A 57671-nucleotide genomic window follows, 5' to 3' on the forward strand; every position below is an offset into this window, starting at 1 on the left:
GTTTTCTATAGACAAAAAAACCCGGCCGAAGCCGGGTTTTTCAGATCCACTAAAATTATTTAATTTTAGCTTCTTTGTACACGACGTGCTGACGAACAACTGGATCGAATTTTTTCAGTTCCAGTTTTTCCGGCATCGTACGTTTGTTCTTCGTAGTGGTATAGTAGTGACCAGTACCAGCAGAAGAAACCAGCTTGATCTTCTCGCGAACACCTTTAGCCATGATTCAGTTCCTTAATACTTTTCACCACGGGCACGCAGATCGGCCAGAACCGCTTCGATACCCTTTTTATCGATAACACGCATACCTTTAGCAGATACGCGCAGCGTTACAAAACGCTTTTCACCTTCAACCCAAAAACGATGGGAATGCAGGTTTGGCAGAAAACGGCGTTTAGTCGCATTCATTGCGTGGGAACGGTTATTACCGGTCACCGGACGCTTGCCAGTAACTTGGCAGACTCGGGACATGTCTATTCTCCAAAAATCAAATCAGCTCGAGCTTCGTAGAAGGTGTTGGCCGCCTCGTCAGGCTCTAGAGCCCATCTCAGCAACTTCACTGAAAAGAAGACTCTGTCATCAGGGTAAACCTGCTGAGATAGGCTCTTAACGCCACACCCAAGATTCTCAAAGGTGGCGTAGTATACGCTCTGAAGCGTATGCGCTCAAGTCCCGAACAACTAAAGATCCCATAGGATCGCGGAAATATCTTTCAAATCCACCCTCGCTCGGCAAAAGAAACGTACTCACCACGCCCAATAACCAGGTGGTCGAGCACACGAATTTCCAGCAACTGGCAGGCCTGCACAATTTTTCCAGTGATGGATCGGTCGGCCTGACTGGGCTCCGCACGGCCAGATGGATGGTTATGTGCCAAAATCAACGCAGCGGCATTGGCTTTAAGCGCCTCACGCACAATTTCACGCGGATGCACCTCCACACTGCTGATCGTGCCAGCGAACATTTCCTGATGACGAATCACCCGATGCTGGTTATCCAGAAACATCACCAGAAAAATTTCTCGTTCATGATGCGCCAGCAGCAATTGCAAGTACTGCTGCGTCACTTCCGGATTGAGCATGGCGTCCTCCCGTGCCAGATGGGAAGCGAACAGCCGCCGGGCCAGTTCTGCTACCGCCTGCAACTGTGTGTATTTGGACACGCCCACGCCCCGTACGGTACAAAAGGTATCCTTGTCCGTCATCATGAGCTGATACAACGACCCAAACTGCACCAGCAAACTTTCCGCCAGTTGCATCACGTGCGTACCCGCAGCCCCGGTCCGCAGAAAGATCGCCAACAGTTCCGCATCGCTCAACGCCCCAGCACCCAGCGCCATCAGTTTTTCACGCGGCGCACACCCGTCATTCCATGCCATTGCCACTCTCCTTGCCGAACGGTGGCTTATCATCCCATGCACCCGACAAAGGGACGACAGGCCGATGTACGGGTTGCGAAGCGTTCCGCAATTTTCTCTGCATCAGGAAATGCGATACCTAACATTCCTCGACCTGCGGCACCTTATGATAAAATACAGCTTCTTTTCGGCTGACAAACGGATATAGCGATGACAGATTCTTCCAGTCTGCGCGGGCTTTCCGGCACGTTGCTTGTGGAAAAACAGCTTGCAGGAAAACATATCGTACTGGGTATCAGCGGCGGTATCGCCGCCTACAAATGCCCGGAACTGGTTCGACGCCTGCGCGACAGAGGTGCTGAGATACGCGTAGTGATGACGCCTGCAGCCAGCGCCTTTATCACGCCTTTGACGCTGCAGGCGGTGTCCGGCCATCCGGTATCGACCGACCTGCTGGATCCCGCCGCCGAGGCCGCTATGGGCCATATCGAGCTGGGAAAATGGGCTGATCTGGTGATTCTGGCCCCCGCCTCGGCAGACCTGATCGCCCGGATGGCGGCAGGCATGGCTAACGATCTGCTGACGACAGTCTGTCTGGCGACGGCAGCACCTATCGCCATTGCACCGGCCATGAACCAGCAGATGTACCGTGCCGCCGCCACACAGCACAATCTGGGCGTACTGGCTGCCCGCGGCACCTTGATCTGGGGTCCGGACAGCGGCAGTCAGGCCTGTGGCGATGTCGGCCCCGGCCGGATGATTGATCCGTTAGAAATTGTGGCGAGCGCCGACGCGCACTTCTCTCATGTCAATGATCTGCAACACCTCAGTGTTATGGTTACGGCAGGGCCGACGCGTGAAGCGCTGGATCCGGTGCGCTTCATCAGCAATCACAGTTCCGGGAAAATGGGATTTGCTATCGCCGCCGCCGCCGCCGCGCGCGGAGCTCGCGTGACACTGGTAGCAGGCCCGGTTAATTTACCAACACCGGATAACGTCACCCGTATTGATGTCATCAGCGCACAGGAAATGCATCAGGCCGTGATGCGTGAAGCGCCGCAGCAGAATATCGTGGTAGGGTGCGCCGCCGTGGCGGACTACCGGGCTCAGGCAATCGCCGATGAAAAGATCAAAAAGCAGGGTGATGAAATCAGTGTCACTTTGGTCAAAAATCCGGATATCATCGCCGATGTGGCCGCCATGAGCGAAAACCGGCCTTATGTTGTCGGGTTTGCTGCCGAAACCAGTAATGTGGAAGAATACGCGCGCCAGAAACTGGCCCGCAAACAGCTGGACCTGATTTGCGCGAATGATGTATCCCTTTCCGATCAAGGGTTTAATTCGGAAAACAATGCATTGCATCTTTTCTGGCCGGGCGGGGATAAGCGCCTGCCGCATGGCAGCAAACACCTGCTGGGCCAACAGTTAATCGACGAGATTGTCAGCCGCTATGATGAAAAAAATCGACGTAAAAATTCTTGATGCGCGTATCGGGCAACAGTTCCCGTTGCCAACTTATGCAACGCCGGGGTCTGCCGGGCTGGACCTGCGTGCCTGTCTGGACAGCGCGGTGGAACTGGCTGCGGGTGCAACCACGCTGGTGCCGACCGGTCTGGCTATCCACATCGGCGACCCGTCACTGGCGGCAGTAATCCTGCCTCGTTCGGGCCTCGGCCACAAACATGGTGTAGTACTGGGCAATCTGGTGGGCCTGATCGATTCCGACTATCAGGGCCAACTGATGGTGTCAGTCTGGAACCGCAGCAGCCAGTCTTTCACCATCGAACCCGGTGAGCGCATTGCCCAGATGGTATTCGTGCCGGTGGTACAGGCCGAATTCAATCTGGTTAACGATTTTGTCGACAGCGAACGAGGAGAGGGTGGTTTCGGCCATTCCGGCCGTCACTAATACACCACATCCCTGCCTCCCAGGAAAACTATAAAGCCACAGCGTGAATGCGACTGTGGCGCTATCTGGTGTTTGTCCGTCACATTTTTATCAAGGGTCTTTTCTGACATGGCAGAGAAAGAAAATACGAAAAGGAATCGCCGCGAAGAAATTCTGCAGGCGCTCGCGCAAATGCTGGAATCCAGCGACGGCAGCCAACGCATTACTACCGCCAAGCTGGCCGCTACTGTTGGTGTTTCGGAAGCAGCACTTTACCGGCACTTTCCCAGCAAAACGCGCATGTTTGACAGCCTGATCGAATTTATTGAAGACAGCCTGACCACTCGCATCAACCTGATTTTGCAGGATGAAAAAGACACCTTTAACCGGCTGCGGCTCATTTTGTTGCTGATTCTCGGCTTCGCGGAGAAAAACCCCGGCCTGACACGCATTCTCACCGGCCATGCATTGATGTTCGAGCAAGATCGATTACAGGGTCGTATCAACCAGCTGTTTGACCGAATCGAATCACAGCTACGCCAGGTGCTGCGCGAGCATAAGCTGCGCGGTGGCGAAGCGTTCCGCCATGACGAAACGCTGCTGGCCAGCCAGTTGCTGGCGTTCTGCGAAGGGATGCTGTCGCGTTTTACCCGCTCCGAGTTTCGTACCCTGCCCACGCAGGATTTCGACACCCGCTGGCCGCTGCTGGCTGCCCAGCTTCAATAACCGCACTGCGTGGCACATCGCCACGCCGCTTTCCACACCCTGAACGTTACACGCCGAACTGCGCACGATAGGCTTTCACCGCCTCCAGATGCCCGGCCATCTCCGGTTTCTCAGCCAGATAGGTAATCAGATCACCCAGAGTGATGATCGACGTAACCTTGCACTGGTAGTCGCGTTCCACTTCCTGAATAGCAGACAGCTCACCGCGACCGCGCTCCTGACGGTCCAGCGCGATCAGCACGCCCGCCAGCGTCGCCCCCTGCGCGGCGATAATCTCCATCGACTCACGAATGGCAGTGCCAGCGGTAATCACATCGTCCACCAGCATAATGCGGCCTTTCAACGGGCTGCCGACCAGGTTGCCACCTTCACCGTGATCCTTGGCTTCTTTACGGTTGAAGCAGTACGGCACATCGCGGTCGTGGTGCTCCGCCAGCGCCACCGCCGTAGTAGTAGCAATCGGAATGCCCTTGTAGGCAGGCCCGAACAAGACGTCGAATTCGACAGCGGCATCCACCAGCGCTTCGGCATAAAAGCGCCCCAGCAACGCCAGATCTCGCCCGGTGTTAAACAGCCCGGCATTAAAGAAATAGGGACTGATACGTCCAGATTTCAGGGTAAATTCACCGAACTTCAATACCTGTTTGCTGAGTGCGAATTCGATAAACTGGCGCTGGTAGGCTTTCATGACTTCCTCTCCTGTAACGACGGCGAATGGCGGGCACCCCACCACCCTGATGGCATAGCATAAAAAAATGATGGCACAAAAAAGCGACCACTGGGGTCGCTTTAAAAAATCAGTCGGCCAGTGCGGCCTTCTGCGCGTTGACAATATCTTCGATGCCCCGGCGCGCCAGCGCCAGCAACGACAACAACTCATCGTGGCTAAACGGTTCGCCCTCGGCGGTGCCCTGCACCTCGATCATACGGCCGTCTTCGGTCATCACCACGTTCATGTCGGTTTCCGCCGCGGAGTCTTCCACGTATTCCAGGTCGCACACCGCTTCACCGTTGACGATCCCGACCGATACCGCTGCCACCATGCCTTTCAGCGGGCTGGTTTTCAGCTTGCCGCTTGCCACCATGCCATTCAGTGCGTCAGCCAATGCCACACAGGCACCGGTGATGGACGCGGTGCGGGTGCCGCCATCGGCCTGCAACACATCGCAATCCAATGTAATAGTGTATTCACCCAGTTTGTTCAGATCGACCGCGGCACGCAGTGAACGCGCGATCAGGCGCTGGATTTCTAACGTGCGACCGCCCTGCTTACCTTTCGCTGCTTCACGGGCGTTACGGCTATGGGTAGAACGCGGCAGCATACCGTATTCTGCGGTAATCCAGCCTTGTCCCTGACCTTTCAGAAAACGCGGCACCCCTTCTTCCACCGTGGCATTACACAGCACCTTGGTATCGCCAAACTCAACCAGTACCGATCCTTCAGCATGTTTGGTGTAGTGGCGGGTTAATGTGAGAGGGCGAATTTGCTGGGCATTTCGGCCTGTTGGGCGCATGGCTCATCTCCGGGCAGGTTCATTAAATTGGCGCGCATTATACGGCCTTCCCCCGGCCCTGCCTACCGCCAGTCACGATTAAAAATTCATCAATTTTTTTCCGTTGCTCTCCGCCTCATTGCTGGAGAGCAACCACCCGGCCATGTAGAATGCGGGCATTGTCTATCTGCTGGCCGTTAATGCCCATGAGTGACCCAGCCTCTTCACCGACTTCACCGACGGTGCCCAACAAGAAAATCCCCTGGCAGCAGCAGGGAACAACGCCGGATTACCGCTTTTCGCTGGCTAACGAGCGCACATTTCTGGCCTGGATTCGTACCGCGCTGGCGTTTCTGGCCGGTGCCATCGCCATTGACCAATTTGCGCCTACGTTGGGGTCACCCGCTATCCGGGCAGGGGTTGCCGCATTTCTGGCTCTGGTAGCCGCGTTGCTGGCGTGGATGGCCTATCGACGCTGGGTCGACAATGAGCGGGCAATGCGTACCGGGCAAGCGCTGCCGTATACCCGTCTGTTGATTATCATCGCCAGTGGCGTGAGCGCCATTTCTGTCGCACTGGCCCTGATTATCCTGCTGTTGTAGCCACCATGACCCTCTCTGTCGATAACCCACCACGCGATCCGGGCTTGCAGCCGGAACGCACGCGGCTTGCCTGGTCGCGGACCGCGTTTGTGCTGTTGGTCAATAGCGTACTGCTGTTGAAAACCGGCTCGATGAAAAGCCAGCCGCTGATGCTGGTTATCGGGCTGTTGCTGCTGCTGATGACACTGATTACCTATATTTGGTCACGCCTGCGGTTGCGAACTCTGCTGCGCAGCGGCTCCCCCTGTACCCGGCAATCAGTGTGGATGATGCGACTACTGATGCTGACAGTAATAGTAACCGCACTGAGCCTGCTACTCCGGCTGGCGGTCTTCTACACGTAATCCAGAAGCGCTTTCCTGCCGATGTAAAAGATTTTGATCTACCTGTTTTGGCATAACCCACTGGTATACCCTGCCGACATATAAATACAATATTCTTTATATAACAATTAGTTAATCAATTAATACCCTATAACATCAGGTTATACCCATCCCATAAACAAGCATTCGTCAGAAAAAAAGCATCGTGAAATAGTCTTAGACATCACCTTTATGCAACGACTATGCAACCACGGATAAGACATTATGCTGATTCCACAACCTTACCTGCTTTTTCTTGGCGACGTGACCGACCCGCTGGCGGTGAAAACGGCGCGCGGCATTCATACCTGGCGCCCCGAGCAGTGCGTAGGGCAGTTGCGCCTGCCAGGCAGCACGGTATCGCTGGGACTGGATGACCTGGATATTCCATCTGCCGTGGCGCGCGGTGCCAAAACGCTGGTGCTGGGCACCGCCAACGCGGGAGGGTTTCTGCCTCCACACTGGCTGGATACCGTGCGAGCCGCTATCGAAGCCGGTATGAACGTCGCCAACGGCCTGCACCAACGGCTGACTGACGTCCCCGGTTTACAGGCGCTGGCAGAACAGCATCAGGTACAGCTGTTTGATATTCGCCACCTGCGCCCGGAACTGACCGTCGGCAGCGGCAAAAAACGCAGCGGCAAACGTGTGCTGACCGTCGGCACCGACTGCTCGGTCGGGAAGATGTACACCTCGCTGGCGCTGGAATCCGCCATGCGCGCGCAGGGTCTGAAAGCCGATTTTCGCGCCACCGGCCAGACCGGTGTGCTGGTGGCTGGTGACGGTATCGCCATTGACGCGGTGATCGCCGACTTCATCGCCGGTGCGGCGGAAGCGCTGTCTCCAGCCAACGACGATGACCACTGGGATATTGTCGAAGGCCAGGGATCGCTGTTTCACCCGTCCTATGCCGGGGTCACCACTGGCCTTATTCACGGCGCACAGCCGCACTGGCTGGTGATGTGCCACGAAATGGGTCGCCCGCACATGCGCCATCTGCCCCATCAGCCGATGGTGGAACTGGACGACTGTGTAGACGCCAACCTGCGCGCCGCCCGCGTCACCAATCCGGACGTGCAACTGGCCGGTTTCGCCATCAACACCTCCAACTATGGCGAACAGGAAGCCCGCGATTACTGCCGGGGTTTAAGCGAACGCTTTGGCGTGCCAGCCACCGACCCGATCCGCTTCGGTATCGATGACATCGCGACGCTGCTGAAAACCCGAGGGTAAGCCCATGCGACAGATGCAAATCGAAACCGTCGAACTGCCGCTGGCTCGTCCTTTCGCCATCTCTCGCGGCACCCGCACCGCGGTCACGGTGGTGCGCGTTACGCTTGAAGAGCGTGGCTTTATCGGCCGGGGGGAATGCACCCCCACTGCGCACTATCAGGAAACCGCCGACAGCGTGACCCGCCAGTTGGAAACCGTGCGTCAGGCGGTGGAAAACGGCATCGACCTGGAAGCATTGCAACAACTGTTGCCGCCGGGCTCCGCCCGCAACGCGCTGGACTGTGCGTTATGGCGGCTGAACGCCGCGCTTGCCAGACAGACACTGTGGCAGCACCTCGCCATTGCGCCGCCGCAGTCGATCATCACCGCCGAGACACTGAGCCTCGACAGCGTGGAAAACATGGCGAACGCCGCCAAAGACGCGGTGTCGCGCGGCGCGTTGTTGCTGAAAATCAAGCTCGACCAGGAACAGATTCTGGAAAAAGTGGCGGCGATTCGTCAGTCCGCCCCCAACGTGACACTGATTGTGGACGCCAATGAAGCCTGGGGTGGACTGGCGCTGGAACCGTTGTTGCGCCAGCTTGCCGCGCATCGCATCGCGATGGTGGAGCAGCCCTTACCCGCCGGGCAGGACAGCGCGCTGGCAACGTTTGAACACGCCATTCCGGTGTGCGCCGACGAAAGCTGCCATCACCGTGGCGATATCGCTGGCCTGCGTGACCGCTACGACATGATCAACATCAAGCTGGACAAATGCGGCGGGCTGACCGAAGCGCTGGCGATGGTGGCACAAGCACGCCAGCACGACATGCGCATCATGGTGGGCTGTATGCTCGGTTCCTCGCTGGCGATGGAAGCAGCCATGCCGGTGGCGCTGGCCGCTGAGCACGTGGATCTGGATGGCCCGATCTGGCTGGCGGCGGACAGTTCGCCATACCTGACGTATAACCTCGGCCGCATCTGGCTGTGACAAAACCTACCGGAGTGACGATGACGGATACCACCCTAACCGCAATCCCTGCTGCAACCGCGTCCGACCTGGCGCCGCAACCGGTGCTGGAGATCGATGACCTGAGCGTGAGCTTCAGCGGCCGCTCCGGCACCCATCTGGCGCTAAAAGGCGTCTCTTTCAGCCTCAACAAAGGGGAAGTGGTAGCCGTGGTCGGCGAGAGTGGCTCCGGCAAGTCGGTCACCTCTCTGACCGTCATGGGGCTGTTGGCCGCCTCCGCCCGTATTGAACGCGGCGGCATCCGTTTTACCGCCCGCGACGGACGCCACCACGACCTGCTGACCATGAAAGAGGATGCCCGCCGCACGTTACGTGGCCGCGATATGGCGATGATCTTTCAGGAGCCAATGACCTCGCTCAACCCGGTGCTGAAAGTGGGTGACCAGCTCACCGAAGCGCTGCTGGATCACCAGATGTGCGACGCGGCCAGCGCCGACAGCAAGGCGCGCGAGTTGCTGCGCAAGGTGCGCATCGCCGACATCGACCGGGTGATGAACAGTTACCCGCACTCGCTGTCCGGCGGGATGCGGCAGCGGGTGATGATAGCCCAGGCGCTGGCCTGTGACCCGCAATTGCTGATCGCCGACGAGCCTACCACCGCGCTGGATGTGACGGTGCAGGCGCGCATCCTGCAAATCCTGCGTGACCTGCAACGCCAGAGCAACATGTCGGTACTGTTCATCACCCACGACATGGGCGTGGTGGCAGAAATCGCCGACCGCGTGGTGGTGATGTACCGTGGCGAGGTAGTGGAGCAGGGAACGGTAGATGCCATTTTCAACCGCCCGCAGCACGACTACACCAAAGCGTTACTGGCAGCGGTGCCGCGACTGGGTGACATGCGCGACAGCGCCTGGCCCCGCCGTTTCCCGCTGCTGGGGCAGCAAAGCGCCGCCCCGGAACCGGACCATACCACCGCACGTTATGACGCGCCGCCGCTGCTCGATATTCGTGGCCTGAAAGTCTATTACCCGATACGCAGCGGCATTCTCTCCTCCGTCACCCACCGGGTCCATGCGGTGGAGCAGATCGACTTCGCCGTGTGGCCGGGCGAAACGCTGGCGATTGTCGGCGAATCCGGCTGCGGCAAATCCACCACCGGGCGGGCCTTGCTGCGTCTGGTAGAAAGCCAGACCGACAGCCTGCTGTTCGACGGGCAGGAAATCGCCAGCCTGCGCGACCGCGACTTCCTGCCGCTGCGCTGCAAAATGCAGATGGTGTTTCAAGACCCGTATGCCTCGCTCAACCCGCGCCTGACCGTCGGTTTCACCATCGCCGAGCCGCTGCTGCTGCACGGGCTGGTGAAATCGCTGGAAGACGCCACGCCGCAGGTGCAGGCGCTGCTGAAAAGCGTCGGCCTGCAACCGGAACACGCTCAACGCTATCCGCACGAATTTTCCGGCGGTCAGCGCCAGCGTATCGCCATCGCCCGCGCGATGGCGCTGCAACCGCAGGTGATCATCGCCGACGAGGCGGTATCCGCGCTGGATGTGTCGATTCAGGCGCAGGTGGTCAACCTGATGATGGATTTGCAGCAGAAAACCGGTGTGTCGTGGATTTTCATCTCCCACGACATGGCGGTGGTGGAGCGCATCGCCAACCGCGTGGCGGTGATGTACCTCGGTCAGATCGTGGAAATCGGCCCACGCCAGTCGGTATTCAACAACCCACAGCATCCATACACCCGACGCCTGCTGGCTTCGGTGCCGATCGCCGACCCTGGCCGCCGCTATGCGCGCGAGCTGGACGACAGCGAAATCCCCTCGCCGCTGCGCAAAGCGAACGAGGTGGTGGAGAAAGCCCGTTACCGCGAAGTTGCCCCGCACCACTGGGTGAGCGAAGCCGGGTTCGTGCAGCAGTAAACCGTTGTCAGTTTGACAGTAATAAACAGCAGTACCGTCCAACACCAGGGACACCTCACGTCACCGTGAGCGATAACAAACCGTCATACACGAACGGTTAATTAAACCAAAAAAACAAAAAGTTAATAAAAGCAGCAATCACAACCAGCAACACACACCATTTACAGGAGACACCATGAAACCGTTACTATCCGCAGTAACTTCACGCCGTTCCGCTGTCGCTCTTGGGCTGTCATTGTGTCTGGCCGCTGCGGCTCAGGCACAGGATCTGCGCATTTCTATGTATGCCGATATCACCGGGCTGGACCCGCACGATACCTCGGACACCCTGAGCTACTCCATCCAGAGCGGGATCTTCGAGCGTCTGTTCCAGTTCGACAACCAGATGAAACTGGTGCCGAAGCTGGCTACTGGCTACACCGGTAACGCCGATGCTACCGAATTCACTATTACCCTGCGCGAAGGCGTCACCTTCCAGGACGGTACGCCGTTCAACGCTGATGCGGTAAAAGCTAACCTCGACCGTCTGGCCGACCAGACCAAAGGGCTCAAGCGCAACAGCCTGTTCAATATGATCAAGAGTGTCACCGTGCTGTCGCCGACACAGGTGAAGATCGAGCTGAACAAATCTTTCGGTGCCTTTATCAACACGCTGGCTCACCCCTCGGCAGTGATGCACAGCCCGGCAGCGCTGAAACAATACCCGGACGAAACCCAGCTGCGCGTGCACCCGGTCGGCACCGGCCCGTTCAAGTTCTCCGAATGGCAGCAGGGTAAAGACGTCAAGCTGGTGAAATACGACAACTACTGGCAGAAAGGCTGGCCAAAAGTCGACAGCGTGACCTTCTACCCGTCGCCGGAAGACGCCACCCGCGTCGCGGCGCTGAAATCTGGCCAGTCTGACGCCATCTACCCGCTGCCGTCCGATCTGGTAAAAACCGTTGAAGACGACGCCAAGTTGGCTATCCAGCGCGACCCGAGCATCTATCTGTACTACATGGCAATCAACACTCAGCACGCGCCGCTGAACGACGTGCGTGTACGTCAGGCGTTGAACTACGCCATCAACCGTACCATCTGGCTGAAAGTCGGCTTTGCCGGTATGGGCTTGCCCGCCGCGTCCGCCATGGCACCGCGTGTCCAGTTCTTCACCAGCCAGAGCGAGCCGAACTACAGCTATAGCCCGGCCAAAGCCAAAGAACTGCTGAAAGAAGCCGGTTATGAGAAAGGGCTGGAGCTGAAACTGTGGACCACCAACACCACCGCCGCAGTACGTAGCGCCCAGTTCTTCAAACAACAACTGGAGCAGGTTGGTATCAAGGCAACCGTCACCCCGATGGACTCCGGCGCGCGCAACGAAAAACTGTGGGGCGTGAAAGACCCGAAACAGGCCGAGTTTGACCTGTACTACGGCGGCTGGTCGCCGTCCACCGGCGATGCCGACTGGGCGCTGCGTCCGTTGTTCGCGACAGAATCCTGGGTGCCGAAAGCCTACAACGTCTCTTACTACAGCAACCCGGACGTGGACAAAGCCATCATGGCCGGTCTGGCGACGGCAGATAACGACAAGCGCGCCGCCGCTTACGCCGATGCACAGAAGCTGATCTGGAAAGACGCTCCGGTGGTATTCCTGGGTGTACCGGACAACCTGGTGGGCAAAGTGAAAAATCTGTCCGGCGTTTACATGCTGGCTGACGGTTCGCTGGTCTTCGATCAGGCTGAGTTCAAGTAATCACACAGGGGATCGCCATGTTTGCTTATATCGTCCGACGTTTGCTGGAAATGATCCCGGTGTTGCTGGTGATCTCCCTGTTGGTGTTCGGTTTTATCAAGCTGTTACCGGGTGACCCGGCGCGGATCTACGCCGGCCCCGACGCCCCCATCGAGGCGGTGGAAGCCGCCCGTGAGCGTCTGGGGTTGAACGATCCGTTGCCGCAGCAGTACCTCAACTGGCTGGATGGGCTGGTGCATGGCGATCTCGGCATCACCTACCGCACCCAGCAGCCGGTGCTGACGGTCATCCAGAAAAGTTTTATGCCGACGCTGTGGCTGGCACTGGCCGGTTTCGTCTGGTCGGTGATCCTCGGCCTGCTGATCGGCGTATTTGCCGCGCTCAAACGAGGCAAGTGGCAGGACTGGTCGCTGATGAGTCTGGCGGTGGGCGGTATCTCGATGCCGCCGTTCTGGCTCGGCCTGCTGCTGATCCAGTTCGTCGCCATGCCGTTCGGCCTATTTTCAGTCAGCGGCTACAACAAGCCGACCGACATTATCCTGCCCGCGCTGACGCTGGGCGCGTCGGTGGCCGCCGTGATGGCGCGCTTTACCCGCTCTGCCTTTCTGGAAGTGATGCAGGAAGATTATGTCCGCACCGCCCGCGCCAAAGGGCTGCGCCAGCGGTTGATCGTCTGGAAGCACGTGATGCGCAACGCACTGATTCCGGTCATCACCATGCTCGGGTTGCAGTTTGGTTTTCTGCTGGGCGGCTCCATTGTGGTGGAAAGCGTGTTCAACTGGCCGGGGCTCGGCTGGCTGCTGATCGAATCCATCAAGACGCAGGATCAGCCGGTGATTCAGGCGCTGGTGATGCTGTTCGTGTTTGAATTTATCCTGATTAACCTGCTGGTTGACCTGCTGTACGCGGTAGTGAACCCGGCTATTCGCCTACGTTAGGAGCTGCGATGAACACTTCTCAAGAGCCGACCGTGGCGACCCCATCCGCCCTGAACGACAACGCGATTCGCTCACCGTGGCGCGATTTTCTCCATGCGTTCATCCGTAACCCGATGGCGCTGGCTTCCGGCGGTTTCGTCCTGCTGCTGGTCCTGGTGGCGGTGTTCGCTCCGTTACTGGCCCCCTGGAGCCCGATGGACCCGGATTGGATGGCGCTCGGTGCGGCACCGTCCACCAGCCACTGGATGGGCACCGACGATCTGGGCCGCGACGTGATGAGCCGCATTATTTACGGCGCGCGCATTTCACTCTACATCGGCATCGTCTCGGTCACGCTCGGTATGCTGGTGGGCATCGCCCTCGGTTTGCTGGCGGGCTATTATGGCCGTTGGATAGACATGCTGATCATGCGTGGCTGCGACGTACTGTTCGCCTTTCCCGGTATGCTGCTGGCGATCGCAGTGGTGGCGATCCTCGGCCCTGGCCTGAATAACGTGATTATTGCGGTGGCGGTGTTCAGCGTGCCGGTGTTCGCCCGTATCGTGCGCGCCTCCACGTTGTCACTCAAACAAGCGGCCTACGTTGAAGCGGTGCGGTGCGCCGGTGCGCCAGACCGGGTGATTCTGCTGCGTCATATTCTGCCGGGCACGCTGTCGAACGTAATTGTTTATTTCACCATGCGTATCGGCACCAGTATCCTGACCGCCGCAGGTCTGAGTTTCATCGGCCTGGGGCCAGAACCGGACGTCCCTGAATGGGGCAACATTCTGGCGATGAGCCGCAGCATGATGATGGCAGGACAGTGGCACGTCAGCGTATTCCCTGGTCTGGCTATCTTCTTCACCGTGCTGGCGTTCAACCTGCTGGGTGACGCGTTGCGCGATACGCTGGACCCGAAACTGAAAAGCTGAGCAAACACACCATGACACCTTATCAACAGGCGCGGCTGGCACCACTACTGCAACGCTGGCGCTCGGAACGGCAACTCGGCACGCCGCGTATGCCACCCGGCCCGTACAATCGCCTGAGCGACGTGCCTGGCGTGCGGGTCGGCCACCATACGCTGGCACAGGGTGAGATTCAGACCGGCGTGACCGCCATCGTGCCAAACAACGATAACCTGTTTACACAACCGTTACCCTGCGGTGCTGCGGTACTCAATGGCTTCGCCAAACCGGTGGGGCTGGTACAAATTGAAGAGCTGGGGCGATTGCAAACACCTATCCTGCTAAGCAACACCCTGTCGGTCGGCACGTTGTTTACCACGTTGGTACGCGACGCCATTGGCCGCAATCCGGAACTGGGCCGTAGCCTGCCGACCGTTAACCCGCTGGCGCTGGAGTGCAACGACGGCTGGCTCAACGATATTCAGGCGCTGGCAATAAGCGAAGAGATGGCGTACATGGCGCTGGATAACGCCACGGCCGATTTCGCCCGCGGCAGCGTCGGTGCCGGGCGCGGCATGAGCTGCTTTGCGCTCAAAGGCGGCATCGGCACCGCCTCCCGGCTGATTCCGGAACTGAACGCCACCCTCGGCGTACTGGTGCTGGCCAATTTCGGCACCCTCTCCGCCCTGACGCTGGACGGCGTACAGGTCGGCGAGGCGATCGCGCCGCTGCTGCCGGAACTGGCCCCTCAGCGCGATGCCGGTTCCATCATCATTATTATGGCTACCGACGCCGCGCTGGATGCCCGCCAGTTGACGCGCATCGCCCGTCGCGCTGGTGCCGGGCTGGGGCGGCTCGGCAGCTACTGGGGGCACGGTTCCGGCGATATCGCGGTAGCCTTTTCCACCCAACCCACACCGCAGCCACCGGAAGACGCGCAACTGGAGCCGCTACTGAATGCCGCGGCCGACGCCACCGAACACGCGGTGCTGGATGCCCTGTTGCAGGCAGAAGCCGTCACCGGTTTTCGCGGCCACCATCGCCCGGCCCTGACTCAGGTACTGGACCGTCTGGCACAAGATTTCGCATAACCGCCTGAGAACAGGCGATAAGGACGCTGACATGAAAGTATTTATTTCTGCGGATATCGAAGGCATCGCGGGCGTGATGCGCCCGGAACAGTGCAGCCCCGGCACACCGGAATACCAGATAGCCCGCGGGTTGATGGAACAGGAAGTGAACGCCGCCATTGAAGGCGCGTTCGCCGGTGGTGCCAGCGAGGTGGTGGTGGCCGACAGTCATGCCGCTATGACCAACCTGCGCGCTGAGAACATCGACCCGCGCGCCCGTCTGGTACAGGGCAAACCACGCGGCTTGTCGATGGTAGAGGGTTTACAGCAGCAACAGTTCGATGGCCTGATGTTCATCGGCTACCACAGCGCCGCCGGAGAACACGGCGTGCTGGCCCACACCATCAACGGCCGGGCGTTTTATCGGGTGCGCATCAACGGCGAAGTGATGGGCGAAAGCGATATCTACGCCGCTGCGGGTGCCGAACTGAACACGCCGCTGTGGCTGGTGAGCGGCGACGATACGCTGCAAACCTGGATCAATCGTTACTACCCGGCGGCGGACTACGCCTACGTCAAACGCGCCATTTCCCAGACGGCAGCGGAGTCGCTGAGTCCGGAAGCGGCGCGCAACGCCATCCGGCTGGCGGCAACCCAGGCGGTGCAAAAAGCGCATAAAGAAACCACGACTCGCCTGCAACCACCGTATGAACTGGAGCTGATGGTCGCCAAACCGGTGCTGGCAGACCTGTTCTGCCTGATTCCGGGTGTCGTGCGCAAAGACGCGATCACCGTGGGCTATCAATCCCCGACCATCGCGCCGATCGTCAGCCTGCTGGGAGCATTTTCCTATCTGGCGACCACGCAAAACTAAGCGCTCAGTGCATTAAAGGAAGAAAAGATGAAACCAGTCATTGTGATTCACGGCGGCGCAGGCGCGTTAAGCCGCACAGCGATGGACAGCGAAAAAGAACAGCGCTATCGCGCTGCGTTGCAGGCCATTGTGAACTGCGGGCAGGAAATTCTGGCCGCCAACGGCAGCGCGCTGGATGCGGTCACCGAAGCGGTACGAATGCTGGAAGAGTGCCCGCTATTCAACGCGGGGAAAGGGGCGGTATTTACCCATCTCGGCACCCACGAACTGGACGCCAGCATCATGGACGGCCGTTCGCTGGAAGCCGGTGCCATCGCCGGTGTTAACCACATCCGCAACCCAATTTTAGCCGCTCGCGCGGTGCTGGAACGCAGCCCACACGTGATGTTTACCGCCGACGGTGCCGAAACCTTTGCCCGCGAACAAGGGCTGGAGATGGTCGAACCGGACTTCTTCTCCACCGACGAGCGTTACCAGCAGTTGCTGAAAGCGCAGGCAGGCGACAGCAAGATCCTGCTGGATCACGATGGTGAACGTCAGGCGCAGGGCGCCGATCCGCTCGATCCGGATCGCAAATTCGGCACCGTTGGCGCGGTAGCGCTGGATGCCGCTGGTAATCTGGCGGCGGCGACCTCCACCGGCGGCATGACCAACAAACGTGCCGGGCGTGTCGGCGACTCGCCGATCATCGGCGCAGGCTGCTACGCCAACAACCGCACCGTCGCCGTCTCCTGCACCGGCACTGGCGAAGTGTTCATGCGCACCGTCGCCGCTTACGACGTCTCGGCGTTGATGGAATACGGCAACCTGCCGCTGTCGCAGGCCGCTAATAAAGTCGTGATGGACAAAGTGCTGGCGCTGGGTGGCAGCGGCGGGCTGATCGCCGTCGACCATCAGGGCAACATCGCGCTGCCGTTCAACAGCGAAGGCATGTACCGCGGTTACGGCTACGTCGGCGAAGACGCGGTCGTGGGGATTTATCGGGATTAATCGCCCTGCCGATGAATAACACCAGAAAGGAGAATCTACTTTCCTTTCTGGTGCCAGTAGATGAATAACCCCACCTCACCCGCGCTGATACCGTACCACCCGGCTACGATTAAGCAGTAGCGTCAGATAGCCGTCTTGTAGCAGCAGCGAGAAGCGTTTTTCCCACGGGCCGTCCTGTACTGTGGCGAGCACGCGGCCGTTGCCGAGCGATTGCAAAGAACCGGCGATCGCCGCCGGGCCGAGCCCCATCACGATACTCTCGCCGTCAATCACCAGTTCGCTACGGGTATCCGGCCAAAACCAGCGGCCTTGCAGTTGCGCCACGCTGTTGTCGGCCTCCACTGGCAGAAAGCGGCACGACGCATGACCGATTTCCCCTTCGATCGCCATGCCGTGCTGCCGCAGCTTCATCGGCAGATGGCTGGACAGCGACACCGCCACACCCGGCTCCTCACTGCGATACAGCGTTTCGGTCGCGCCCAACCAACAGGCACCCGGACCTTTCACCTCCAGCCAGTGGCCGCCCTGCTCCGCCGCGTACAGCCCCGGCGTCAGGTCGTGGCCGCGCGTCGGCAGCGGCTGGTCCAGCAAGGCGGACATCACCCGCAACACGCTGTCGTAGGTGGCGACATCTTCCCGGTTAGCGACCAGCGCGACCCCAACCTGCGATATCGGGTCGAGCAGGAAATAGCTCTTATAACCCGCGTGAGAGCCGCCATGCCCCACCAGCAACGCATCGCCGATGCGGCTGTGTGCCACACCCAGCCCGTAACCGGTGACACGCCCGTCGCTCAGGTAACGCGGCTGAGACAGGCGCACCAGCACGCCTTCGCCCGGCCCCTGATTCATCAGCACCGACTGCAACCAGACCGTTAAATCGTGCACACTGCCGGTGACGCAACCGGATGTAGACAGGTGCAGCCCGGCGCAGGATAACTGCCAGCCCAGCGGCGATAGCCAGTAGCCCGGCACCAGTCCGGGCACGATATCAAACCAGGTTTCCGGCGCACTGAGCGTGATGCTCAGCGGCTGGTTGATGTGCTCACGCAGTAAGTCGGCAAAATAAATGTCTTTGGCTTTCAGCGCTTCCTCCACCAGCCGATAGCCGGTGTTGGTGTAGGAGATCTCGCTGCCTGCCGGGTAATTCAGATTGCCGTTGTCCGCCAGAAACGCCAGCAGGCTATCGGCCGAAGTGGCGTTGTACACCGACAACCCCAGTAGCGACAGGCTTTCACGCACATCCGGCAGGCCGGAGGTCATGTCCAGCGCCTGCCCGACCGTCACCTTGCCGTTCTCACCGGTCAGTTGCGGCAGATGCCGACTGAGCGGGTCGGTCAGCGCCAGCTGCGAGCTGGCGGCCCCGGTCACCAGCGAGGCAAACAGATGCTTGGTGACCGAGGCGAAGCGCACCACGCTCTGAGTAGTGAACGGTGTTTGCTGCGCCAGATCGGCCAGCCCGCCACAGCAGGCAGCACGGATCTGCTCACCGTCGAACAAGGTGATGGCACCGCCCGGCTGGCCGGGCTGATTCCAGGACTGGGTAATTGCACGCGCCTCATCGATGGCGCGCTGCCAGTGTAACGTCATGCCGGTTCCTCCAGCGTCATGCTTAAATCATACAGTTCCGCCGTGTGCGGGTGATGCAGGTTACGCGCCCGCAAGTCCTCCACGCTGAGCTGTTCCACCATCTCGCCATGCTGCATCACACCGACGCGCTGACACAGATGGGACACCACCGCCAGATTATGGCTGACCATGATGTAAGTCAGCCTACGTGTCTGGCGCAGGTCTGTCAGCAAGTTGAGGATTTCCGCCTGCACCGACACATCCAGCGCCGAGGTCGGCTCATCCAGCAGCAGCACTTCCGGCTCGGCGATCAGCGCGCGGGCAATCGCCACCCGCTGACGCTGGCCGCCGGAGAGTTGATGGGGAAAACGGAAACGCGCCGCGGCGGGCAAGCCCACCTCTTCCAGCGCACGGGTAATACGCTGCTCAGCACGATCGAAGCGGTGCACCAACAGCGGCTCATGCAGAATGCGATCGATAGTCTGGCGCGGATGCAGCGATCCATACGGATCCTGAAACACCATCTGCACCTGGCGGAAAAAGCTGCGATCCCGGCGCGCCAGTTGAGCCATGCCACCAAACTCGATACGCCCTCGCCACTGGGTATTTAACCCGGCCAGCGCGCGCAAAATGGTGGACTTGCCGGAGCCGCTTTCGCCGACCATACCGAAACTGTCACCACTTTCCAGTGCGAAGGACACCCCTTTCACCACCTCGACACCACCGAAGGCGATACGCAGGTTTTCTACGTTAATCATGCACACCACCCCTCATGCGTTTCTCCAGGCCGGGTCACGCTGCAACACCGGCAGTCGATCGCGCGGATGTTTCAACGACGGCAGGCAGGCCAGCAACCCTTGGGTATACGGATGCTGCGCCTGTAACAGTTCGCTGGCCGTAAGCATCTCGACGATCCGCCCGGCGTACATCACCGCCACCCGATCGCAGAAATGCGACACCAGCGGCAGATCGTGACTGATCAGGATCAATCCCATGCCGCGCTGCGACACCAGATCGTCTATCAGGCACAGGATCTCCGCCTGCACCGTGGCGTCCAACGCCGACGTCGGTTCATCGGCGATCAGCAATTCCGGGTCGGGTGCCAGCATCATGGCGATCATCACCCGCTGCCCCATGCCGCCCGACACTTCGTGCGGATAGCTCGTCGCCACCCGCTGAGGGTCACGAATACGCACCTGATCCAGCAGGTCAATGGCGGCGTCCATCGCCGCACGGCGGCTACCGCCCTTGTGCTCACGCCAGGCTTCCGCCACCTGCTGACCGATGGTCATCACCGGGTTCAGTGAGTACTTCGGGTCTTGCAGGATAAAGCCGACCCGCTTACCGCGGATCTGGCGTAACGTTTTTTCGCTGGCACCGCGCAGGTCAATGCCGTCAAAACTCAGTTTGTCGGCCTGAATACGGGCGCTGCCCGGCAGCAACTGCATCAGGCTACGGGCGGTCAGCGACTTGCCGGAACCGCTTTCGCCGACGATGGCAAACTTCTCCTTGCCGACACTGAAGCTGACGCCACGCACTGCCTCAAACGTTTCCGTTCGATTGGCGAACGCGATACGAAGGTTCTCAATTTCCACCAGCATTTAGCGCTCCTTCGGGTCCAGCAGATCACGCAGGCCATCACCGAGAAAATTGAAGGCCAGCGAGGTGAGGAAAATGGCGATACAGGGCACCAGCGGCACCCACCAGGCGTTGAACAGGAAACGGCGCGCGGTGGCGATCATGGTGCCCCATTCCGGCGACGGCGGCTGCGCGCCCATGCCGAGGAAACCCAGGCTGGCGGCGGTGATGATGATGGAGCTCATGTCCAGCGTCACCCGCACAATCAGGCTCGGCACGCACAGCGGCATGATGTGGCGCAGAATAATACGCAGCGGCGCGGCACCGGTCAGTCGGCAGGCGGCGATAAAATCGGTGTGGCGAAACTGCAATGTCTCCGCCCGCGCCAGCCGCGCATACGGCGGCCAGGCGGTGAGCGCGATCGCCAGGATGGCGCTTTCCACCCCCGGTTTCAGCGCCGCCACAAACGCCAGCGCCAGCACCAGCCGCGGAAACGCCAGAAAGATATCGGTCAGCCTCATCAGGATTTTATCCAGCCAACCACCGGCGTAACCGGCGATACAACCGACCAGCAGACCGATCGGCGCGGTCAGTGCCACCACCGCGAGTACCATGCCCAGCGTGGTGCGACCGCCATATAAAATACGGCTGAATACATCACGCCCCAGCTCATCCGTCCCCAGCCAGTGCGCCGCAGACGGTGCCGCCAGCCGGTTGGACAAGTTCTGAAAACCAGGGTCGTAGGGCGTCAGCCAGGGCGCGGCCAGCGACAACAGCATGACAGCAACGATGATGATCAACCCCAGCATCGCCATCGGATTGGTGCGAAACCCCAACCACAGGCGGTAACGCTGCCCCCACACCGCCTGACGGCGTGTGCTGGGCGTTTCGTCGAGCAACCAGGCTCGTGAGACAAGAAAACTCATGTTACGCGGGGATCCAAAAGTCGATAGAGAATGTCAGCCAGCAGGTTCAGCAGCACGTAGGTCGCGCCCACCAGCAATGTCGCGCCCACCACCGGGTTCATGTCCGCATTGAGCAGCGCGGTAGTGAGGTACTGACCCAATCCCGGCCAGGAAAAGACGTTTTCCGTCACCACCGCACCCTCCAGCAGCCCGGCGTAGGTCAGCGCCAGCACCGTCACCAGTTGCACCGCCACCGTGGGGAAAGCGTGCCGCCAGACCACCCGGCGGGACGATAACCCTTTGGCGCGGGCGGTGATCACGAACTCGCCACCGAGCGCATTGAGCATAAAAGTGCGAGTCATGCGGGTGATGTAGGCCATACTGAAATACGCCAGAATCAGCACCGGCTGCACCATGTGTGCCAGCGCATCGCGCAACGCGTCATAGTCGCCCGCCAGCAGCGAGTCCACCGTCAGCAACCCGGTGACGTGCGGCACCATATCCTGAAAGATGATGTCCTGCCGCCCCGGCCCCGGCGCAATGCCCAGCACTGCATAAAAAATCAGCAGGCTCAGCAGCGCCAGCACGAACACCGGCAGCGAATGCCCAGCCAGACAAATCACGCGGATGGTTTGATCCACCCAGCTTCCTTGTCGCACCGCCGCCCACACCCCGAGCGGAATGCCAACCAACGCCGCAACGATAATCGCCGCAGTCGCCAGTTCCAGCGTGGCGGGGAAGTAGCGGGCGATGTCGGTGGTCACCGGATTGGAGGTCAGTACCGAGCGGCCCAGATCGCCGTGCAGCAGTTGGTTCAGGTAGTGGCCGTACTGCATCCACAGGGGCTGATCCAGCCCCATTTCCTGACGTACCCGCTCCACCACCGCCTGGGGCGCATTATCCCCAACGGCGGCGAGCACCGGGTCGGTCGGCATGATACGACCGATGAAGAAGGTCAGCACCGATAACCCCAGCAGGGTCAGCAACAGGCTGCCGAGCGTACTGCAAAAACGAGTCAGTATCTGCATCAGGCTTTCTTCACCTGCTGGTAAGGCACTTTGCTCAATACCGTCATGGTGACGCCGCTGAGGTTCTTACGGCAGGCCAGCGTTTTCTCATCCTGCATCATCAGCGTGAACGGGCTTTGTTCGCGATGGTTGCGTTGCAGGGTTTCGTACAGCGCGATGCGTTTGGCCGGGTCCTGCTCATGCAGCGCCTGTTCGGTCAACTGGTTGAACTTTTCATCCGACCAGCCGCAACGCCAGGCCAGCGTGCGGTTGCGGGCGCTATCGCTGTTGTCGGTGTTGACGCAGAAAGCTTCGGCGTTGGAGTTCGGGTCAAAGTAGTCGGCCCCCCACGCTGTCAACGCCAGTTGCTGCTGGCGGGCGCGCATCTTGGTCAGCACCTGACGGTTTTCCGCCGCGATCAGCTTCACCTTGATGCCGATGGCACCGAGCTGAGTCTGGATCGCCTGCGCGATATCCGGGTACGGCTGGGCGGAGTAATGATCCAGCGTGATCTCAAAGCCATCTGGATAACCGGCATCTTTCAACAGCGCTTTGGCTTTGGCGACATCCAGATGGAACGGGGTGTCGTCCAGCGCCGCTGGAAAACCGCCCGGCAGGAAGCTCTGATGCACCTTGTGCGTCAGCGGCAAAATGTTTTTCTGGATGCTGTCGTAGTCCAGCGCCCACTTGATAGCCTGCCACACCTGCGGTTTTTTCAGGAATTCGTTGGCGGTATTGCAGGACAGCAGCATCACGCTGGCGATGCTCTGGCGCACCAGATGGTAGTTGCTGTCGTTCACCAACGGACGAATCTGCTCGGTGGTCAGGTTGCGGGCGATATCCACGTCCCCTTTCTGCAGCATCAGCAACTGGGCGGACGGGTCAACAATGTGTTTGAGCAGGACGCGCTTAAAGGCGTTGTCTGCCGGGAAGTGATCGTTCTTCTGCAGGATGATGCTTTCGCTGGCTTTCCAGCTCACCAGCGAGAACGGGCCGGAACCGGCGCTGTTCTGTTTCAGCCACTGGTTGCCCAGGTCGTTGTTCTGCTGGTTAGCCAGCGCGGCCTTTTTCTGCACGATGCTGCCCACCGGCGCGGACAGGCAGTACAACAGGAAGGTTTCCGCCGCCGGTTTATCCAGGCTTATCACCAGCGTTTTTTCATCCGGCGCGGTGATGTGCTGCTCTACGTTGTCTTTGGTAAAGCCGAACTGGTTGATGATGAACGCCGGGCTCTTGTCCAGCTTGACCGCGCGTTGTAACGAGAAGGCGGCATCATCGGCGGTCACCGCTGAACCATCAGCGAATTTGGCTTTCGGATTGAGGTGGAAGGTGAAGGTTTTGCTGTCGTTGCCTACTTCCCAGCTGACGGCCAGATCGCCAATCACCTCTTTCGGATTGGCCGGGTTTGGCATCACCAGGCGCTGGTATAGGTTGCCGATGATTTCGGTGCCCACCGCCTCAAACCCTTCCTGCGGGTCGAGACTGGTCATGTTATCGAGCTGCATCGCCATCACCAGCATGGACGGCGGCGTATCAGCAAACGCGGTGTTCAGATTGAGCCAGGACAGGAAAGGCACGGTAGCGCAACCGGCAAGAAAACGTCTTCTGGTGACCATTAATCCCCCAAGTGTCTGATTTTAAAGTAAAATAAAATATATTTTTTCTATCTGCGGCTTGACAGATATCACAGGCACTGGCTTAAATGGTGGCGCGGTGAACAAAATTTCTCCGCCTGAATGACCTGCACCAGTAGGGTGCAGCCAAGGTTCCATTTCAGAAAATCCTTTTCTTTCAATCCAGTATCGGTACTTTCTTCCATGTCAGATTCGCCCATGTCAGACAAGCCGCTTGTACATACTCTCCCTGTCTTCGATGGCCACAACGACGTGCTGTCACGCCTGTGGCGACTTCATCGTGATAATCCGACCGATGCCTTTCTGAACGGGCCGTCGCAGGGTCATATTGACCTGCCCCGGATCCGGCAGGGTGGATTCGCTGGCGGCCTGTTCGCCACCTACGTTCCCTCGAACCGAAACGATGCAACATCCATACCAGATGGCAACGTTTCATTAACCACGCCATCGATGGCGCAGGCACGCGACGTCAGCTTCTGGATGCTCGCTACCCTGCTGCGCCTTGAAGCAGCATCCGCCGGGCAACTGCGGGTGTGCCGCAGTGTGGCCGATATCCGCCGCTGCATGGCAGACGGCGTGGTGGCGGCGGTGATGCACATCGAAGGTGCCGAGATGCTGGATGCCGACCTCGACCTGCTGGATATTCTCTACGCCGCCGGGCTACGCAGCCTGGGGCCACTGTGGAGTCGGCCGAATATTTTCGGTCAAGGGGTGCCGTTCCGTTTCCCTTCCTCGCCCGACACCGGCGACGGCCTGACCGACGCCGGGCTGCGGCTGGTGCGTGCCTGCAACGCTAAACGTATTCTGGTGGACCTCTCCCACATGGATGAAAAAGGCTTCTGGCAGACGGCGGACGTTTCCGACGCGCCGCTGGTAGCCAGCCACTCCAATGCCCACGCACTGTGCGCCCAGTCGCGTAACCTCACCGATAACCAACTGGCGGCGATCCGTGAGCGCGACGGCTTTGTCGGCGTCAATTTCGGGACCGCTTTCCTGCGCGCCGACGGCCAGAAAGACCCGTCCGCCACGGTGCAGGAGATCGTGCGTCACGTGGAATATCTGCTGGAAAAACTGGGTGAAAATGGCGTCGGCTTCGGTTCCGATCTGGACGGCACCACCATCCCTGGCGACCTGAAGGATGTAGCGGGTTTCCCCATTTTGGTGCAAGCATTGGCCGATCGCGGCTACTCACGCACCCTGTTGGAGAAAATCTGTTACGACAATTGGTTGCGGGTGCTGGAAGCCACCTGGGGCGAATAGCCAACGGGCGCGGCCTGCCGCTATCTGGCCACGTTTTTCAGTAACATGGCGTGAATCTTGCTTGTTTCTGTGTTGGATCGTGCTCCACCGGGCCGGTCGGGCACACCTCACACAACAGGACTCAGGTTATGCGTTTACGCCACATCGAAGTCTTTCAGGCGATCGTTCAGGCTGGCACTATCAGCGGCGCGGCGCGGTTACTCAACGTTTCCCAGCCCAACGTCAGCCGGGTGCTGAATCACGCCGAACAGCAACTGGGTTTCGCGCTGTTCGAACGCCGTTCGCAAGGATTGGTGCCAACGGTAGAAGGGCAGCAGTTAATGCCGGAGATCGAGCGGCTTTACAGCCAATTACAGACGATTTCCCGCCTGACGGAACAAATCCGCAAAGGCCAGCACGAAACGGTGCGCCTCGGTGCGGCGCACGCTTTTGGTCAGATGATCGTCGCCCCGGCGATGGTAGAGTTTCAGCAGCAGGTGCCGCTGGTGAACATGGAGCTGGTTACCGAGCATTTCAGTACCCTGTGCCAGAATATTCAGCAACATCAGCTCGACCTGGCGCTGGTATTCGGCCAGCAGGTGCCGCCGGATTTGCTGGCCGAGCCGCTGTGCCAGTCGCGCATGGTAGCGATTCTGCCGAAAGACAGCCCGCAGCAAGGGCCGGTATCGCTGGAATGGTTGTGCCACAACAACCTGCTGATGATGCAACAACAAGACCCACTGGGTCAGGTGGTGCACCGCGCGCTGCGCGATCGTCGCCTTAAACCAGCGGCTTCGCTGTACATCAAGACCTACTCGGTGATCGCCGATATGGTGCTGGCGGGCGGCGGCACCGGCATCGTCGACCTGTTCACCGCGCGCCGCTATGCCGATCAGCTCAAAATCGTGCCCATCAGCCAACCGCTGCCGTTTGAGGTGATGCTGATCAGCCGCCGCGACATCCCGCAATCCCGCGAGATCCTGCAACTCAAACAGGTGCTGAAAAGCAAGTGCCGCGAACTCGCCAGCCAGTGCCTGCCGCTGTTGGAAGCGGCATAACCACCACCATACGCTTTCGGCCATCGCGTGGTTTGGCCGGAAGCCTTGATGTGTCAATCCGTTACCGCTGTCGCTTTTAGCCGGTCGCCCGTTATAATTACCCCATCACTTCTTAACAGGTATGCACCGATGATTCGTAGCATGACCGCTTACGCCCGGCGAGAAATCAAGGGTGACTGGGGCAGCGCCGCCTGGGAGCTTCGTTCCGTAAACCAGCGTTATCTGGAAACCTACATCCGTTTACCCGAGCAGTTCCGAAGCCTGGAGCCGGTAATCCGCGAACGCATCCGTAACCGCCTGACCCGCGGCAAAATCGAGTGCGGCCTGCGTTTTGAGCTGGACCCGCGCGCGCAAGGGCAACTCATCCTCAACGAGCAGCTAGCCAAACAGCTGGTCACGGCGGCGAACTGGGTGAAAATGCAGAGCGACGAAGGCGAGGTCAACCCGCTCGACATCCTGCGCTGGCCGGGGGTAATGTCGGCACAGGAGCAAGATCTGGACGCCATCAGCACCGAACTGATGCAGGCGCTGGAAGCCGCGCTGGACGACTTCATCCTCGCCCGCGAAAGCGAAGGCAACGCGCTCAAGACGCTGATTGAACAGCGGCTGGTGGGCGTCAGCGCCGAAGTCGCCAAGGTTCGCGCCCACATGCCGAACATTCTGCAATGGCAGCGGGAAAAACTGCAAAGCAAGCTGGATGAAGCGCAGGTGCAGCTCGACGGCAACCGGCTGGAGCAGGAACTGGTGCTGCTCGCGCAGCGCATCGACGTAGCCGAAGAACTCGACCGGCTGGAAGCCCACGTGCGGGAAACCTACAAAATCCTCAACAAGCAGGAAGCCGTCGGCCGCCGTCTGGACTTCATGATGCAGGAATTCAACCGCGAATCGAACACACTGGGTTCCAAATCCATCAACGCCGACGTCACCGCCTCCGCCATCGAACTGAAAGTGCTGATTGAGCAAATGCGGGAGCAGATTCAGAACATTGAGTAATATCTCAGACGATCTCACCTTGTCTCACCCAAGCTAAGACCACCTCTAATAGCCCGTTAATACGGGCTATATCTTTATCATCTTGTCTCATCATGTATCACTACAGCGCATGTTTAGCGTGTACTTAACTATGTACATAATGACTTTTATGGCATCATGATTATGTACACACAGCACATAAGCAGAGTCATATATGGCAAAAATGACAGACATACAAATCAAGGCATGGATCAGAGCTGACGAACGCTTCGAAGCAAGGTCAGATGGCAATGGTTTATCTCTTTGTTTTCCAAAGAAATATGCTGCTCCATTCTGGCGTTTTCGCTATCGTTTCTCTGGAAAACAGCGGGTAATGGGTATCGGTTCCTATGCTGAACTCTCACTAGCAAAAGCGCGAGAGACCGCCAAAGAACTCTCTGCACGTGTAGCATTGGGTTATGACGTTGCCGGAGAGAAGCAAGAACGGAAAGCTGACGCCCTCAAAAAAATAGAGTCTGAAAAACATGCACTTCGGGTATCCCAATTAGCCAGCGAATATTTTGAACGCCAGATACTTAAACGCTGGAAGCACCCCGACATACTGCGCCGCCGAATCGAAAAAGATATAAATCCAAACATAGGCAACCTGCGAATAGAGGACGTTCGCCCCTATCATATTGATGATATGTTGCAAAAGATCCTTCAACGAGGTGCGCCTACCGTTGCCAATGACGTCCTCAGATGGACTCGACGGATCTTTGATTATGGAATCAAGCGGCACATGCTGGCTGCTAATCCAGCAAGTGCATTTGACATCTCTGATGCCGGAGGACAAGAACAAAGCCGTGAACGCTGGTTAAGCCGAGAAGAGCTGGTACAGCTTTTTCAGGTAATGCCTTTGACCAAAGGGTTTTCCCGTCAAAATGAACTAACAATGAAGCTCATTTTAGCCCTATGCTGCCGTAAGATGGAATTGTGTGGTGCCAGATGGTCAGAATTTGATCTGGATGAAGGCGTCTGGCATTTACCTGCTGAGCGCGTTAAAAACGGTGATGGGATTGATATCCCGCTGGCTGTACCCGTTGTTGGCTGGATTAAAGAATTAAAAATCATGTCCGGCAACAGTGAATGGGTTCTCCCAGCAAGAAAAATGCAACACCGCATGATTCCTCATATTCAGGAAAGTACATTACCAGTAGCGTTGGCTAAAATAAGATCAAATATGCCAGATGTGCCAAATTTCACGATTCATGATTTTCGGCGAACAGCCCGCTCCCATTTAGCTGCGCTGGGGGTAGATCCGGTGATAGCAGAACGCTGCTTAAATCATAAAATCAAAGGCGTTGAAGGCATATATAATCGCTATCAATACTTTGAAGAACGTAAGCAAGCTTTGACTGTATGGGCTGAGCTACTTACAACATTGGAAAAGGGTAATAATTACAACGTAGAACCAATAAGAAAAGAAATAGCGTAATATTTTAATCTATTAATATTTACTTTAGCCTGATTAGTTTCAGGCTAAAGTACTCTTTCATTTTTTATATGTGCCGTTTATAGAGCCTATAGATGTTACACTACAGTGTTTATCACAATCCTTCGAGATAACCTGCATGGCTCCATTATCTAATTCACTAATCAACACAACACACATGCTTGACTGGTCACTATAAACCCAACGGTTACGTTGCCCTTTACGTGCATCAATAAGTGTTAATTCACCTCCTATTTCACATACTCCCGATGTAGTGCCAAGTGAAGAATTAATACTAAAGGTAGTGTGGTTTTTGCTTTGATACAAAGAGAGTGTTCCATTTATTTTTTTAAAATCACTCGCTTTGGCTGAAAAACACAAAATCAGCAGTGGTAGAGCCGTCAAAATTTTCATATCTGCATCTATATATAAGATTAATATTTAACACCATTCTTATTAAATACAACAAAAGCGACTGAATAATATGAGTTAAATACCAGCCCCTCCTCTTCTATATTCTCAGCCGCAATAAGTCCTTTTTCATTTATAACACCCTTCAAGAAAAACTCATTCCCCTCTTGATAGAGTGCAAATCCAGCTGAAGGACGGCCAGCAAGTTTTACTTTGAAACCTATATAATTATTATACTTAACAACTTTAACCGACTGAAGATTTGGAAGGTCGTAAAAAACAGAGATAAACTGTTTCAGATTTGAGAAAAATAAAAAATTATCATTCAAACTTGCGCGAACATAAACATTAGAGTTGAGTTGATTTTCTGTAAGTCCCAAATTTGATATTTCATTACTGTATTTTTCAGACAAGTGTTTTAATACATCATCATTTGTCACTCCATCTTGCTGAGTTGACACTGAACTTACTGTTTCCTGTAAATGGATATTATTAGGAGAGGAATAAACAATGTTACAAGAAAAAAATAAAGATATACTTAACATTTTAGCGACAGATGATTTTTTCATATTTCACTCATTTAAGATAGGTTATTAGAAAAAACTGTTACTTGCTAGATTAATGGAGCAAGAACAAATTTCAGTTAAGTCCCTTTATGGCGGTTGAAAGAAAGAAAAATGGATTTCCTTGAGATCAAAGCATCCATAAAGGAGTAAAGATCAGTTTATAATCCATTATTGATGTTCATGCAAGAGTAAAACACCCGCAAAATGTCATTTATAGACATATACGTTAGAAATGAGGCGGGAAAATGGCGAAGCTTTCATCTGAATCTACAGACAAGTTGGTAGGGCAACGTATCCAGAGGCGCAGAAAAGAACTTGGCATGACTGCACAGCAATTAGCAGAATACGCCGATATATCACAGCAACAACTTTCACGTTATGAAAGAGGAGCCAATAAAATCAATGTTGCTCATTTAGTAAATATTGCAATTAAAATGAACACACCAATCAGTTGGTTTTTTATCGACTGCTTTGATGAGAACTCCTCTGATAATAACGAGCAACCAGTATTTGTTCCAGTGAAAGATGCTGATCTAAAAAATAGATTTGAACAAGTTTGGCCACGTTTAACACATGAACAACGCCGGGTTTTAATAATATTTCTGGATGAATACACATAATTAATCTATCTTTCAAGAAGCTTTTTGGACATAAATATGGCAACGTCATGAAAGCTCCTTATTCTAATTCCATAACATCTATATCATTTCGAGTTAGTTGATTAAAAATCACTCTTTAAAATCCATTCTAACGTCGTAAAAAGAATCACTATTTTTATAATAGTATTGCTGAGAGCAGCAAAAGAAAGCTGTTCTCAAGATCTACAAAACCCACCTTTTTCGATCAGTAGGCGCGAAACTTTTCACATGGAAAACCTGAAATTTTCCGCCGCTGAACTTTTTTGAAACCCAGAAATTCCAGAATTTTTCGGCGTTTGAAACTTTCGAAACTTTCGGAACTTTCGAACATGCCGCTCATTAAACACCATGTAATTCAATATGTTACAAGAATTTCACTCATACAATCTGCAAATCTGTAAATCGTAAAAGTATCAATCCGATGCGCTTTTTTGTGGATTCAAACGATGCCGAATAAACGTCTAATCAAGGTTAAAACTGTTCTGGAACTATGTGCGATTTCTCGTGCAACGCTCTATCGACAAATCGAAGCAGGTGCGTTTCCTCGACAAGTTAGCCTAACCGGAGCACGCGCAGTTGCATGGCGAGAAGAGGAGGTTTTGGAATGGATAGCAAGTCGTCAGTTAGTAGAAGCAATATGAACTAATCCTTTCAGAGTTCTCTTAGCTTTATCTAGTTCCCTCTAATAGCACGCTATATACCACCTATATCCCACCTATATAAAATCCTATGTATAGAGGTGCACTCAAATTCACGATCCATTTATAAATGGAAAGGCATTGTACGGAAAATTATATGCTTTTAAACATGAAAAACATTGAAACGAGGCTTTCTATTAGTGCAGGAAATAGTTTTCACAATCATGAATTAAAGATAAGAATAGACAAAGCCACTCTTGTAAGTAGTTTCTCTACTGAGGATGAAAAAATTAAAATACACTCTGCACTCAAAAACTGCAATAAACTCCCAAACGATAAATACGCCATAACTCACACAAAACTAAAGGAAGGTCATCCATATAAGAAAGCAATCAACATATTTAGTAGAGAAGAGATTCCAAGTTTGATATTGCACATCGCATATGTTCCTGTAAATAATAACACTGGAAGTATAAGATTTGATTTTCGGCCACAACATGTTAGTGATAATGAATTTAAAGAATTTATAAAATGGATGAAATCACAATTCGGAAAGGCCATTATTAAAACCATACGCAGATCTTGGATTACACAAATAGATGTGGCATTGGACATTTATGATTGTAAACTTAAAGACTATTTGTGGTCATTAAAAAATTCAGGTGCATCTCAATACTTTCATCACAAAAATGGATTGCCCGGATTAAGGTTAGGAAGTACAAGGTCAAAAATAAGTATACTTTGTTATGAAAAAATATACATGCAAAGGAATCTTTTTAATTCCTTTAAAACAGAAAGTGAGTATTTGGATCTTAACAAGAATTACAGAAATCTATTAAGAATTGAAGCTCGCGTCAAACCAAAGAAAAAATTAAGAAGTAAAAAAGAAAAAGCACTTTTACTAAAAGAAATATCATCTATGGAGAACCCATTCTTACGATTAATGATTTATAACAATCAGATGCAAGAAGAACTCATAAAAAAGAACTATCTTAAATATAAAATGAAGACTCAAAATGTAGCTATCATTAAAAATAAAATGAAAAAAAGCGTAAAACTTTCTCGCCATTGTCTCGCAGTGATTGAGAGAAACGCAATTGACTTGATCGATCAAGATAAGTTATGGGAAAAATGGCTATTATGTATCAACAAATTAACATATATCATAAATAAAAAATAACGTATATCAACTTACTTTTGGTCTGCGGGACTTATTAGCTTTATTATAATCACAATTTACAATGTGGTTTGAACGTTAAGATCATACTTGCCTCAAAAGGATTATTTAAAAACTCTAATTTTCAATCTTTATTAAAAAGAAAAACTAATAGTAGTTCTTTCTGGATACATCCAGAAAGAACTACTTTATAGTATATCCTGATAATAATATATCTTCTAGCTGTAAAACTTAAGGTGTAGCATCTTGTTTCGCGACCTCTGATAAGAATTTCTTAGCGACCATATCTTCATATTTCCTATGGCTATCAAGATATTGTACATCAATATGATTTTTATATTTAGTATTAAACTTAAATGCTTCACCAGTGATTTCATCTTTTCTTTCATCTGTAGGCATGAAGAATTTATTATATCTTCTTGGGGCAACACCTTCGAAGTCTGAAAAAATTACTTTCGAGTGATCCTCAGATTTTGTAATCGAGTCATCGTGAAGATCTAATGCAAGACTTTTATCGAATGGTTCGATATATATAACTTTCTTAATACCAGAGGATACAATATGCCTTGCACAGTTATGACAAGGATAAGTTGTGGTAAAAAGAATTTTACCTTTTGCCCCTTCGGTCGACTTTCTTGCCATTGTTGTAATGACATCCATCTCTGCATGGATAGATCTTGAATACTCCATAATGGATGAAATGTTACTACCTTTATAAATGGCCTCAGTAATATTAGGTGTTATGGCCTCTAACCTTCTCAAGATTAGCTCCATTGATGGATCTGAGCCTAATGAGGACTTAATTTCCTTTAGAAGGATATCATGTATTTTATTTTTAATTTTTAACTTGCTTGATACGTTATAACACTTTCCACTTTTATGCACACAACGATGATCTTTTTCACCATCATCACTGACATAAAGCCCACCGCCAGCTTTGGGAACGTCATTTTTGCCTATGGCGAGAAGGTTTCCTTCATCATCAAAGAGAGCGGCTCCGACTTGCCTTGATAAACATGCTGATTGTAATGATGCTGAAAATGCTGCGTACATACCCTTTTCATTTATAGTCGGGGTCAGACCATTTTTTCCGTGTATAAGTCCAAAAAATCTATCAATTTTATTTTCAAGGCCTTTTTTCTGACTTTGGTTGTTTTTAACAAAAAAATCAGAGGTAAGTATTGCCTGACTTGTCCTTTGCCCATAATCATCATCTGACTTATCATCAACATTCATGATTAAAGGAATGTCATTTTTCGTGACACCATCTTCTCTTAAGTTTCTAATCCTATGCTCTTGATCTCTTAAAATTCCCATTAAATAGAAATTATGTTGATAAATAACCCTGAATAACTCAATCTCCTCAGGCCGCTTCAATTGATCAATAATATATAAAGTAGCTTCAGAAGTGCTGGATGATTTGTTTTTATCAGCATTTATAGCAGCGATTGCCGCTTCAGATAAAAGCTCATTTCTCTTGAAATTTCTTCTTAATCCATTAGCTAATTTTTGCATAGCTAAATGCCGAACAATGCTATTATCAAGATGTTGCTCAATTAAGATCTTTTCGAAGTAAAGGGGATCTTGCATTAAATCGCTAATCCTAATGTGGACAACTCTATACCCCCAAGTTTCGGCTACCTCTTTTATAACATCGACAACAGTTTTGATTCCACATCCTGCAAATCCGCACAAACCTAAAAAAATGTCAGTAGATTGACGACCTTCAATAGTTTTCATTGAAGATGTATTATCATTAGCATCAATAGCTTTATTTATTTTTAATTTTCTTGCTGTGCTAGTCATATAATTACCTAATCAAAAATAATTTCTTTAGTGAGAATTTTTTTGAAAGCTTCAAGAGTCTCTCTTTTATCTAATTCCATCCGTAAATCATAAATATTGTCGTTATGTCTACTGACATAAGCGATCTCCACACAAGTCTGGTCGTTAGTAGCCTCTCTATCTTCACACCCTTCTACTATCAAATTTTTGTATGACATTGATAAACCTCACTTTTCGTAACTCAACAACATCAATCCATAAATTTTAGCACAACTTTTTCTTGTGCATCACTCAAAAATCAGGTTTTGTGAGTTGATTTACAATGATTAATGTTAATAACTTCACGCACTAAAAGTAACTGATCATTGATAGCCGAGAGAGTATGTTATATTTTTATCAATATCTTCATTAAATATATTTATCAACCATCATTGGAAAAATAAAAACGTTATTTTTTAGAGATAAATAACCTGGTACCATCTCATTATATAATTAATAGACTTAGCTACTCATAGATATTGCTTATTCTAGTTTCCCACGTTAATTAGTGTAATAATCTTGTGCAAACTACTCCCATTGTCACAACCATTCAAGCCAAAGCATTTACGCGAAATGCTGAATATATTTAGATATATTAATCAATAATAGAAGGGGATATCGGCAATTACTGTTAATGGTTATTTAAACTGATTGCTTTCAACTTAGGTGATAAGCTCTACATCTTGTTAAAAGAAAGCATACTGCAGGCTTAATATTTTTAAATTGTATTGCTGACAATTTATCAATACAGTGACGTCTATTTTTGGTACAGGATGCCGACTAGAAGAGTTATGATTCCGCACATAGCTGTTTCAGGCCAAATCACATTAATGATTGTTTCATACAACTAAAAAAAGCCCCATCTTAAGGGGCATTTATCAAAACCTGAATGGAACAACCACATCATCATAAATATCAGAGGCAGTTTCCTTATACTCCATCCCTGTTACACTCGCCAACAATACAGGTTTTACACCTAATTTATCGGCCATCATTTTAAATGTTACACCTAAGTGCTCTTTCATAACAATGATGCTTTCTTTCAGTATATGAGGCTCTTCCATTTCAAGAATATCATCAAGCTTCTCTTGTCGTGACTGCCTAGTTTGGCTGAACCAGACATTAGCACTTCTGTACTGCTGTGCATTTATAAATCCTAAAAAGTGAGCTCTAAAGATTATTGCCTTTGCACTCACCTTCCATCTAACTTTTAGATCGTATATTTTTTTCCAATTAAAAGAACCATCAAAATTTAAACAGGCTGGAAATTCACTGGCAAATGACTTCCTCGGGAATAGAAATGCACTAGCAAACGCATCAGCCTCCCTTTCCGTTTGTTTACAACCTGTTTCAATGCCATCGTGCATAACTAAATGGCCACATTCGTGGGCCAAATCAAATCTCATTCTGCAAACACTTTCCTTTGCAGTATTCCTTATTATTATTGGATATTTTCTGTTTACAGATAGAGCATCGACTTTATCAGAAACACCATCGAAACAAGTAACAATAGCCCCTTGATTTTCCAGCACGTTAACCATATTGTCGATCGGAGCATCAGCAGATAAATTCCATCTGACACGGGCCCCCTCAGCAATTTTTTCAATAATGGGGGGGGTCAGTTCAGTAATCTTTGTATTATCGATTAAGTTAAATCCATTTTGAGGCATATCCAAATGCTCATGCAACTCAACTACTAGTTGCTCAAGCACCGTGCTATATGCTTGCACACGCTCTTTTACTCCTACTGGAGTTGTTTGTCTCTTCCGGAAATGACATTGCTCCGGTTTTACATCTCCAGACATAGGCATACCAAAAAAGCCAGGAGATACATTAAGGTACTCTGCCAAAGCGTTTCTGACATCCATTGAAGGAGCCCTTGCATCGCTTTCATATTGGTGTATACCCTGTCTGGAAACAGATACTGCATCACCAAGCTCTTGAAGAGTTACCCCTTTGAGTAAACGAGCCAGCCTTAATCTTTCACCATAGAAATCTAAATACATACCTTACTGACCATTATCTTCGCCATCATTCTCTGCTTTTTTGTCTTTCTTTTTGACAGAGACTGACGCTTTCTTCGTTTCAACTGGCTGAGGCAATTCACTCATGGCAGGGCCAAAAGCAACAACCCGCTCATCAAGAGGAATTTCCCAACACGAAATCTGCTGACCTTCAAGGAAACCGACAAATGTTACGCGCTCAACGTATCGCATTTCATCCAATTCGATAGCAAAAAACCAGAGTACAGCAGCAACATCACCGACTTCTGGCTCAAGGCATGACATTTGCCTTAACGCTTCAATTGAAGGAATTAATCTTCTTTCTTCTGGACAACTCGGTTTACCTCTGTATAGCCTCACAGGAACTGATTGAATCGAAAAGGTAAATCGTCCGTCAGGTTTCACAATTCCTAACCAAGGCCAATTTTTTCCATCCTTTACCGCACGAATGATACGTGAACGCGAACACTCGTATGCCCTCATACCGGTACTACGGGCAGTATCACCAATCTCGTCATCATGCCGATCAATCACATCATCCCTGACATCTCTTATCAGAGATGCTAGCTGTTTTAATCGATCAGCGGTGAGTACGGAGTTAAGTTCCCAAGGTTGCATCATCAGAAAAGGTTCCTCTTTTACAGAGCAGGTATATAGGGTTGAGGCCAGAAGATGTGACAAGCAAATAATCTTGCACTTATGGTGATTTGTCAAGCAACGACAAAAAAGTAAAATCAATAGTGAATTGTCAATATCAACTCATAACCTCTCACCCCCAACATCTGTGTACTTAAGAGTGTACTTAATCATCCACATCAATTCATAAAACACATATAAATCATAATATTAATGATACACTCAACATTCAGATCCATTCTCTATTAATTTCAGTCTTTCTTTTTTATATCATGCCCTGATTTATCAGGGCTTTTTATTTTTAAGTTACGTTACACGGCACTCTCTTATCAGCTGAGTGGGGGAGTTAACTGGTAAATAGCGCGTTGTAATACTTAACATTCTGAATATTGGTGCGGGATAGCATCAAGATTGATGTGATAATCTAAATATGGCTATCATAATATTATTTTTTAATACTGAGGTTGTCGGCTGTGGAAAAAGAGCTTGAAGATTATATAAATGATGTACTGGGAGTTTGCAGCTCTCGGGCAGTTTTTGTGATAAATCATATCGTTAAATATGGATCCATAAACTCTGAGCAAATCAGAAATGCTGGTTTTGTCCATGGCGCTCGTGCTGTTGGTGATGTACGAGACAATGGTGTTCCATTAGTGACTCGTAATATTAAGAGCTCGGATTATAGAACCATAGCTGAGTATACATTTGGCCCCGCATCAGATATTAAAAAGCACAAATTTGGGGGTAGAATAAATTTCCCGACCTCTTTAAAAGGTAAACTCATAGAGCGTGATGGCCTATTTTGTGCCATATCGAAACAACCTCTTCCCGCTGATGAGTTACAAATAGACCATAGAGTTCCATACTATATCTCCGGGGATATTGCTGGAGAGCGAGATCCAGATGATTTTATGCTCCTATCAAAATCATTACAGAGATCTAAATCTTGGGATTGCGAACATTGTGATAATCTAAAAGTGCATTTTGATATACGACATTGCAAAAATTGTTATTGGGCATCTCCTGATAATTATACACATGTTGCAATGCGTTCCCAGAGAAATATAAATATAACCTGGGAAAGAGAGGAAGTTAAAGACTTCGATAAACTCAATGAGGACAGCATGAAGACTGGCTACTCTCCTCAGGAAATAATTAAAGCGCTCATCCACAGATATTACAATAATTAGGCGAACATTTTAAACTGGATGTTTCCCCTGTCACCAGACATGCTCTTCTCGATTAGAGCAGGGGATAAATATAGGGATTCAATAGTCATATCATCTCTACCTAAAAGCGTTGCTTGACTTGATCTGCCAGCTTGAATCCCTATTCTTGTAAGCCCTAAATCCATTGGCAGCTCATTGCCATAAGCCCTGTTTCCACAGGTTCCATCAAATGATAAAAGATAAGGAATCCCACGCTGATTAAGCTTATCAAGCCCATCGAGTAAACTTTCCATATCTAACAAGTATGCATACCGTGGGTCTTTCTTATTACTTGTACCTTGCCAAGGTGGATCCATATAGACTACATCATTAGATGTCGCATCTTCGAGTGTCTTCATAAAATCACCTGCACGAAATTCAACCTTTCCAGCCAATAATCGAGATGCTGCATCCGCTTCGTTTCTTACACGATCTGGCTTTGTTCCTAATCTCCGATTATCCGGAGATTGATTGAATTCTCCTTGTGCATTAAATCTGATAGCATTCTTTACACAGCGAGCGACTAAATAAAGAAACTTAACAGGATCGTTATCGATATTAAATTGGTTGCGTATCTTAGAAAAAAACATCTTAGGATCATTAAGCTGATCAATCCATAGGCTCTCATAAGCGTTAGCAACTTTATCAGGGGAATCAATGATAGCCTTCCACAGATCAATTAGCGGTTCGTATTTGTCACCAATGACATAGCCGTTTGCAATTTCCTGACTTGCCGCAGATAGGGTAATTGCAGCCGAACCGGCAAAAGGTTCGAAAAGCCGTCCATCCACATTAAAGTCAATATTATTTAATATGTCTCCTGCTATTTTTCTTTTACTTCCCTGGTAAGGAATCACGTGAGGCACTCTCATGTTATATAGCCTTTTTATTTACTGAGTAATATTGAGTGCCGCCACGCTTATTTACTATAAACATAGGCTCCTGACCTTTTTCTTTTCTTCTTTTTTCACGTCGATAAACTATCGAATATAGTGATTTCTCTGGGGTTTTCCCTGTTAGATTCGTATCATCAATGGCATTAATTGCCTCGACTATCTCGGTCAAATTAAGAGGCTGAGTGGCAGACTCTAAAACCTGGATCATAAGTTGCTCATTACGACTCATATTTCTGTCCCAAGGCATATCCAAACCATCTTGCTTGACTATAGCAACAAAGTAGCATGCAATTGCATGCTACGTCTACCCTCTAGCTTGCCGGAAAAGGTCTTGTAGCAGACAGCGGTTTTGGCGTTAGCAAGAGCCCCAGCCCATACCGCAATCATCTGGCATGATGTGCGGATAAAGCGTATGTTACCGTCTGCATTCAGGAAGAAACCGTTTACGATCAGGCCGATCGCGCTGACGGTGCAAAGGAGAACAGGATGGACACGCGTTATCCGATACGGAAAGCGGATGGAAAGGATTACGACAGTCTGGATACGTTACTGAACGTCTTGCGGAATGAACCAGACGGCTGGTGGCTGGCGAGCAGTAACCGACAGTGGCATGGCGGCCTCCATATCAGCCGCCGTAGCGCCCTGGAATCAGTGTTGACCGCGGCGAACGCCGACAGAGCGATTCCACTTCAGTGTATCGCCAGCGGGGAGGTGGCGGCATGGCGCATCAATACAAACTACTGCACCGCACCGTATGACAAATATCAGCTGCGCTATTCCAGCACGTTTCTGCTGGTGCGTTCGAAACATCAACCGGATCCGGACGACCAGAGCACCTGGTTGACGTTTTACTCGTTGTACATGCACCTCGCCCCCGTTTCTGCTTACCCAACGCTGACGAATTGTTATCGTGTTAAACCCAATATCAATAAATTATCGACAAGCGAATACAACGGCCGGGAAATCAGCGGGCAAAAATTGCCTAAAACGGAAAATATCACACTCAAAGAAAATGATTTACTGGTGGTTTCAAAACAGGAAACATTCAAATCAGGGCACGAAAATGCCAACGGTGTTTTCGGGCTGGCGCAACGCCTGAAAGATGGGAGTGTGAGTGACAAAAAATTCTGGGTTTCCCTGGAGGATCGATTTGTCGAGCCGATTCCCCCTCACCATCACCGTATGCCGGAATGGATGCTTAAAGCAGTTGAGCATGGGGAATATGATGCTGTGGTCATCCCCGAAGAGAAATTGACGATCAACGCCGGAGACGCGATCGGCTTTTTAGCAGAAGATAACGCCCCCGCCAGGTCAGGTTCTGGTGGTGTGGATATAGACTTTTATTCGCACATTGAAGTCATCAGCGTCGATACCAATATGCCCGGTTTTCTCTCTAATCCTAAGCAGATTAAAACCGGCCGAGCTTTTGTGAAGATAAAAGCCGGAATGCCATTGTATCAGAAATCAGGTGAAGGTGACGCAACAACATTTACGCCAACAAATACCGTGACCCAAAATACGGATGACGGAAGAATTCTGCCTCGTGATAAAGCCAGCCCGATAGAAGCGCAGGGAATAACATGGTTTCAAATTGCGCAGGATAACTGGGTGAAAGGCCAGGATGTGGACATGTTGAGCCAACACGATTTGTCTGAACTGGGTTTTATTACGCTGGAAGAAGCCTCGACGGATGATTTCGGTTCTCTGTTAAAAGAAAATTTTCTCAAAGGCATTTTTGACTGGGTATCAAAATCCCTGCGGGGAGATACCGAGTTCGAAGGCCAACAGGGTTCAGAGACGTATAAAAAGCTGGTGAAAGTCATAGACCAGAACAATGACGGGAATTTATCACAGTACGAATTGGCTGCGTTTGAAAAACGTATCTTCGAGAATTTACATTCCGGAGAAAATAACGTACCAGACCTGGTGCGTCGGCTAATAGTTAAACATGATAGCGAATGGTTTGGCGACAGCAAACATAAACACTGGCAATCTTTCCTTAACAGTAACAGTTACCCCGAAATGATGCCATATCTGAAAAAGTGGCGGGATGATATGGCGTGGATGAGTGAGGTTCCCGAGTTTACATCGGGCAAACCGGTTTGGCATTTTCATCCGGTGGAGTTTTTGGATACTATCGCTACAAGAAATCAATGTGCCTGTGGACGAGATATTACATTAAATGAGTTATCTGCCATGGCACCTCAAGCTCAAAAAGAAACGTTGGAAAATTATATAAAAACATTCAATGATGGGTTCAAAAAATATGGAATCAACACATGTAGAGAGAAAGCCCATTTTCTGGCACAAGTATGCCATGAGAGTGGCGGTCTTATATATACGAAAGAAAGAGATGGTGATAGAAAAAGTTATGCGCCATGGTTTGGCAGAGGGCTGATTCAGTTAACTCACGAAGATACATATACCAGCTATGGCCAACACGTGGGGGAGGATTTTGTTTCAAGATCAAGCGCTAGGGAAAGGCTCACTGAATATCCTCACTGTGTTATTTCCGCATTCTGGTTTTATTGCATTTATAAAAAAGTGAAAGAAGCCGCGAAAAAAGATGATTTAAATATGATAACAGCTAGAATTAATGGTGGATTTAATGGATATATAGACAGATTACAATATTTCGAAAAAATCGTTTCCATTTTAGGTGCGAGTCATCTTAGTTACCTAGAAACAAATGGCACATTCTCTTTTGAAGAAAGTGCCATCTACAACTATCGCGTATATGCATACAGCTGGGGACGCTATCATGATCCATTCAGCGCTGAAAATGGAACCCCAAAAGACAAAACCGAGGCATTAAAAGCTTACAGGCGCGCATTGTCTCTTTATGAAAACTCAAATGAAAAGAGAATAATCTCTGAAATTAGAAGTAGAATTCAAAGATTGGAATAGGCTGAATCTTATTAAGCCACCAATTCAATTATAGAGGTGGCTATTACATTATTATTTAATCTCGAAAGGGTATTTTTCTTCTCTATTAATTTCAACCTTCACTTTTGATTTATCCTCAAAAGCTGGCCATGAATAATACTTAGTTACTAATTCCCACTCGTAATATTCCTTTCCTATATCGTGATATTTTATAGACAACACGCTCCAGCTTTCGTCATAGCAATGTGATTTTTTCTTATAATCATCTTCTTTAAAACATGCTTTTATACTTTCTTTTGATGAGAATGGAATATTGGAGAATGCCACTTTATATGAATTATCATCGTTAAGCATGAGGAAGTCAGCATAGTTATCTTCTTTCCCTCCACCAGAATAACTTGTTTCCCATTTATAAACCAAAGCTAACGACAGCTTGTTCTTGTTGATGGGATATATAGCAGGATAAATAACAATGCCAGCTGGAGATAATATGTCATCACTGTTGTCTTTTTTTTCATTACTATGATGATAACCCCTGAATGACCATTCACCATTGATTTTATATGAATTACCATTCTTTATTATTTTTATGATCTGTGGTGACCTATCAATAAGATAGTAAGCATTACTATTTTTTTCTCCTTTCCATACTTCAGCCGAGTCATTGTTGCACTTCCCGTTTAAATATAAACAAATACTATTATACTCACTATCTTTTTTATTGACCTTGCTTAACGGGGTAGGTTTAATATCATGAATTAGTTCTTCCGCGATTGAGTTACAGGACATTAAAATAAATATTACCATTATGAGTTTTTTCATAGAAATTCCATTTATTAAGTCCAACTTGAATATAGAAACATAGAGTATGATAGCTGATTATCGAAATCATTTACAACAATCAATTTTCGATTGTAAGCATATTACATCAGATAGACGTTATCTATACACCATGTAATCTACATTTTTTGATTAAAAATTTTTATTAACATAGTATCATTTATTATATAAATTAATTTCCATACTTACACCGTAACCATAGTAACCAACCATTAAAAATCTAGATTTATCATCTGAATGGGAATATAATACCACCAAGGAATAACATAATTCCCCATGGGAATCTATAGGTAATTAAAGCAGAAACAAAAATGCATAAATACCACATCATAATAATCTTGTTACTTATATATTCCAGTATATTTTATTTTTTTTGATAGGGAAATGAATTAATGCTAATAAATCAACAAGGCATCATAATTAAATGCCAAACCCTACCCGCCCACTTGTTTATTATAATTTTATTTATACCATTTATTACCTGGTCATCAGAGATCGTTCACGGCCCCTTTACGTTAGGAAAAAATTCAGAAATAATTTTCATTGAAGAAGATAAAAATAATGTTGTGTTATTACAGAAAAATAAATATAGAGAATATGCTATAGATACTTATGAAACTGAAGGTAGTAAAGCACACATAGAAACCGTCTTCTTTATAAATTTAGAAAGTGTAATGAATATTATAGTTCTTGTTTCATGGAAACAATATCATCCCAGCCTTGGGATTGATGGGGTATTATATGAAATCAAAGGTTATAGCTATATCAATGGTATACTGAAAGTTAACGAAAGCCTATTAAAAGATAATAACCTATCAGGTTTTGATGGGGTTAAAAATGATAGTCACTTTGTATATAAATACAAAAATGCCGAGACAATAAAGGAATACTTGAAGAAAACACATTAGAAATTAAAATATAATCTATCATGGGAATATACAAGATGATTTATAACATAAATAAAAGAAGCAGAGAATGATAAAATCATTGCTATCAAAAATTTCATTGAAGACAATCCAGAAAAAGAAAAATTCATTATAGAACTGAGGAAGTCATGAGATTTAACAATTGAGGAAAAATGTCATTTTGAGACTTTTGAACCTAAAGAAACTGACGCAGAAATAGCTGAAGTAGACAACTATCTCGCCAGAAATCACCTGGATGAAATAATTTGACGATATACTTCCATAACATATCGACAAGGAACGAAGATACCTAGCCTGCGCTAGTATAGATGTACTCATTTTCAGTGAAAATTAATTATGAAAATAAAATTTCTATGTTTGATATCTACATTAATAAGCCATGCAGCAATAGCTGACGAGTCTAAAATCACTTACGGCTATGATAAAATTAAAGGAGAAATTTATGCGATTAGTGGAGCAGAAAAGGGATTCTTTAGTTTTGAAGAAGACTATACAGGTAACCCCGCGGTTTCGTTTGGAACCTTTAACAATCAACCATCAATTATTGTTTCAGCAAGTTCTTTACATGACTATATCGCGTATATGACATTGCAATTTAAAAATGGTAAATTTTATACAGACTGCCTATATATTGATATAAAGAGTAAACAAAACGGTATTGCTTCGAAAGAAGGCTTGTGCGGGTTAAATACGCCGGTCTCAGATGATTACATGGATCTTATTGAAAAAGAGATTAATGATGTATCAAATAATATTGATACGGTAGATACATCTTATTTTTTAAATGGAAAAACAACTTACATCCCATTAATTCTCTTTCGTGGGAAAGATAGTTTAATTTATAAGATTTATAAAAATAAAAGCGCCATGCTAAGCGATGATTATCAAATATTACTCGCAGACAAGAACGGGCAATGTCGTTCATACAGTAAAAATACGTGGCTGGAATATAACACTAAATCCGTAGACAATGCTCATATCAAAGCAGAAATAAATAACGATGGCAAAATATCATTAAAACCCATCATGGTAGATGATGGGAAAATATCTAACGATTGTGAAAAGTACACAACATTTAAGATAAAATCAGAAAAGTCTTTTTTCTACGATGAAAATCAAAACCCCAAAAAGTCTTATCTGATAAAAGGGGATGACATTACTTTACTTTCAATTCAAGATGATGATAAATGGTGTCAAGTCAGATACATTTCAGAAAAAAACAAAAAGACAGAGGGTAATATGCTTTGCTCAGCCTTAACATTGTAGAATGTTACACGTCGATAAGAATAATTAACAAGCCATAAGGAGAATAAGATGAAATCATCCATGTCAAAGAGAACCATTTTAGCCTTATTCTTTCTCACTTCATTCAAAATATTTGCAAATGAAAATCTATGCAGTAAGGATTATTGTGATGGTTTTACAGTTCCAGATAATATCAAAACCATAATTAACAATGGTTATGGAAAGACAACATCAGCAATAATTCTTGGAGAAAAATATCTGATTGCAACAACAAATAGTGATATTAATAAGTGCTCATTGATCTTTTTAATAAAAGATAATGAGATAAAGGAAACGCCTGTTCTTCCAGAAAAGAATCCAATATGTAATTACTCTATCAATAAAAACAATGTGATTAGCTCATGGAAGGATGAAGGAAAATGGAATGAAGATATTTATCAGGTATCAGGTGAGAAATGGACGCTAATGTTTCGTGATACATGCGTAGGTTGCGGAATAGTTAAGCGCACCTATTTTAAAGAAGGTGTAGCTACCGAAACAGTGCTGCTAAAAGATGAGAGTACTTATACGGAAAGAACGCCAGTTTTTGGCACAGTATCGGTAGATAAAGCCGTATTGTTAAACTCCCCAAAAATGACAGACCGGAAAAATTCATACCTGATTGCTGGCGATCATTTTAAGCTGCTAGACATGAATGACAACGGCGAATTTTATAAAATAAGCTATCAAATGAAATCAGGTAAGTACTTAACTGCATGGATTAACTCTGATGATTTCTCATTAGATGAGCAGTAACCTGATATTATCCACCGACGCCAGTTTGGCTATAATTATATACAACCATTTTCTATATGGATGACAATCTGACAGCCCTGATGCCACAGGTATCAGGGCTTTATTTAATCAACTATCGACTCCATTGAGGTGGAGAGGTCATATCTTGCATGATATCTGAAAACGAGATCAGCGGATCGCGCCTTTTTACCGCCGCTTCCACACAATGTTGTACTGGAGATTGATAGGGCGTATCACCAATAATTACATTGCTGCTGCCTGATACAATCAGTCCACCACAGTCAATGTCATCACCAATCCGTGCAGCAGATTTCCCATTAATCAATACGGTAGCCGACCCTGCCGATATTTTTCTACCATGCACGCCATGAGGTGCCTGGGGACAAGTGCATCCGTGCATCTGAACCGTATCACCAACCCGTGCTGCCGGTAGGCCATTAATCAATACGTCAGAACTGCCTTCTATTATCGGGGTATCTGGAAAGCATTCATGTCCGCTTCCAATATCATTTAAGCGAGCCGCTCCTGGCATACTCCTCTCCTTAACTTCATTTGGTTGACGCGTTTAACATCTAAATTACGGAATAATACTTCGGTTCGGCCATAATATTCCCTTTAGTGACGCAATCAAATATTTCCTGTCTGATTATTTCAAAAAAACACATACGACTAATTATTATATTTCCGTACCAAATTATTATTATTATATTCAGCAATAAATTTACCGCGCATTGAGCTGAAATAAAAAAACCGGGCACAAGCCCGGTGAAAAGAGGTATCAAGACAGACACAAAGGGAGGGTTATCAATGATGTCAGGGATGAGAGAGGGATACACTCCCCTGCCTCATTGATTAATTTTATTTGAACAGAATCGCGTTACCGTGCAGCGTGTCATCACCCTGAACAGACGTGATCTGAAATGTTTTTGCACCAGCGGCATCCGCTTTGGCGGCCAGTTTAGCCTGCAGGCTATCCAGCGTGTTGGCACTGGCGGAAACGCTGCCGATTTCCTGACCCTGCGGGTACTGGATTTCCGTTGCAGCAAAAGCGCCAACAGACAATGTGCTCAGTGCGATAGCAGTAAAGACAGTTTTCATATTCATGATGACTTCCTTTTTTACGTTCTCGTTGTTGATGGTGTTCGTAAATGACAAGTCAATTATCACCATAGTTACTATACCTCATTTCACAAAAAGTGCGATCCATATCACACTCTTATGTCAGGAATATGAAAAAACAAAATATTCAATGAATTAGCTGTTCTTACTTTCACGAAATTTTTAGCGTGGGCCAGTAAACCGAGTATCAAGAAGACATCGATTCAACCAACTTGTCCAACGGATGCAGTAAGACCATTGATGAAGGAAATCAGCGAAACACGTATAGGTGTACCGAGTGCGTATGCAAGAGGAGTAAAACGCCACACGCGCCAGCTGTCAGGCCAAACACGTGTGACGAAGAGGCCAAATCTCGTCAGGAAACCGTCATCGGTGCCGTCTTATCAGGGATGACTCCACATAGACGGATAACTGTCACCATTGCCATTCACAGCGACGACCCGGTAGTAATAGCCGCCACTCGGTACTGTTGAACTGTCGCTGTAGGCGTTGGCGGTAACGGTGGCGACTGTCTGATAGTCACCGTTTTCACTGGCGGCACGCAGTATTTTGTAACGCTCGGCACCGGATGCCGCCGTCCAGGATAGCCCGGTTACATCGTTGCTGCGCTGTGCTTTCAGGTATAGCGGCGTGCTGGGCACCGGTTTGGCATCACGGGTTCCATCCAGATAGAGCACCACGCTGGCACGCGGGCCCACGGTCACATCACCCGATTGCGTTCGCTGTAACACCAGGTCTTCCGCCGCGTTGAAGCCAATCGGCGTTTTCAGCACATAACTGTTGCTGACGCTGGCGTTAATCCCCATCAGATAGTGGCCGAAGCGCAAGGCGTAAAAGTCAGCCTTACCCCGGAACGGATCGTCACTGGATGCCCCGGTCGGCACCGGCCCCAGCGGCAGCAGCTCTCCGGCATAAGCGTTGTTCGGCGGATTAGGCGGCGTGTATGGAGTCTTCTCCGGCATGTCGATCAGGTTGGGTCGCGCATACACCGCGGTGGATCGGAAGATCGGCGTGGTTTCCAGTATGCCGTATTGGTCATAGCCGGAAGTGCTAAAGTGGAAGCGAGCCAGACCGTTGATGCCCGTTCCGGCCTTAGCCTCCCAGTAAGCGCTCAACCACAGGCGCTCGTCTCCTTTTTTTATCGCGGCGATAGCGTTCTCTTCATCCACCCAGGCAAAGTCAGGCTGTCCGTCGGACATCGGCAGACGTACACCACTGTCGCTCGCCGTTTTAACCGTCCGATAATCGGCAAACACGTCCAATGCCTCAAACGCAGTGTCTGCCCCAGCCAGATTGGCGAAGAACTGGTTATCGTCCAACATTTGCTTCGCGTAACCAATAAGCGTCGCGTCTTTGCTGGCAGCAGCAACGCGCAACGCCTTGGCACGTTCATTGGTATTCACCGCATCTGCATAGGCGATATAACCGGCAAAGTTACCGTCGCTTTCATGTGCACCGCGCCAGGCCAGCAGGCCAATCGCTTCCATCGAACGGTAGTTGGTGCCATTGCTGATCTCAATCGCCGGGCGGCGGAACGGCGCACGCGCTTTAGTCATTTTCACCATCTGCGTGCGGAAATCTTCATTACCGGTAACCCGATAAAACTCGGCAAGATACGACTGCACTTCGCCGTAACCTGCGCCAACATAGCCCCACTCACGGGTTTGGCCTTTATCGGTAACCTGATAATAGTTGCTGCCAAACGGTTTCCAGCCACCATCATCCGGCAAGCCATTGCCATTACTGTCCGCCTTATCATCACCGCTCCAGGGTAAGAGCCCAACGGCTTCCTTGATATAGCGCTGCGCGGTTTCCTCCGGGAAAGCGCGCGAATCTTTCAACACCAACATCCCTTTGTTGGCGAAATAGATACTGGTATTGGCAATCAGGCTCTGGTTGCTCAACCTAAGGCGATTTTGCAATCGGCCGTATTCACGGCTGGCAAACAGCATATCGGCCCAGGCAGCGCGGCGCGTTTTCGTGCCAGCAGTACCATAGCTGACAGAGGCGTTGAGAATATCGCCAGTCAGCTTATCTCGCAGGTAATAGATCGCCTGCCCTTGCGAGCCAAAACTCCCGCCCCAGTTTTTCACTGTATTGTTGTCGTCATAGTATTGCGCGGCATAAGCATCCAGCGCGGCGACAACCTGGCTCACTACCGCCGGGTTCTGATAACTGTTCAGTTCCGCAACGGAATACGCACGGGCGAGATAGCGCAAATCACCGCCAGAGAGATTCGCCGTTGTCGGTGCCTTGCCAAGCAGGCTGGTGATTCGGTTATTGATGGCGACGCGGAACGAGCCGTTCACGCCCAGAATTTCATCGCCTGGAGAAGAACGGGTAGTAACCGTCGGCGCACTGCCCTGACTTTCGCCTGAAACGTCGAGGAACGGATCAACATGGGTATAAGCCCGGTAAATTCCACGACTCGGCACGTTCATCGCGTATTGATACGGATTGCTGGCATCCGGCCCGCCACTGCCGAATGGATAGAGACGGCCAGTGGAAACGATTTTCAGGGTAACGGTGCCGCTGCCTTTGGTCATTGAGTAAGGCAGTAAGGTGGTCGAATAGAAGAAGCGCCCAGGCAACGGTTTATTCCAGTGAGCAACGCTGAGCGGCGCGTAGTCGCCTTCGTGACGGTAGCCAACCTGATATTCCACGCCATCCTTGATGATGTACAGATAAAGGCGGCCGGTATCATAGTTGCCGTCATCCTCACCCCATAGCTTGACGGAAACGTAGTTACGGCGCAGTGGGTCCACCTTGAGTTTAAAAGTCAGGCTACCGCCATACACGCCTGCGGTGCTGAGCGGCAGTAATCTGCGGGCCGATTCGCCCAGCCCGCCAGAGAGGGTTTGGCTGTTGCTCTCGATCACGCTATGGCTTTTCTCCGACGCATTATCGCCAAACGAAACCTGATCAATCGTCCCCGCCACCTTCGCGGCGGCCGATGACGAAGCCGCTTCTGAACCCGAACTTTCCGCGGCAGCGGCCACATGGCTTGCCGTTGTCACCGCCAGCACCAGCGCAACCCGCCACGCCAGCCTGAACGTTGTGTTTTTCTGCATATGTCAGTCCCTTTTTTCAGTTTGTTATCATCCGTGTAGCCATATCAGATGGCAGTGACGGAACCTACATCATTACCACACTATTATTTCCATTAATTCATCATAGCTTCTCGTCACTATTGATACTTTTTTTGTATCGTCTTCCCGCGCATCATCTAAATACCCCCGACTGCCTTCCATCAGATGGAAACAGCAAGCCAGAAAATCAGGATTGCGGCGCATCTATTCCCCTTGTCTGACGACTATCGATATTGATGGCAGTGGCACCCACCAATTAATTTTATCGATTCGACCTGTGCGAAAAACACCGACCAGACGGCCCATAGCACTCGATCACATCAGACCACCTGTCGGTCCAGTCGGCTTTATCACAGCCAAAAGAGGGGGGGTTAAGCGGTGGCCAGATACCGCAGAGAGGATAGAAATGGAAATAATATGTCAACTAATGAAAATAAAATTTCCTTAAACGAACGTAAATAATCACGCTAGCAAAGTAAGCGGTAAAAACGTTAACATATATCCCCACCAGGTGAGTCTTGCGTAAAAAGACATAAAAGTGATGACAGGGGGAAATATGTTAGAAATATTTGATGTGAGTTTTAGCTTAATGTCAAATAACAAGCTGGATGAGGTGTTTACACTACGCAAAGAGACATTTAAGGACCGTCTGGACTGGACCGTCAACTGTATTAACGGGATGGAATTTGACGAGTACGATAATGAACACACGACCTACTTGTTAGGCGTAAAGGAAGGGAAAATAATTTGCAGTGTCAGATTTATAGAAATGAAATACCCCAACATGATTACTGGCACGTTTTTCTCTTATTTCGACAGACTGAATCTTCCCGAAGGAAATTACATTGAATCCAGCCGGTTCTTCGTTGACCGTGATCGTGTGAGAAATTTGATTGGCACCCGTAACCCAGCTTGCCTGACATTATTTCTTGCCATGATCAATTACGCCAGAAAATGCCATTATGACGGAATACTCACGATTGTCAGCCACCCGATGCTGACCTTGTTAAAACGTTCAGGCTGGCGCATTTCCATCATTCAGCAAGGTTTGTCAGAAAAACAGGAGAAGATTTATCTGCTGCACCTGCCGACAGACGATGAGAGCCGATACGCGCTGATAGAACGCATTACACAGATGACAAATGCCGAATCCGAGCAGCTTAAGACCTTGCCTTTGCTGGTCCCACTGGCTTGATCAGATTCATTTCAACGCCAAGCCTGATCGCATGTTTGGCATTTAGTACACCCAGCTTTTTCACAACGTTGCCGATATGAAATTTTACTGTACTGGTCGTGATACCAAGAATAAGTGCAATCTCCTGGTAGGTTTTCCCCATGCTTGCCCAGTAGAGAATTTCATTTTCTCTTTGTGAGAAAATATCGGCTTCCTGAGATTTATTATTATTCCTATTTCTACTCATCTCTCGGTACAGAGAGGTGAGTTTCTCATGCGCCGAAATCAACAACATCTGCAGTTTATCTTGATTATTCTGAATAATCTCTTCCAGCTCTTCACTGCGATGTTCTTCAATCATAAAAGACAACGCAGCTAAATTGTTGGCCGGGTCGTGCAATACAAAGGTATAGCCATTAACAATGTCGTATTCTTTGGAGAGGTTGAATATTCTGGAAAATTTCAACTTTGAACTGATCACCAGATCATCATCCCAGGAAAAAGGGGAAATTTTGTTGATGGCGGTCAGAATGACCGGGTCAATATGCTGATAGTTGTTATTTTTGTAAATATCAACCCATTCCGTCGGATAGTTGGAGATGATCACAACATCCGTCGGTTTCTTCTTGTTCATGATTAAATAGGCGTACTTGGGGTCGCCGTAGCTTTTCAACTTTCTGTCGAGATAGTTTTGTATTGTGCTATTGATGAAGTCAACGTTAGAGAATGATATAGACATCCAACTCTCCCAAAATCGCGTGCGACAGCTCAGCCTGACCATAACGGCACGAAAGTATAGTATCAACCTATACCTAAGTCTAACTATCTTTCCCGGTACAAAATCCTTAGAATTTTCAAAAAATAACATCAAGCACAAAAATAAAAACATCTGATCCGTTTTAAAGATCGGAAAGCCAAATTGGCGCACACCAGGGAAATATCTGTTAGTTTATTAATTCTATGCCCTAAATAATTCGAGTTGCGGGAAGGCAGCAACCCAGTGAATCACCGACCGCTGGCAGAGTCAGTAGCGGGGATGAATGAAGGCGGCCACCTATCTGTAATCCGGAGAATAGCAGGCAATAACGCTATATTGTTAGCCCTTCTCTCTCTTGTTATCCCGCAAGGTTCACAGGAGAGAGAAAGGTCATTTTTCTCCTTTCTTGATTTTCATTTTCTCGCTGTATCCCGGTATTACCCCGATTATCCCTTCTGCCTGTTGATGCCTGACGAAATACCCAACCGCCTCCTGTTATATCCCGCACATGCTCTTAGCAGAATATCGCTCATGGAAACATTCGGACAAAAAACGCGATAACGTAGCTATCAGAATAAATTATGCCGATTTTACCGCCGATCTGACGACATTAATCCGTTCACATCAGCGAGCGTGCAATTTCAAACAAAACGCCTGAATAACGCTGGTTATACTCCCGTCAACGAGACAGATAAGGGGAGTAGAATGGATTATCCGGTAATAACTCATCATGATGATGACACCTTGCATACCCTCCTGCGTGACAAACTCACCGCGATTGGCGTCGATCAAGGCCGTATCGCCGAGATCTTTCAGGGAGCCCCCCTGTTCGGCGAAGAAGGACGACTGGACTCCATCAACATCGTCACCCTGATTGCCGTACTCAGCGACCATTGTGAAGCGGTCTACAACCTGAGCGGCGATCTGTTCGACCTGACGAACGACCGTGTTTTTGATGCCTTCCAGAATCTAACCAGTCTGACGCGCTTCCTGCGTGAGCGGCTTTATCATGGCTGACCCCACCCATCCCGTTGCCCGTTCCGAGGCGGATTCGCTATTCGCCAACGGCTATATAGAAGAGGTGCCTGTCGCCGATATTGCCGAGCGCATCGGTACGCCTTTCTATGTTTATAGCGTCCGCCAGCTGCGCGACCAGTTCCAACAACTCCGCCAGCGACTGCCAACCGGAACCGCGATTTACTATTCTCTGAAAGCCAATCCCAATCTTTCGGTGGTTAACGTGTTGGCGGAACAGGGCGCGGGGTGTGAGGTCTGTTCGCCTGCCGAGTTGAAAACCGCGCTGGCGGCGGGTGTTTCGCCGCAGCATATTCTGTATGTCGGGCCAGGCAAGTCCCTGCCTGCGCTGAAACTCGCCATTGATTGTGGCATCCGGGCGGTTGTGGTGGAATCGGTAGCGGAGCTGGATAACCTCAATCAGCTGGCTGCACAGGCCAATACCGTGCAGACAGTGGCGCTGCGCATCAATCCGGATTTCAGCAGCGAGCACGCCCGGCTGGTGATGAGCGGTAAACCCACCCAGTTCGGCATGACGCTGGATACCCTGCATACCGTGCTGACCAGCCTGCACCGCTGGCCTTCGGTTTCCCTGCGCGGTTTTCATATTTATCTGGGCACCCGGATCCTCAATGCCCAGTCTATCGCCGACAACACCCGGAATATCCTGCAATTGGCGCTAAATCTGCGCGACACGCACCAGCTAACGCTGGATTTTGTCGATGTTGGCGGCGGTTTCGGCGTCCCCTATTTTGCGAAGGAAACACCGTTGAATCTGCCCGCGCTGGGCGAAGCCATTACGGCAATCGTGGCGGACTTTCGCCGCCAGGCCGCCACCACGCAGGTCATCATCGAACTGGGGCGTTATCTGGTGGCGGAAGCCGGCCTGTTCGTCACCAGGGTCAATACCCTGAAAACCGCCGGTGGGAAAACGTTCGCCATCTGCGATGGCGGCGCTAACTGTCACAGTGCGGCGGCCGGTTTGAACAGCATGTTGCGCAAAAATTTCCCGCTGTGGCGGCTGGGCGACAATCGGGAGCGGCCGTTGCAGCCGTATCAGGTTAGCGGACCGCTTTGCACGCCCACCGATCTGCTGGGTGACAATGTGCTGCTGCCGACGCTGGCGGTCGATGATCTGATCGGCATCACCCACTCCGGTGCTTACGGGCTGACCGCATCACCAGGCGCGTTCCTTAGCTTCGGCTACCCGGCAGAAGTAATGGTGGACGGCCGTCGCCTCACCCTGATTCGCCAGCCGGAAACCACAGAACAACTGCTGGCCCGGCAACAGCCGGTCGAGATCTGCCGCGGGGATACGCCATGACGTTGTGTATCCAGCCGGATGACCTGGTATGGCGCGCTTTTGCGTCCGAAAGCGAGGCTACATTACTGGCTCCGCATCCCAGCCAGGCACTGATGGCGGATTACCTGCGTGCTTTTTTCCGCTCCCACGATGAAATGCAGGAGCCAGACGACGATCAGCTAACCCACTGGCTCAACAACCGTCATACGTTTACCGCGATGATGCAGGCGCTGCTGCCTGAATTGCAGGCACGTCATGCGTTACAACAGCTTGATCTGGTGATGTTTGCCCACTGGACGCCGGACAGCGAACTCGGCTGCGCGGTATCCAACGCGTTGATCCACGCTTGTGACGCCCGGCACGCGTTCGGGCTATCGGTGTCAGAGCGCGGGTTGGCGGCACCGCTGTTTGCGCTGAGCGCTATCGACGACTATCTGACCAGTGATGAAAACCGGCGCGAAGCGTTGCTGATGATCGCCGATCAGGATGTCGCGCCTTATTCCAGCGAACGACTGGCGCGGTTATGCCCCCAAAAGAACTGTTGCCTGATACGAATAGAAAAACGCCCGCCCCATCAAGCCAGTGGGCTGGTATTTGAAGGGTATTATCGCCAGCCTTACACCGAAAACGGTGACACTATCGACACCATGCGGCAATTGCTTTCGCGCCTGCCCACGGCAGACCAGCTAACACTGCTGAGCAACCCGCCGCTGGCGGCGGCGTTGCAGGACGCATTCCCCGAGCATCAGACTGCGGCCGTGGCGGAGTCGTTACTGTGCGCCGCCCCGTTCGTCTACCTGAAACACCATGCGCAGCCGGGTCGGCGTTATCTGCTGGTGGTGCCGGAATCACGTCACCTTACCGCCGCTGCATTGCACTACCAACCTTGCCACGACGGGCCATTCACCCGCCCTTCCCGTACCTGATAAGGATGCTCCATGACCAACATTACCCACCTGACCACCTGGCTTGACCGGGCAGCCAAAGAAGCCGCCAACAAAACTGCGGTCATCGACACCGACCGAGAGATCAGCTGGTTTATGCTGCGCTTGCAGGCCCGACAATTGGCGGACCACCTGCATGAAAACGGGGTAGAAAAAGGCGACCGGGTGATCGTCTGTATGCCGAATTCTCTGACGTTCATACTCTATTTCTGGGCGTTGCAGTATCTGGGGGCGATCTTTATTCCACTGAATCCGGATACCAAAGCCAGCAAGCTGAGCTGGCTGGTAGACAATGCCGGTTGTCGGCTGCTGATTGCCGATCAGGTCCTGAAAGAGGAAATCGACATCGCTCAGGCTAGTGAGCACTGGCAACACTACAATCGCCACACCCGCGTCTGCTTCAGCAACGATGTGGCGGCGATGCTGGCAGAAGAACCGTACCGCATCTCCGTTGAACACGACCGGCAGATGGCGGGTATCGACCTCGATCTGGCCTGCATCATCTACACATCCGGCTCTACCGGCCATCCCAAGGGGGTGATGCTTAGCCGACGCAACATGATTACCGCCGCCGATTCGGTGGCCAGTTACCTGCAACTGCGCGGTGACGACCGCATCATGTCGATGATCCCGATGAGTTTCGATTACGGCTTGTATCAGGTGATCATGTCGGCGCTGGCGCAGTGTACGCTTATTGTGGAGGCGGATTTCCGGCGTCCGCTACTGTCGTTGCAGCGTATGGTCACCCTGCGCGCCACCGTATTGCCGATCGTGCCGACCATGCTGCGACTGATTGCGCCGCTGGCGTCCCGTTATAACTTCAACACCATCCGCACCGTGACCAACACCGCCGCGGCGCTGCATATTGGTGATATCGATCAGTTGCACACCATCTTTCCGCAGGCGCGCGTCTACTCGATGTACGGGCTGACCGAATGCCATCGCTGCACCTACCTGCCGCCAGAATACCTCGCCACCCATCCGCAGAGCGTCGGTATCGCGATTCCCAATACCGAACTCTGGGTGGTGGACGACAATGGCCAGCGCCATACCCGTAACGCCACCGGCGAACTGGTGATCCGCGGTGCGACCGTGATGTGCGGCTACTGGCGTAACGAAGAAAAAAGCGCCGAAAAACTGCGCCCTGGCCTGCTGCCAGGCGAGCGGGTGCTGTATACCGGCGATATCTGTCGGCTGGATGAACAGGGGTTGCTCTACTTTGTCGCCCGTCAGGACGAGATGCTGAAAAGCTGTGGCGAAAAAGTCTCGCCAAAAGAGGTAGAAACGGTACTCAATCGCCATCCACAGGTGGTACAGGCGGTGGTGCTCGGCGTGCCACACCCGATCTATGGCGACGAAATCATCGCCTGCGTGGTGACCCGTGGCGATCTCAACGAGAAGGCGCTATTACGCTGGAGCAAAACCCAGATGGAGTCACACATGGTGCCACGCCGCTTCCGGCTGATGTCACAACTGCCACTGAACCAGAACGGTAAAATCAACCGCTCATTGTTGCAGGAACAACTGGCAGCGGACGCAACGGCTCAGGGTTGTCCACAACCCGGTCTGATGGAGTAACACCGATGTCATTCAATACAGATTACGCACCCCAAACCGGCTACCGCCCGGATTTTTACTACCAGAAGATCGTCACGGCGATTGGTATGGTGCTGGAAACCGACGATCTGTCGGAACTGCATCCACACACCGATCTGGAGCGGGATTTAGGGTTCGAAAGCGGCATCTTCATCGAACTGATGATGTATCTGGAAGAGATGATCGAAGGTTTGTCTATCGACCCGGTAACGCTGGACAGCCAGCAGATCAGTACCATTGACTCGCTCGGCCGCTTCATTCACTCACAGCTGGAGCACCACATCCCTTGTGCATGATCGCGTCGTGGCAATACCTGACCACCGTGTTCGCCCGCTTTAACGGCGTGCGCACCGCTGCCTGCCATCACACCGAAGGCGACCTGAGCTACCACCAGCTTTATCAGAGTGCGCTGGCGCTGGCGGCACAGTTGCAGGCTCAGCATGAAGCCAGTGGGCATCGTCAGCGTTCCCCCGTGTTGATCTACGGCCACAAGCACGCATCCTGCCTGATCGCCTGGTGGGCCTGCCTGCTGACCGGTCATCCGGCCGTACCGGTTGAAACTGACAATACCGTCGAGCGCCTGCGCTTTATCGCCGACAGTATTCAGGCCAGCCAGCTGCTTAACACCACCGGTCAGGCGGCACCTGATATCGGTATTCCCACGCTGGCGGTTTCAACGGCATTATGCGATGCGCCCGCCACTCCGTTGGACGAGCACTGCCGCCGGATGGGGCAGGCGTTCGGCCGCGACGCAATCGGGGGCGTGGCCTACATTATGTTTTCCTCCGGCACCACCGGTGCTCCTAAAGGCATCCGGGTGAGCTACACCAATCTGGCGCATTTTGTTCGTTGGGCGGCAGACGCATTTCCCGCCCCCGGCCCGATCAGCGGCAACATTCGCTACTGCTTCGACGTTTCCCAATATGAGTTGTGGCTGGCATGGCATTATCTTCAGCCGCTTTCGGTGCTGGACTACCGCGATTTCATTAATACCCGCAAAATGATCGCCCGTCATGCCGACGCCGGGGTACAAACCTGGGTCAGCACGCCATCACTGACCCGTAATTATCTGAGAGATCGGGAATTTCGGCAGGACAACCTGCCGCAGCTGAATACCTTTATCTTTTGCGGTGAAGTGCTGACAAAAGAGCTCGTCAGCGCACTGTGGCAGGCATTTCCCGGCTGTCGCATCGTTAATACCTACGGCCCGACGGAGTGCACCGTCGCGGTCACCGCCTGCGATATTACGCCTGACATGCTGGATGACGACGCACCGCTGCCGCTCGGCTATGTACGCCCCGGCGTCGCGCTGCACATCAACGCCCCGGAGAACAGCGAACGCGGAGAAATCATCATCACCGGCCCGGCGGTCAGCGAAGGCTACCTGAACGCGCCCCCGGTCCAGCAGGCACGTTTCGTCGTCGAGCCAGACGGTACTCGCCGTTACCGCACAGGTGACATCGGTTCGCTGCGAAATAACCTGCTCTATTTTCATGGGCGGGAAGACAGCGAACTCAAAATTCAGGGCTA

Annotated in this window: 56 protein-coding genes and 1 pseudogene (1 of these 57 running past the window's edge); 33 read left to right on the top strand and 24 right to left on the bottom strand. The window is 51.0% G+C overall.

Going from position 1 to position 57671, the window contains the following annotated elements; genetic code table 11:
• Positions 1-55: 55 nt before the first annotated feature.
• The 3 genes from rpmG to radC form a co-directional block, all read right to left on the bottom strand.
• Positions 56-223 (bottom strand): 50S ribosomal protein L33, encoded by a 168-nt coding sequence (rpmG, locus tag OB87_RS03360; RefSeq protein ID WP_012763802.1) that lies wholly within the window; start codon positions 221-223, stop codon positions 56-58.
• Between the two features lie 11 nt (positions 224-234).
• Complete coding sequence (gene rpmB, locus OB87_RS03365; RefSeq protein ID WP_012763801.1) at positions 235-471, bottom strand: 50S ribosomal protein L28; 237 nt, start codon at positions 469-471, stop codon at positions 235-237.
• Between the two features lie 241 nt (positions 472-712).
• Positions 713-1378 carry a RadC family protein gene (radC, locus tag OB87_RS03370; protein WP_033568036.1) on the bottom strand — a complete coding sequence of 222 codons (666 nt, stop codon included), beginning with the start codon at positions 1376-1378 and terminating at the stop codon, positions 713-715.
• A gap of 189 nt (positions 1379-1567) precedes the next feature.
• Here radC and coaBC point away from each other — a divergent pair, with 189 nt between their 5' ends.
• From coaBC to slmA, 3 genes are all read left to right on the top strand, one after another.
• Positions 1568-2839: a bifunctional phosphopantothenoylcysteine decarboxylase/phosphopantothenate--cysteine ligase CoaBC gene (gene coaBC, locus OB87_RS03375; RefSeq protein WP_050515620.1), complete on the top strand. Its 1272-nt coding sequence runs from the start codon at positions 1568-1570 to the stop codon at positions 2837-2839.
• Positions 2808-3266 carry a dUTP diphosphatase gene (gene dut / locus OB87_RS03380; RefSeq protein WP_033568037.1) on the top strand — a complete coding sequence of 153 codons (459 nt, stop codon included), beginning with the start codon at positions 2808-2810 and terminating at the stop codon, positions 3264-3266. Before coaBC ends, dut begins: the two co-directional genes overlap by 32 nt.
• 108 nt (positions 3267-3374) lie before the next feature.
• Positions 3375-3971 carry a nucleoid occlusion factor SlmA gene (gene slmA / locus OB87_RS03385; RefSeq protein WP_033568038.1) on the top strand — a complete coding sequence of 199 codons (597 nt, stop codon included), beginning with the start codon at positions 3375-3377 and terminating at the stop codon, positions 3969-3971.
• A gap of 46 nt (positions 3972-4017) precedes the next feature.
• Here slmA and pyrE read toward each other — a convergent pair whose 3' ends face one another.
• On the bottom strand, positions 4018-4659 hold the full coding sequence (gene pyrE, locus OB87_RS03390) for an orotate phosphoribosyltransferase (RefSeq protein WP_033568039.1): 642 nt from the start codon (positions 4657-4659) through the stop codon (positions 4018-4020).
• A gap of 109 nt (positions 4660-4768) precedes the next feature.
• The gene (rph, locus tag OB87_RS03395; RefSeq protein ID WP_033568040.1) at positions 4769-5485 is read right to left on the bottom strand and encodes a ribonuclease PH; all 717 of its coding nucleotides are present in this window, start codon (positions 5483-5485) and stop codon (positions 4769-4771) included.
• Positions 5486-5664: 179 nt separating this feature from the next.
• Here rph and OB87_RS03400 point away from each other — a divergent pair, with 179 nt between their 5' ends.
• From OB87_RS03400 to OB87_RS03450, 11 genes are all read left to right on the top strand, one after another.
• Entirely contained in the window at positions 5665-6066 is a 402-nt protein-coding gene (locus tag OB87_RS03400) for a YidH family protein (RefSeq protein ID WP_050515627.1), read from the top strand.
• Between the two features lie 5 nt (positions 6067-6071).
• Positions 6072-6410 carry a DUF202 domain-containing protein gene (locus tag OB87_RS03405; protein WP_033568041.1) on the top strand — a complete coding sequence of 113 codons (339 nt, stop codon included), beginning with the start codon at positions 6072-6074 and terminating at the stop codon, positions 6408-6410.
• A gap of 243 nt (positions 6411-6653) precedes the next feature.
• The gene (dgcN, locus tag OB87_RS03410; protein ID WP_033568042.1) at positions 6654-7661 is read left to right on the top strand and encodes an N-acetyltransferase DgcN; all 1008 of its coding nucleotides are present in this window, start codon (positions 6654-6656) and stop codon (positions 7659-7661) included.
• Between the two features lie 4 nt (positions 7662-7665).
• Entirely contained in the window at positions 7666-8631 is a 966-nt protein-coding gene (gene dgcA / locus OB87_RS03415; RefSeq protein WP_033568043.1) for an N-acetyl-D-Glu racemase DgcA, read from the top strand.
• 20 nt (positions 8632-8651) lie between these two features.
• Positions 8652-10532: an ABC transporter ATP-binding protein gene (locus OB87_RS03420; RefSeq protein WP_033568044.1), complete on the top strand. Its 1881-nt coding sequence runs from the start codon at positions 8652-8654 to the stop codon at positions 10530-10532.
• A gap of 175 nt (positions 10533-10707) precedes the next feature.
• Positions 10708-12264 carry a glutathione ABC transporter substrate-binding protein gene (locus OB87_RS03425; RefSeq protein WP_033568045.1) on the top strand — a complete coding sequence of 519 codons (1557 nt, stop codon included), beginning with the start codon at positions 10708-10710 and terminating at the stop codon, positions 12262-12264.
• A 17-nt stretch (positions 12265-12281) separates the two neighbouring features.
• Positions 12282-13202: an ABC transporter permease gene (locus tag OB87_RS03430; protein WP_033568046.1), complete on the top strand. Its 921-nt coding sequence runs from the start codon at positions 12282-12284 to the stop codon at positions 13200-13202.
• Positions 13203-13210: 8 nt separating this feature from the next.
• A complete protein-coding gene (locus OB87_RS03435; RefSeq protein WP_033568047.1) occupies positions 13211-14113 on the top strand; it encodes an ABC transporter permease subunit in 903 nt (300 codons plus the stop codon).
• Positions 14114-14124: 11 nt separating this feature from the next.
• Positions 14125-15180: a DmpA family aminopeptidase gene (locus OB87_RS03440; RefSeq protein WP_033568048.1), complete on the top strand. Its 1056-nt coding sequence runs from the start codon at positions 14125-14127 to the stop codon at positions 15178-15180.
• Positions 15181-15211: 31 nt separating this feature from the next.
• Positions 15212-16033 (top strand): M55 family metallopeptidase, encoded by an 822-nt coding sequence (locus OB87_RS03445; protein ID WP_033568049.1) that lies wholly within the window; start codon positions 15212-15214, stop codon positions 16031-16033.
• Between the two features lie 27 nt (positions 16034-16060).
• Positions 16061-17023, top strand: coding sequence for an isoaspartyl peptidase/L-asparaginase family protein (locus tag OB87_RS03450; protein ID WP_033568050.1), 963 nt, complete (start codon positions 16061-16063; stop codon positions 17021-17023).
• Positions 17024-17098: 75 nt separating this feature from the next.
• Here OB87_RS03450 and OB87_RS03455 read toward each other — a convergent pair whose 3' ends face one another.
• The 7 genes from OB87_RS03455 to OB87_RS21080 form a co-directional block, all read right to left on the bottom strand.
• Complete coding sequence (locus OB87_RS03455) at positions 17099-18610, bottom strand: serine hydrolase domain-containing protein (protein ID WP_033568051.1); 1512 nt, start codon at positions 18608-18610, stop codon at positions 17099-17101.
• Entirely contained in the window at positions 18607-19347 is a 741-nt protein-coding gene (locus OB87_RS03460) for an ABC transporter ATP-binding protein (protein WP_033568052.1), read from the bottom strand. Before OB87_RS03460 ends, OB87_RS03455 begins: the two co-directional genes overlap by 4 nt.
• Positions 19348-19359: 12 nt before the next feature.
• Entirely contained in the window at positions 19360-20190 is an 831-nt protein-coding gene (locus OB87_RS03465; RefSeq protein WP_033568053.1) for an ABC transporter ATP-binding protein, read from the bottom strand.
• Entirely contained in the window at positions 20191-21093 is a 903-nt protein-coding gene (nikC, locus tag OB87_RS03470) for a nickel transporter permease (RefSeq protein ID WP_033568054.1), read from the bottom strand. It abuts the gene before it with no gap.
• Positions 21090-22100 (bottom strand): ABC transporter permease, encoded by a 1011-nt coding sequence (locus tag OB87_RS03475; RefSeq protein WP_033568055.1) that lies wholly within the window; start codon positions 22098-22100, stop codon positions 21090-21092. The genes nikC and OB87_RS03475 overlap by 4 nt, the downstream gene beginning before the upstream one ends.
• A complete protein-coding gene (locus tag OB87_RS03480) occupies positions 22100-23695 on the bottom strand; it encodes an ABC transporter substrate-binding protein (protein WP_033568056.1) in 1596 nt (531 codons plus the stop codon). Before OB87_RS03480 ends, OB87_RS03475 begins: the two co-directional genes overlap by 1 nt.
• Before the next feature lie 68 nt (positions 23696-23763).
• Entirely contained in the window at positions 23764-23898 is a 135-nt protein-coding gene (locus tag OB87_RS21080; protein WP_268745827.1) for a hypothetical protein, read from the bottom strand.
• Between OB87_RS21080 and OB87_RS03485 the strand changes: the two genes are divergently transcribed.
• The 4 genes from OB87_RS03485 (at position 23897) to OB87_RS03500 (ending at position 28459) form a co-directional block, all read left to right on the top strand.
• Positions 23897-24973, top strand: coding sequence for a dipeptidase (locus OB87_RS03485; RefSeq protein ID WP_033568057.1), 1077 nt, complete (start codon positions 23897-23899; stop codon positions 24971-24973). The two genes, OB87_RS21080 and OB87_RS03485, sit on opposite strands and share 2 nt — an antisense overlap.
• A gap of 128 nt (positions 24974-25101) precedes the next feature.
• Positions 25102-26010: a LysR family transcriptional regulator gene (locus tag OB87_RS03490; RefSeq protein ID WP_033568058.1), complete on the top strand. Its 909-nt coding sequence runs from the start codon at positions 25102-25104 to the stop codon at positions 26008-26010.
• Positions 26011-26139: 129 nt separating this feature from the next.
• Entirely contained in the window at positions 26140-27003 is an 864-nt protein-coding gene (locus tag OB87_RS03495; protein WP_033568059.1) for a YicC/YloC family endoribonuclease, read from the top strand.
• Between the two features lie 193 nt (positions 27004-27196).
• The gene (locus OB87_RS03500; protein ID WP_024906634.1) at positions 27197-28459 is read left to right on the top strand and encodes a tyrosine-type recombinase/integrase; all 1263 of its coding nucleotides are present in this window, start codon (positions 27197-27199) and stop codon (positions 28457-28459) included.
• Positions 28460-28516: 57 nt separating this feature from the next.
• Here OB87_RS03500 and OB87_RS20505 read toward each other — a convergent pair whose 3' ends face one another.
• Positions 28517-28870 carry a hypothetical protein gene (locus OB87_RS20505; protein WP_071994445.1) on the bottom strand — a complete coding sequence of 118 codons (354 nt, stop codon included), beginning with the start codon at positions 28868-28870 and terminating at the stop codon, positions 28517-28519.
• Between the two features lie 20 nt (positions 28871-28890).
• On the bottom strand, positions 28891-29436 hold the full coding sequence (locus tag OB87_RS03505) for a hypothetical protein (RefSeq protein WP_146026787.1): 546 nt from the start codon (positions 29434-29436) through the stop codon (positions 28891-28893).
• Between the two features lie 242 nt (positions 29437-29678).
• Here OB87_RS03505 and OB87_RS03510 point away from each other — a divergent pair, with 242 nt between their 5' ends.
• The 3 genes from OB87_RS03510 to OB87_RS03515 all read left to right on the top strand — a co-directional run bounded on the left by OB87_RS03510 (position 29679) and on the right by OB87_RS03515 (position 31889).
• Positions 29679-30053, top strand: a complete 375-nt coding sequence (locus OB87_RS03510; RefSeq protein WP_033568060.1) for a helix-turn-helix domain-containing protein — start codon at positions 29679-29681, stop codon at positions 30051-30053.
• Between the two features lie 464 nt (positions 30054-30517).
• On the top strand, positions 30518-30712 hold the full coding sequence (locus tag OB87_RS19665; protein ID WP_032645097.1) for a helix-turn-helix transcriptional regulator: 195 nt from the start codon (positions 30518-30520) through the stop codon (positions 30710-30712).
• Between the two features lie 154 nt (positions 30713-30866).
• Positions 30867-31889, top strand: a complete 1023-nt coding sequence (locus OB87_RS03515; protein ID WP_033568061.1) for a hypothetical protein — start codon at positions 30867-30869, stop codon at positions 31887-31889.
• A 228-nt stretch (positions 31890-32117) separates the two neighbouring features.
• Here the strand turns inward: OB87_RS03515 and OB87_RS03520 are convergent, their stop codons facing one another.
• From OB87_RS03520 to OB87_RS20970, 3 genes are all read right to left on the bottom strand, one after another.
• Complete coding sequence (locus OB87_RS03520; protein ID WP_033568062.1) at positions 32118-33692, bottom strand: anti-phage dCTP deaminase; 1575 nt, start codon at positions 33690-33692, stop codon at positions 32118-32120.
• 896 nt (positions 33693-34588) lie between these two features.
• Positions 34589-35716 carry a helix-turn-helix domain-containing protein gene (locus OB87_RS03530; RefSeq protein WP_024906640.1) on the bottom strand — a complete coding sequence of 376 codons (1128 nt, stop codon included), beginning with the start codon at positions 35714-35716 and terminating at the stop codon, positions 34589-34591.
• 3 nt (positions 35717-35719) lie between these two features.
• A complete protein-coding gene (locus OB87_RS20970; RefSeq protein WP_228467180.1) occupies positions 35720-36334 on the bottom strand; it encodes a hypothetical protein in 615 nt (204 codons plus the stop codon).
• A gap of 488 nt (positions 36335-36822) precedes the next feature.
• Between OB87_RS20970 and OB87_RS03540 the strand changes: the two genes are divergently transcribed.
• The gene (locus OB87_RS03540; protein WP_050515621.1) at positions 36823-37539 is read left to right on the top strand and encodes a hypothetical protein; all 717 of its coding nucleotides are present in this window, start codon (positions 36823-36825) and stop codon (positions 37537-37539) included.
• On the opposite strand, the gene OB87_RS03545 is transcribed toward OB87_RS03540, so the two are convergent.
• Together OB87_RS03545 and OB87_RS03550 are read right to left on the bottom strand one after the other, a co-directional pair.
• The gene (locus OB87_RS03545) at positions 37536-38414 is read right to left on the bottom strand and encodes a DNA adenine methylase (protein WP_161783610.1); all 879 of its coding nucleotides are present in this window, start codon (positions 38412-38414) and stop codon (positions 37536-37538) included. The two genes, OB87_RS03540 and OB87_RS03545, sit on opposite strands and share 4 nt — an antisense overlap.
• Positions 38415-38430: 16 nt before the next feature.
• On the bottom strand, positions 38431-38682 hold the full coding sequence (locus tag OB87_RS03550; RefSeq protein WP_161556295.1) for an HTH domain-containing protein: 252 nt from the start codon (positions 38680-38682) through the stop codon (positions 38431-38433).
• 257 nt (positions 38683-38939) lie between these two features.
• Between OB87_RS03550 and OB87_RS20975 the strand changes: the two genes are divergently transcribed.
• On the top strand, positions 38940-41360 hold the full coding sequence (locus OB87_RS20975; RefSeq protein ID WP_072025422.1) for a glycoside hydrolase family 19 protein: 2421 nt from the start codon (positions 38940-38942) through the stop codon (positions 41358-41360).
• A 51-nt stretch (positions 41361-41411) separates the two neighbouring features.
• Here the strand turns inward: OB87_RS20975 and OB87_RS03560 are convergent, their stop codons facing one another.
• Positions 41412-42161 (bottom strand): hypothetical protein, encoded by a 750-nt coding sequence (locus OB87_RS03560; RefSeq protein ID WP_033568065.1) that lies wholly within the window; start codon positions 42159-42161, stop codon positions 41412-41414.
• 410 nt (positions 42162-42571) lie between these two features.
• Here OB87_RS03560 and OB87_RS03565 point away from each other — a divergent pair, with 410 nt between their 5' ends.
• The 3 genes from OB87_RS03565 (at position 42572) to OB87_RS03575 (ending at position 45145) form a co-directional block, all read left to right on the top strand.
• Positions 42572-43087: a hypothetical protein gene (locus OB87_RS03565; RefSeq protein WP_033568066.1), complete on the top strand. Its 516-nt coding sequence runs from the start codon at positions 42572-42574 to the stop codon at positions 43085-43087.
• Positions 43088-43441: 354 nt separating this feature from the next.
• Complete coding sequence (locus OB87_RS03570; RefSeq protein ID WP_050515622.1) at positions 43442-44371, top strand: hypothetical protein; 930 nt, start codon at positions 43442-43444, stop codon at positions 44369-44371.
• A gap of 48 nt (positions 44372-44419) precedes the next feature.
• Positions 44420-45145, top strand: a complete 726-nt coding sequence (locus tag OB87_RS03575; RefSeq protein WP_050515623.1) for a hypothetical protein — start codon at positions 44420-44422, stop codon at positions 45143-45145.
• A 148-nt stretch (positions 45146-45293) separates the two neighbouring features.
• Here OB87_RS03575 and OB87_RS19675 read toward each other — a convergent pair.
• From OB87_RS19675 to OB87_RS03595, 3 genes and pseudogenes are all read right to left on the bottom strand, one after another.
• Positions 45294-45677: pseudogene (locus OB87_RS19675) on the bottom strand (PAAR domain-containing protein); the annotation flags it as partial.
• A gap of 326 nt (positions 45678-46003) precedes the next feature.
• A complete protein-coding gene (gene bhsA, locus OB87_RS03590; protein ID WP_050515629.1) occupies positions 46004-46249 on the bottom strand; it encodes a multiple stress resistance protein BhsA in 246 nt (81 codons plus the stop codon).
• A 398-nt stretch (positions 46250-46647) separates the two neighbouring features.
• Positions 46648-49335 (bottom strand): fibronectin type III domain-containing protein, encoded by a 2688-nt coding sequence (locus tag OB87_RS03595; protein WP_235425229.1) that lies wholly within the window; start codon positions 49333-49335, stop codon positions 46648-46650.
• A gap of 574 nt (positions 49336-49909) precedes the next feature.
• Here OB87_RS03595 and OB87_RS03600 point away from each other — a divergent pair.
• Complete coding sequence (locus OB87_RS03600; RefSeq protein WP_033568070.1) at positions 49910-50548, top strand: acyl-homoserine-lactone synthase; 639 nt, start codon at positions 49910-49912, stop codon at positions 50546-50548.
• Here OB87_RS03600 and OB87_RS03605 read toward each other — a convergent pair.
• Positions 50514-51266 (bottom strand): helix-turn-helix transcriptional regulator, encoded by a 753-nt coding sequence (locus tag OB87_RS03605; protein WP_033568229.1) that lies wholly within the window; start codon positions 51264-51266, stop codon positions 50514-50516. The two genes, OB87_RS03600 and OB87_RS03605, sit on opposite strands and share 35 nt — an antisense overlap.
• 723 nt (positions 51267-51989) lie before the next feature.
• On the opposite strand from OB87_RS03605, the gene OB87_RS03610 reads away from it, so the two are divergent.
• The 6 genes in view from OB87_RS03610 to OB87_RS03635 are tightly spaced (at most 12 nt apart) and all read left to right on the top strand, a layout consistent with a single transcriptional unit that may run on beyond the window.
• Positions 51990-52301: a hypothetical protein gene (locus OB87_RS03610; protein WP_033568071.1), complete on the top strand. Its 312-nt coding sequence runs from the start codon at positions 51990-51992 to the stop codon at positions 52299-52301.
• On the top strand, positions 52294-53622 hold the full coding sequence (gene lysA, locus OB87_RS03615) for a diaminopimelate decarboxylase (RefSeq protein WP_033568072.1): 1329 nt from the start codon (positions 52294-52296) through the stop codon (positions 53620-53622). The genes OB87_RS03610 and lysA overlap by 8 nt, the downstream gene beginning before the upstream one ends.
• Complete coding sequence (locus OB87_RS03620; RefSeq protein WP_033568073.1) at positions 53619-54527, top strand: hypothetical protein; 909 nt, start codon at positions 53619-53621, stop codon at positions 54525-54527. The genes lysA and OB87_RS03620 overlap by 4 nt, the downstream gene beginning before the upstream one ends.
• Before the next feature lie 12 nt (positions 54528-54539).
• A complete protein-coding gene (locus OB87_RS03625; RefSeq protein ID WP_033568074.1) occupies positions 54540-56123 on the top strand; it encodes a class I adenylate-forming enzyme family protein in 1584 nt (527 codons plus the stop codon).
• A 5-nt stretch (positions 56124-56128) separates the two neighbouring features.
• On the top strand, positions 56129-56437 hold the full coding sequence (locus OB87_RS03630; protein ID WP_033568075.1) for an acyl carrier protein: 309 nt from the start codon (positions 56129-56131) through the stop codon (positions 56435-56437).
• Positions 56434-57671, top strand: partial view of an AMP-binding protein gene (locus OB87_RS03635; protein WP_033568076.1) — the 5' portion only. It continues 307 nt past the right edge of the window; only the first 1238 of its 1545 coding nucleotides appear in the window; the start codon lies at positions 56434-56436; its stop codon lies beyond the right edge, outside the window. Before OB87_RS03630 ends, OB87_RS03635 begins: the two co-directional genes overlap by 4 nt.

Origin of the sequence: Dickeya undicola (assembly GCF_000784735.1) — a bacterium.
Taxonomy (GTDB): Bacteria; Pseudomonadota; Gammaproteobacteria; order Enterobacterales; family Enterobacteriaceae; genus Dickeya; species Dickeya undicola.

Excerpts from the sequence above, each read along its gene's own strand:
- rpmB (WP_012763801.1), bottom strand. The coding sequence starts at position 471 with ATGTCCCGAGTCTGCCAAGTTACTGGCAAGCGTCCGGTGACCGGTAAT.
- OB87_RS03420 (WP_033568044.1), top strand. The coding sequence starts at position 8,652 with ATGACGGATACCACCCTAACCGCAATCCCTGCTGCAACCGCGTCCGAC.
- OB87_RS03605 (WP_033568229.1), bottom strand. The coding sequence starts at position 51,266 with ATGTCTATATCATTCTCTAACGTTGACTTCATCAATAGCACAATACAA.
- OB87_RS20975 (WP_072025422.1), top strand. The coding sequence starts at position 38,940 with ATGGACACGCGTTATCCGATACGGAAAGCGGATGGAAAGGATTACGAC.
- OB87_RS03600 (WP_033568070.1), top strand. The coding sequence starts at position 49,910 with ATGTTAGAAATATTTGATGTGAGTTTTAGCTTAATGTCAAATAACAAG.
- OB87_RS20970 (WP_228467180.1), bottom strand. The coding sequence starts at position 36,334 with ATGATGCAACCTTGGGAACTTAACTCCGTACTCACCGCTGATCGATTA.
- OB87_RS20505 (WP_071994445.1), bottom strand. The coding sequence starts at position 28,870 with ATGAAAATTTTGACGGCTCTACCACTGCTGATTTTGTGTTTTTCAGCC.
- OB87_RS03565 (WP_033568066.1), top strand. The coding sequence starts at position 42,572 with ATGCTAATAAATCAACAAGGCATCATAATTAAATGCCAAACCCTACCC.
- lysA (WP_033568072.1), top strand. The coding sequence starts at position 52,294 with ATGGCTGACCCCACCCATCCCGTTGCCCGTTCCGAGGCGGATTCGCTA.
- OB87_RS03570 (WP_050515622.1), top strand. The coding sequence starts at position 43,442 with ATGAAAATAAAATTTCTATGTTTGATATCTACATTAATAAGCCATGCA.
- OB87_RS03400 (WP_050515627.1), top strand. The coding sequence starts at position 5,665 with ATGCCCATGAGTGACCCAGCCTCTTCACCGACTTCACCGACGGTGCCC.
- OB87_RS03425 (WP_033568045.1), top strand. The coding sequence starts at position 10,708 with ATGAAACCGTTACTATCCGCAGTAACTTCACGCCGTTCCGCTGTCGCT.
- OB87_RS03485 (WP_033568057.1), top strand. The coding sequence starts at position 23,897 with ATGTCAGATTCGCCCATGTCAGACAAGCCGCTTGTACATACTCTCCCT.
- bhsA (WP_050515629.1), bottom strand. The coding sequence starts at position 46,249 with ATGAATATGAAAACTGTCTTTACTGCTATCGCACTGAGCACATTGTCT.
- OB87_RS19665 (WP_032645097.1), top strand. The coding sequence starts at position 30,518 with ATGCCGAATAAACGTCTAATCAAGGTTAAAACTGTTCTGGAACTATGT.
- dut (WP_033568037.1), top strand. The coding sequence starts at position 2,808 with ATGATGAAAAAAATCGACGTAAAAATTCTTGATGCGCGTATCGGGCAA.
- OB87_RS03455 (WP_033568051.1), bottom strand. The coding sequence starts at position 18,610 with ATGACGTTACACTGGCAGCGCGCCATCGATGAGGCGCGTGCAATTACC.
- coaBC (WP_050515620.1), top strand. The coding sequence starts at position 1,568 with ATGACAGATTCTTCCAGTCTGCGCGGGCTTTCCGGCACGTTGCTTGTG.
- OB87_RS03575 (WP_050515623.1), top strand. The coding sequence starts at position 44,420 with ATGAAATCATCCATGTCAAAGAGAACCATTTTAGCCTTATTCTTTCTC.
- OB87_RS03475 (WP_033568055.1), bottom strand. The coding sequence starts at position 22,100 with ATGCAGATACTGACTCGTTTTTGCAGTACGCTCGGCAGCCTGTTGCTG.
- slmA (WP_033568038.1), top strand. The coding sequence starts at position 3,375 with ATGGCAGAGAAAGAAAATACGAAAAGGAATCGCCGCGAAGAAATTCTG.
- dgcA (WP_033568043.1), top strand. The coding sequence starts at position 7,666 with ATGCGACAGATGCAAATCGAAACCGTCGAACTGCCGCTGGCTCGTCCT.
- OB87_RS03465 (WP_033568053.1), bottom strand. The coding sequence starts at position 20,190 with ATGCTGGTGGAAATTGAGAACCTTCGTATCGCGTTCGCCAATCGAACG.
- OB87_RS21080 (WP_268745827.1), bottom strand. The coding sequence starts at position 23,898 with ATGGAAGAAAGTACCGATACTGGATTGAAAGAAAAGGATTTTCTGAAA.
- OB87_RS03405 (WP_033568041.1), top strand. The coding sequence starts at position 6,072 with ATGACCCTCTCTGTCGATAACCCACCACGCGATCCGGGCTTGCAGCCG.
- OB87_RS03445 (WP_033568049.1), top strand. The coding sequence starts at position 15,212 with ATGAAAGTATTTATTTCTGCGGATATCGAAGGCATCGCGGGCGTGATG.
- OB87_RS03490 (WP_033568058.1), top strand. The coding sequence starts at position 25,102 with ATGCGTTTACGCCACATCGAAGTCTTTCAGGCGATCGTTCAGGCTGGC.
- OB87_RS03520 (WP_033568062.1), bottom strand. The coding sequence starts at position 33,692 with ATGACTAGCACAGCAAGAAAATTAAAAATAAATAAAGCTATTGATGCT.
- OB87_RS03505 (WP_146026787.1), bottom strand. The coding sequence starts at position 29,436 with ATGAAAAAATCATCTGTCGCTAAAATGTTAAGTATATCTTTATTTTTT.
- OB87_RS03630 (WP_033568075.1), top strand. The coding sequence starts at position 56,129 with ATGTCATTCAATACAGATTACGCACCCCAAACCGGCTACCGCCCGGAT.
- OB87_RS03500 (WP_024906634.1), top strand. The coding sequence starts at position 27,197 with ATGGCAAAAATGACAGACATACAAATCAAGGCATGGATCAGAGCTGAC.
- radC (WP_033568036.1), bottom strand. The coding sequence starts at position 1,378 with ATGGCATGGAATGACGGGTGTGCGCCGCGTGAAAAACTGATGGCGCTG.
- nikC (WP_033568054.1), bottom strand. The coding sequence starts at position 21,093 with ATGAGTTTTCTTGTCTCACGAGCCTGGTTGCTCGACGAAACGCCCAGC.
- OB87_RS03560 (WP_033568065.1), bottom strand. The coding sequence starts at position 42,161 with ATGAAAAAACTCATAATGGTAATATTTATTTTAATGTCCTGTAACTCA.
- OB87_RS03460 (WP_033568052.1), bottom strand. The coding sequence starts at position 19,347 with ATGATTAACGTAGAAAACCTGCGTATCGCCTTCGGTGGTGTCGAGGTG.
- OB87_RS03510 (WP_033568060.1), top strand. The coding sequence starts at position 29,679 with ATGGCGAAGCTTTCATCTGAATCTACAGACAAGTTGGTAGGGCAACGT.
- OB87_RS03620 (WP_033568073.1), top strand. The coding sequence starts at position 53,619 with ATGACGTTGTGTATCCAGCCGGATGACCTGGTATGGCGCGCTTTTGCG.
- rpmG (WP_012763802.1), bottom strand. The coding sequence starts at position 223 with ATGGCTAAAGGTGTTCGCGAGAAGATCAAGCTGGTTTCTTCTGCTGGT.
- OB87_RS03495 (WP_033568059.1), top strand. The coding sequence starts at position 26,140 with ATGATTCGTAGCATGACCGCTTACGCCCGGCGAGAAATCAAGGGTGAC.
- OB87_RS03610 (WP_033568071.1), top strand. The coding sequence starts at position 51,990 with ATGGATTATCCGGTAATAACTCATCATGATGATGACACCTTGCATACC.
- OB87_RS03530 (WP_024906640.1), bottom strand. The coding sequence starts at position 35,716 with ATGTATTTAGATTTCTATGGTGAAAGATTAAGGCTGGCTCGTTTACTC.
- OB87_RS03515 (WP_033568061.1), top strand. The coding sequence starts at position 30,867 with ATGCTTTTAAACATGAAAAACATTGAAACGAGGCTTTCTATTAGTGCA.
- dgcN (WP_033568042.1), top strand. The coding sequence starts at position 6,654 with ATGCTGATTCCACAACCTTACCTGCTTTTTCTTGGCGACGTGACCGAC.
- OB87_RS03450 (WP_033568050.1), top strand. The coding sequence starts at position 16,061 with ATGAAACCAGTCATTGTGATTCACGGCGGCGCAGGCGCGTTAAGCCGC.
- OB87_RS03480 (WP_033568056.1), bottom strand. The coding sequence starts at position 23,695 with ATGGTCACCAGAAGACGTTTTCTTGCCGGTTGCGCTACCGTGCCTTTC.
- OB87_RS03550 (WP_161556295.1), bottom strand. The coding sequence starts at position 38,682 with ATGAGTCGTAATGAGCAACTTATGATCCAGGTTTTAGAGTCTGCCACT.
- rph (WP_033568040.1), bottom strand. The coding sequence starts at position 5,485 with ATGCGCCCAACAGGCCGAAATGCCCAGCAAATTCGCCCTCTCACATTA.
- OB87_RS03595 (WP_235425229.1), bottom strand. The coding sequence starts at position 49,335 with ATGCAGAAAAACACAACGTTCAGGCTGGCGTGGCGGGTTGCGCTGGTG.
- OB87_RS03435 (WP_033568047.1), top strand. The coding sequence starts at position 13,211 with ATGAACACTTCTCAAGAGCCGACCGTGGCGACCCCATCCGCCCTGAAC.
- OB87_RS03625 (WP_033568074.1), top strand. The coding sequence starts at position 54,540 with ATGACCAACATTACCCACCTGACCACCTGGCTTGACCGGGCAGCCAAA.
- pyrE (WP_033568039.1), bottom strand. The coding sequence starts at position 4,659 with ATGAAAGCCTACCAGCGCCAGTTTATCGAATTCGCACTCAGCAAACAG.
- OB87_RS03440 (WP_033568048.1), top strand. The coding sequence starts at position 14,125 with ATGACACCTTATCAACAGGCGCGGCTGGCACCACTACTGCAACGCTGG.
- OB87_RS03430 (WP_033568046.1), top strand. The coding sequence starts at position 12,282 with ATGTTTGCTTATATCGTCCGACGTTTGCTGGAAATGATCCCGGTGTTG.